The organism is Frankia sp. AgPm24 (assembly GCF_023243055.1).
GTDB lineage: Bacteria > Actinomycetota > Actinomycetes > Frankiales > Frankiaceae > Frankia > Frankia umida.
Genome location: NZ_JALKFW010000004.1, coordinates 11,935 through 69,605 on the forward strand (window position 1 = coordinate 11,935; position 57,671 = coordinate 69,605).

Annotated in this window: 45 protein-coding genes, 1 pseudogene and 1 riboswitch (1 of these 47 running past the window's edge); of the genes and pseudogenes, 20 read left to right on the forward strand and 26 right to left on the reverse strand. The window is 72.6% G+C overall.

What is annotated here, in order from left to right; all coding sequences use genetic code 11:
- Positions 1-592 precede the first annotated feature (592 nt).
- The 3 genes from MXD61_RS02255 to MXD61_RS02265 all read right to left on the reverse strand — a co-directional run bounded on the left by MXD61_RS02255 (position 593) and on the right by MXD61_RS02265 (position 4,451).
- The gene (locus MXD61_RS02255) at positions 593-1,336 is read right to left on the reverse strand and encodes an HNH endonuclease family protein (RefSeq protein ID WP_248811207.1); all 744 of its coding nucleotides are present in this window, start codon (positions 1,334-1,336) and stop codon (positions 593-595) included.
- Between the two features lie 220 nt (positions 1,337-1,556).
- Entirely contained in the window at positions 1,557-3,491 is a 1,935-nt protein-coding gene (locus MXD61_RS02260) for a serine/threonine-protein kinase (RefSeq protein WP_248811208.1), read from the reverse strand.
- Positions 3,492-4,055: 564 nt separating this feature from the next.
- Positions 4,056-4,451, reverse strand: coding sequence for a cold-shock protein (locus MXD61_RS02265; RefSeq protein ID WP_163549802.1), 396 nt, complete (start codon positions 4,449-4,451; stop codon positions 4,056-4,058).
- A gap of 238 nt (positions 4,452-4,689) precedes the next feature.
- Here MXD61_RS02265 and MXD61_RS02270 point away from each other — a divergent pair, with 238 nt between their 5' ends.
- Positions 4,690-4,935, forward strand: a complete 246-nt coding sequence (locus tag MXD61_RS02270) for a hypothetical protein (RefSeq protein ID WP_248811209.1) — start codon at positions 4,690-4,692, stop codon at positions 4,933-4,935.
- Between the two features lie 34 nt (positions 4,936-4,969).
- Here MXD61_RS02270 and MXD61_RS02275 read toward each other — a convergent pair whose 3' ends face one another.
- The 5 genes from MXD61_RS02275 to MXD61_RS02295 all read right to left on the reverse strand — a co-directional run bounded on the left by MXD61_RS02275 (position 4,970) and on the right by MXD61_RS02295 (position 9,529).
- Positions 4,970-5,425: an HAD hydrolase-like protein gene (locus MXD61_RS02275; protein ID WP_308222664.1), complete on the reverse strand. Its 456-nt coding sequence runs from the start codon at positions 5,423-5,425 to the stop codon at positions 4,970-4,972.
- Positions 5,426-5,455: 30 nt separating this feature from the next.
- Positions 5,456-5,806 carry a rhodanese-like domain-containing protein gene (locus tag MXD61_RS02280; RefSeq protein WP_163549805.1) on the reverse strand — a complete coding sequence of 117 codons (351 nt, stop codon included), beginning with the start codon at positions 5,804-5,806 and terminating at the stop codon, positions 5,456-5,458.
- Positions 5,807-5,902: 96 nt separating this feature from the next.
- The gene (locus MXD61_RS02285) at positions 5,903-6,757 is read right to left on the reverse strand and encodes a 1,4-dihydroxy-6-naphthoate synthase (RefSeq protein ID WP_248811210.1); all 855 of its coding nucleotides are present in this window, start codon (positions 6,755-6,757) and stop codon (positions 5,903-5,905) included.
- 47 nt (positions 6,758-6,804) lie between these two features.
- A complete protein-coding gene (mqnB, locus tag MXD61_RS02290) occupies positions 6,805-7,779 on the reverse strand; it encodes a futalosine hydrolase (protein WP_248811211.1) in 975 nt (324 codons plus the stop codon).
- 298 nt (positions 7,780-8,077) lie between these two features.
- Positions 8,078-9,529, reverse strand: coding sequence for an MFS transporter (locus MXD61_RS02295; RefSeq protein ID WP_308222665.1), 1,452 nt, complete (start codon positions 9,527-9,529; stop codon positions 8,078-8,080).
- 82 nt (positions 9,530-9,611) lie between these two features.
- On the opposite strand from MXD61_RS02295, the gene MXD61_RS02300 reads away from it, so the two are divergent.
- Positions 9,612-10,724 carry a DUF3027 domain-containing protein gene (locus tag MXD61_RS02300; RefSeq protein ID WP_248811212.1) on the forward strand — a complete coding sequence of 371 codons (1,113 nt, stop codon included), beginning with the start codon at positions 9,612-9,614 and terminating at the stop codon, positions 10,722-10,724.
- A gap of 1 nt (position 10,725) precedes the next feature.
- Here MXD61_RS02300 and MXD61_RS02305 read toward each other — a convergent pair whose 3' ends face one another.
- From MXD61_RS02305 to MXD61_RS02315, 3 genes are all read right to left on the reverse strand, one after another.
- Positions 10,726-11,658 carry an ABC transporter substrate-binding protein gene (locus tag MXD61_RS02305; RefSeq protein ID WP_248811379.1) on the reverse strand — a complete coding sequence of 311 codons (933 nt, stop codon included), beginning with the start codon at positions 11,656-11,658 and terminating at the stop codon, positions 10,726-10,728.
- Positions 11,659-12,191: 533 nt separating this feature from the next.
- Complete coding sequence (locus tag MXD61_RS02310) at positions 12,192-12,869, reverse strand: ABC transporter permease (RefSeq protein WP_248811213.1); 678 nt, start codon at positions 12,867-12,869, stop codon at positions 12,192-12,194.
- Positions 12,866-13,603, reverse strand: coding sequence for an ABC transporter permease (locus MXD61_RS02315; RefSeq protein ID WP_248811214.1), 738 nt, complete (start codon positions 13,601-13,603; stop codon positions 12,866-12,868). Before MXD61_RS02315 ends, MXD61_RS02310 begins: the two co-directional genes overlap by 4 nt.
- Positions 13,604-13,687: 84 nt before the next feature.
- Here MXD61_RS02315 and MXD61_RS27850 point away from each other — a divergent pair, with 84 nt between their 5' ends.
- Complete coding sequence (locus MXD61_RS27850) at positions 13,688-14,866, forward strand: ABC transporter ATP-binding protein (protein ID WP_374628355.1); 1,179 nt, start codon at positions 13,688-13,690, stop codon at positions 14,864-14,866.
- Here MXD61_RS27850 and MXD61_RS02325 read toward each other — a convergent pair.
- Positions 14,840-15,505, reverse strand: a complete 666-nt coding sequence (locus tag MXD61_RS02325) for an ATP-binding protein (protein ID WP_248811215.1) — start codon at positions 15,503-15,505, stop codon at positions 14,840-14,842. The genes MXD61_RS27850 and MXD61_RS02325 overlap by 27 nt on opposite strands.
- A 99-nt stretch (positions 15,506-15,604) precedes the next feature.
- The gene (locus MXD61_RS02330; protein ID WP_251079301.1) at positions 15,605-16,567 is read right to left on the reverse strand and encodes an NAD(P)/FAD-dependent oxidoreductase; all 963 of its coding nucleotides are present in this window, start codon (positions 16,565-16,567) and stop codon (positions 15,605-15,607) included.
- A gap of 346 nt (positions 16,568-16,913) precedes the next feature.
- On the opposite strand from MXD61_RS02330, the gene MXD61_RS02335 reads away from it, so the two are divergent.
- Together MXD61_RS02335 and MXD61_RS02340 are read left to right on the forward strand one after the other, a co-directional pair.
- Positions 16,914-18,098 carry a DUF5926 family protein gene (locus tag MXD61_RS02335; RefSeq protein WP_374628357.1) on the forward strand — a complete coding sequence of 395 codons (1,185 nt, stop codon included), beginning with the start codon at positions 16,914-16,916 and terminating at the stop codon, positions 18,096-18,098.
- A 21-nt stretch (positions 18,099-18,119) separates the two neighbouring features.
- On the forward strand, positions 18,120-19,337 hold the full coding sequence (locus MXD61_RS02340; RefSeq protein ID WP_248811217.1) for a geranylgeranyl reductase family protein: 1,218 nt from the start codon (positions 18,120-18,122) through the stop codon (positions 19,335-19,337).
- A gap of 23 nt (positions 19,338-19,360) precedes the next feature.
- Here the strand turns inward: MXD61_RS02340 and MXD61_RS02345 are convergent, their stop codons facing one another.
- Positions 19,361-21,913: an AAA family ATPase gene (locus tag MXD61_RS02345; protein ID WP_248811381.1), complete on the reverse strand. Its 2,553-nt coding sequence runs from the start codon at positions 21,911-21,913 to the stop codon at positions 19,361-19,363.
- A gap of 358 nt (positions 21,914-22,271) precedes the next feature.
- Between MXD61_RS02345 and MXD61_RS02350 the strand changes: the two genes are divergently transcribed.
- Positions 22,272-23,024: a phosphatase PAP2 family protein gene (locus tag MXD61_RS02350; RefSeq protein ID WP_248811218.1), complete on the forward strand. Its 753-nt coding sequence runs from the start codon at positions 22,272-22,274 to the stop codon at positions 23,022-23,024.
- Here the strand turns inward: MXD61_RS02350 and MXD61_RS02355 are convergent.
- Complete coding sequence (locus MXD61_RS02355; RefSeq protein WP_248811219.1) at positions 22,968-24,446, reverse strand: hypothetical protein; 1,479 nt, start codon at positions 24,444-24,446, stop codon at positions 22,968-22,970. The two genes, MXD61_RS02350 and MXD61_RS02355, sit on opposite strands and share 57 nt — an antisense overlap.
- 860 nt (positions 24,447-25,306) lie before the next feature.
- On the opposite strand from MXD61_RS02355, the gene MXD61_RS02360 reads away from it, so the two are divergent.
- From MXD61_RS02360 to MXD61_RS02400, 9 genes are all read left to right on the forward strand, one after another.
- Positions 25,307-26,200, forward strand: a complete 894-nt coding sequence (locus tag MXD61_RS02360; RefSeq protein ID WP_248811220.1) for a GNAT family N-acetyltransferase — start codon at positions 25,307-25,309, stop codon at positions 26,198-26,200.
- Complete coding sequence (gene folP / locus MXD61_RS02365) at positions 26,197-27,138, forward strand: dihydropteroate synthase (RefSeq protein ID WP_248811221.1); 942 nt, start codon at positions 26,197-26,199, stop codon at positions 27,136-27,138. Before MXD61_RS02360 ends, folP begins: the two co-directional genes overlap by 4 nt.
- On the forward strand, positions 27,138-27,539 hold the full coding sequence (gene folB / locus MXD61_RS02370; RefSeq protein ID WP_225438259.1) for a dihydroneopterin aldolase: 402 nt from the start codon (positions 27,138-27,140) through the stop codon (positions 27,537-27,539). The genes folP and folB overlap by 1 nt, the downstream gene beginning before the upstream one ends.
- 25 nt (positions 27,540-27,564) lie before the next feature.
- Positions 27,565-28,128 carry a 2-amino-4-hydroxy-6-hydroxymethyldihydropteridine diphosphokinase gene (gene folK, locus MXD61_RS02375; RefSeq protein WP_248811382.1) on the forward strand — a complete coding sequence of 188 codons (564 nt, stop codon included), beginning with the start codon at positions 27,565-27,567 and terminating at the stop codon, positions 28,126-28,128.
- A complete protein-coding gene (locus MXD61_RS02380; RefSeq protein ID WP_248811222.1) occupies positions 28,125-28,562 on the forward strand; it encodes a DUF3180 domain-containing protein in 438 nt (145 codons plus the stop codon). Before folK ends, MXD61_RS02380 begins: the two co-directional genes overlap by 4 nt.
- A 1,062-nt stretch (positions 28,563-29,624) precedes the next feature.
- Positions 29,625-29,822: a hypothetical protein gene (locus MXD61_RS02385; protein ID WP_248811223.1), complete on the forward strand. Its 198-nt coding sequence runs from the start codon at positions 29,625-29,627 to the stop codon at positions 29,820-29,822.
- A gap of 430 nt (positions 29,823-30,252) precedes the next feature.
- Entirely contained in the window at positions 30,253-30,759 is a 507-nt protein-coding gene (locus tag MXD61_RS02390; RefSeq protein ID WP_248811224.1) for a hypothetical protein, read from the forward strand.
- Positions 30,760-30,837: 78 nt separating this feature from the next.
- On the forward strand, positions 30,838-33,387 hold the full coding sequence (locus MXD61_RS02395; RefSeq protein ID WP_248811225.1) for a helicase-associated domain-containing protein: 2,550 nt from the start codon (positions 30,838-30,840) through the stop codon (positions 33,385-33,387).
- A gap of 202 nt (positions 33,388-33,589) precedes the next feature.
- Positions 33,590-35,254 carry a DNA repair helicase XPB gene (locus MXD61_RS02400; protein ID WP_248811226.1) on the forward strand — a complete coding sequence of 555 codons (1,665 nt, stop codon included), beginning with the start codon at positions 33,590-33,592 and terminating at the stop codon, positions 35,252-35,254.
- Here the strand turns inward: MXD61_RS02400 and MXD61_RS02405 are convergent.
- The 3 genes from MXD61_RS02405 to thrC form a co-directional block, all read right to left on the reverse strand.
- A complete protein-coding gene (locus MXD61_RS02405; protein ID WP_248811227.1) occupies positions 35,251-35,847 on the reverse strand; it encodes a Uma2 family endonuclease in 597 nt (198 codons plus the stop codon). The genes MXD61_RS02400 and MXD61_RS02405 overlap by 4 nt on opposite strands.
- A gap of 799 nt (positions 35,848-36,646) precedes the next feature.
- The gene (gene groL, locus MXD61_RS02410) at positions 36,647-38,269 is read right to left on the reverse strand and encodes a chaperonin GroEL (protein WP_175084902.1); all 1,623 of its coding nucleotides are present in this window, start codon (positions 38,267-38,269) and stop codon (positions 36,647-36,649) included.
- A 488-nt stretch (positions 38,270-38,757) separates the two neighbouring features.
- Entirely contained in the window at positions 38,758-40,044 is a 1,287-nt protein-coding gene (gene thrC / locus MXD61_RS02415) for a threonine synthase (RefSeq protein ID WP_163550659.1), read from the reverse strand.
- An 8-nt stretch (positions 40,045-40,052) separates the two neighbouring features.
- Positions 40,053-40,172: riboswitch (SAM riboswitch) on the reverse strand.
- Positions 40,173-40,304: 132 nt separating this feature from the next.
- On the opposite strand from thrC, the gene MXD61_RS02420 reads away from it, so the two are divergent.
- Positions 40,305-41,102 (forward strand): HAD family hydrolase, encoded by a 798-nt coding sequence (locus MXD61_RS02420; protein ID WP_248811228.1) that lies wholly within the window; start codon positions 40,305-40,307, stop codon positions 41,100-41,102.
- Between the two features lie 158 nt (positions 41,103-41,260).
- Positions 41,261-42,697: pseudogene (locus MXD61_RS02425) on the forward strand (trehalose-6-phosphate synthase); the annotation flags it as partial.
- A 152-nt stretch (positions 42,698-42,849) separates the two neighbouring features.
- On the opposite strand, the gene otsB reads toward MXD61_RS02425, so the two are convergent.
- The 3 genes from otsB to MXD61_RS28625 all read right to left on the reverse strand — a co-directional run bounded on the left by otsB (position 42,850) and on the right by MXD61_RS28625 (position 45,012).
- Positions 42,850-43,728 carry a trehalose-phosphatase gene (otsB, locus tag MXD61_RS02430; protein WP_248811229.1) on the reverse strand — a complete coding sequence of 293 codons (879 nt, stop codon included), beginning with the start codon at positions 43,726-43,728 and terminating at the stop codon, positions 42,850-42,852.
- An 83-nt stretch (positions 43,729-43,811) separates the two neighbouring features.
- Complete coding sequence (locus tag MXD61_RS02435) at positions 43,812-44,474, reverse strand: LytR C-terminal domain-containing protein (protein WP_248811230.1); 663 nt, start codon at positions 44,472-44,474, stop codon at positions 43,812-43,814.
- Positions 44,475-44,481: 7 nt separating this feature from the next.
- Positions 44,482-45,012, reverse strand: coding sequence for a DUF3263 domain-containing protein (locus MXD61_RS28625; protein ID WP_374628303.1), 531 nt, complete (start codon positions 45,010-45,012; stop codon positions 44,482-44,484).
- A gap of 283 nt (positions 45,013-45,295) precedes the next feature.
- Between MXD61_RS28625 and MXD61_RS02445 the strand changes: the two genes are divergently transcribed.
- Complete coding sequence (locus tag MXD61_RS02445) at positions 45,296-45,691, forward strand: RNHCP domain-containing protein (RefSeq protein ID WP_248811231.1); 396 nt, start codon at positions 45,296-45,298, stop codon at positions 45,689-45,691.
- Between the two features lie 238 nt (positions 45,692-45,929).
- On the opposite strand, the gene MXD61_RS02450 is transcribed toward MXD61_RS02445, so the two are convergent.
- A complete protein-coding gene (locus tag MXD61_RS02450) occupies positions 45,930-47,186 on the reverse strand; it encodes a Glu/Leu/Phe/Val dehydrogenase (protein ID WP_248811232.1) in 1,257 nt (418 codons plus the stop codon).
- Between the two features lie 196 nt (positions 47,187-47,382).
- Between MXD61_RS02450 and MXD61_RS02455 the strand changes: the two genes are divergently transcribed.
- The gene (locus MXD61_RS02455) at positions 47,383-48,897 is read left to right on the forward strand and encodes a glycosyltransferase family 87 protein (RefSeq protein ID WP_248811233.1); all 1,515 of its coding nucleotides are present in this window, start codon (positions 47,383-47,385) and stop codon (positions 48,895-48,897) included.
- Here MXD61_RS02455 and mptB read toward each other — a convergent pair.
- On the reverse strand, positions 48,806-50,386 hold the full coding sequence (gene mptB / locus MXD61_RS02460; RefSeq protein WP_248811234.1) for a polyprenol phosphomannose-dependent alpha 1,6 mannosyltransferase MptB: 1,581 nt from the start codon (positions 50,384-50,386) through the stop codon (positions 48,806-48,808). The two genes, MXD61_RS02455 and mptB, sit on opposite strands and share 92 nt — an antisense overlap.
- A 155-nt stretch (positions 50,387-50,541) precedes the next feature.
- Here mptB and MXD61_RS02465 point away from each other — a divergent pair, with 155 nt between their 5' ends.
- Positions 50,542-52,341: a hypothetical protein gene (locus tag MXD61_RS02465; RefSeq protein WP_374628306.1), complete on the forward strand. Its 1,800-nt coding sequence runs from the start codon at positions 50,542-50,544 to the stop codon at positions 52,339-52,341.
- A 273-nt stretch (positions 52,342-52,614) separates the two neighbouring features.
- Here MXD61_RS02465 and MXD61_RS02470 read toward each other — a convergent pair whose 3' ends face one another.
- From MXD61_RS02470 to MXD61_RS02480, 3 genes are all read right to left on the reverse strand, one after another.
- On the reverse strand, positions 52,615-54,564 hold the full coding sequence (locus MXD61_RS02470) for an NAD-binding protein (protein WP_248811235.1): 1,950 nt from the start codon (positions 54,562-54,564) through the stop codon (positions 52,615-52,617).
- The gene (locus tag MXD61_RS02475) at positions 54,561-56,126 is read right to left on the reverse strand and encodes a PP2C family serine/threonine-protein phosphatase (protein ID WP_248811236.1); all 1,566 of its coding nucleotides are present in this window, start codon (positions 56,124-56,126) and stop codon (positions 54,561-54,563) included. Before MXD61_RS02475 ends, MXD61_RS02470 begins: the two co-directional genes overlap by 4 nt.
- 420 nt (positions 56,127-56,546) lie before the next feature.
- On the reverse strand, positions 56,547-57,671 hold the 3' portion of the coding sequence (locus MXD61_RS02480; protein WP_248811237.1) for a hypothetical protein. It continues 1,965 nt past the right edge of the window; 1,125 of the gene's 3,090 nt are visible here — the last part of the coding sequence; its start codon lies beyond the right edge, outside the window; it ends in the stop codon at positions 56,547-56,549.

Genomic DNA, 57,671 nt, shown 5'->3' on the forward strand with positions numbered 1-57,671 from the left:
GGGGGGGCCCGGGGGGCGGGGGGGGGGGCCCCGGGCGGGGGGGGGGGGGCGCCCCCCCCCCCCCGAGACCCCCCACGGGCCTACGGGGGTGGGGGGCTCGCCTTCGGCTTCGGGGGGGCGGGGTGTTTGTGTCTCGGGTCTGCTTGTGGCTTGTGGCGCTTCGTGGCGGCGCTTCTCCTGGTGGTGACTGTGTCTTGTCGTCGCCTTTTTTTGTGGAGCGGGGCGGCTGCGCGGGTGGCGTGGGGTGGGTCGGGGGCGGGTGCGTTCGCGAGGGGTGCCTGTGCGTTTCGTGTATCCGCGATCTTGGACTACGGGGTCGCGGAGCGTCACTGTTTGGCGTGGATGCGGGGGCGGGGCGGTCCAGGTCGAAGTGTGGTCGCTGGGCGTGGTGGGCCGGGGCTGGGTGACCACGGTTCGGGGGCGGCGTTGTGTCTGGCGGCGGCGGTGGTGGTCCCAGGGGCGCGATTTGTGGCTTTTGGTGGTCGAAGATGTGCGGGGTGTGACTGGTGTGGGGCGGGTTTTCGCGCCGCGGGGGTCGGCGAAGCGGTCGCGGAAAGCGGCGATGATCAGGTGGGGGCGATCTTGCTGGGGGTCAGGGGGTGGGGGTTAGGCCCAGGGGGGACTGGGTGGAGCATTTCTGGAGGACGGTTCGCATGGCGGTCGCCTCGGCCGAGGTGACCCACAGGTGGTAGCGCGACTTCAGTCCGACCTGGCGGGCAACGTAGGGGCACTGTTCGCCGGGGCTGGGCGGCAGCCATTCGGCCGCGTCCTGGTCGCTCTTGCGGATGTTGGTCGGACCGTCGACGGCCAGCAGGTTCTGGGGATCGTTGGCGAACTGCAGGCGCTGGGCGTCGGTCCACTCCAGAGCGCCGGTGCGCCATGCGTCGGCGAGCGCGACGACATGGTCGATCTGGACGGCGGACGCACTGCGGGCGCGGTTGAACCGGATGATCCGGGTCGTGTACGGGTCGGTGAGCTCGCCGGTGAGCACCGTGCAGTTGTCCGCCTTGCGCAGGGTCGTGCTGCGCATGTCGCGGCGAAGGATGTCGTTGCGGGTGTCGCAGCCGTTGTGGTCGACGTCCGACCAGGGGGTACCGAACGCGTCCCGGCGGTACTTCGGCGAACTGTCCTCGGCGCGGACGGGCAGGGTGCCCAGCAGGGAGAGGGCTGTCCCGGATCCACCGGCGGCCGCGGCGGCCGGGGACGTGCTGGACAGGCCAAGCGCCGAGCCAACCCGGTCAGCGGTGCTACCCGAGCAGGACGCTGTCAGACCGACGCAGAGAGCGACGATGCTCAGGATCCCCAGCCGGCCGACGCTGACACCGCTGCTTCGCACCTGTCTCCTCGTCTTGGCGATGTGTGGTCAGTGGACGACCACACCGCCCATCCGTCTTGCGTCTGCTTGAGCAGACAGTCACGTTAGCCGGCTGCCGTGCGCCGTGGGTGACAGGTGCGGGAGGTCGAGGGGAGATCCCAGCAGAAAATCGCTGTGTGGCCGGGTGACCCCGCACAGTGCGCTGGTGCGGTCCAAAGCGGAGCGCGCGGTGGGACTGGTGTCAGCGGATGGTGAGGCGTGCGCCGGAGCTCTGCGGGCTGGCATGCAGCTCGAGGACACGCGGCTGGGCATCCTTGGCCACGTCGAAGACCAGGGTGCCGCGCCTGGTCTCGCCGGGTTCGATGGTCTCCCAGAGATCCTCGCCCAGTTTGAGGCGGGCGAGCAGACTCGACTCGTGCTTGTCGCCCCGGCTGTCCAGGAGCAACTGGGCGGCGTTGTCCAGGGACGCCTCGGTGCCGCCGGTGTTGCTGACGGTCACCTTGGCCAGGCAGAAGCGTCCGTTGGCGCGCAGCGCCAGAATGCCCTCGCCGAGCTGACTCTGGGAGCAGTCCAGGTCGGTGACGGTGAAGGCGAGACCCTGGTCGGTGACCGTATCGCCGATCCCGGGGGCGCGTGGTGACGGCGTCGCGCCGGCAGATGACGTGGTGACCGTGGCTGGTCCGGTACCGCCCGAGCCGTCGTTTTTGGGCAGCGACACGATCACGATGACCGCGATCACGGCGGCGACGATCACCCCGGCGATCAGGGCGAGCTGGCGGCGGTCGGGTCCGCGGCGGCTCGGTGCCGGCGGATAGGGGCCGTAGGGCTGGCTCGGTCCGCCGGGCCCACCGGTACCGGGAGCCGCGCCGGGCAGTGGCACCGGTCCGGTGCCGGCGGGTGCGGGGGGTGCTCCCAGCGGTGCCGAGTGGGCCATCCGCGGCGGCGGGGCGGGCGAGGGCATCGGGCCGCGAACAGGCGGTCCGGCTCCTCGTGGTGCTCCGCCGCCGGCACCGCGGGGTGGGGGGCCGGGTTCGCGGGGTCGGCCGGGGTCACGCGTCGGCATTCCCACCCGCGGTGGCGGCATCCCCGCCCGGGCCGACATCGGTGCCTCACGCGACATCGGTGCCTCGCGGGGCAGGGGGGATTCACGTGCGGGCAGGGCCGGGCGCGGCAGTGTGTCGGGGGCGGGTGTACGGCCGCGGGGCGGTGGGGGGGCGGGAGCCGAGGTGGCCGGGCCGACCCGGGTCGGGGCGGGGCGGGGCACCTCGCCGGTGCGGTTGAGCAGCTCCTCGACCTGACCGAAGGCGGGTCCGAGGGCGTCGCGATGGGTCGGCGGGCCGGCGACGAGGCGCAGCAGCAGCTCACGAGCGCTGGGACGGTCGTCCGGATGCTTGGCCAGGGCCGCGGAGACCAGGCTGACCAGCGGCTCGGGCAGGCCGCGCAGGTCGGGAGGGGCGCCGACGATGCGCATGCCGAGGTCGATGTCGGAGCCCTCGCCGAAGGGGTGGCGTCCCGTCCCGGCGTAGGCGATCAGGATGCCCCAGGCGAACACATCCGCCTCGGGACCGATCGGATGGCCGTGGACCTGTTCGGGTGCCATCCAGCCGGCCGATCCGAAACCCCAGGCGGTCGGCTTGGCCTTGGCACCCTCAAGCGCCTGGGCGATGCCGAAGTCGATGACCCGCGGGCCGGACAGCGACAGCATCACGTTGCTCGGTTTGAGGTCGCGGTGGACCAGGCCGGCACTGTGGATGGCGGTCAGCGCTGTGGCGACGCCGACGGCGAGACCGGTCAGGGTGGACGAGGTCAGCGGGCCGCGGTCGACCTGTTCGTCGAGGCGGACACCGTCGATGTACTCGGTGACCAGGTAGGGAGCGGGGGCGTAGGGGTCGGCGTCAAGGACCTCGGCGGTGCAGAACGGCGCGACCCGGCGGGCGGCCTCGACCTCGGCCCGGAAACGACGGCGGAACTCCTCGTCGGCGGCCAGATCCGGTCGGATGACCTTGACGGCGACGCGCCGCCCGGCCGTGGTACGGGCCAGGTACACCGTGCCCATACCGCCCACGCCAAGCCGGCTGATCAGCGTGTAGGGGCCGATCACGCGTGGTTCGTGCGGATTGAGCGGGTCGCCGGGATCATTGCGGCGCCGGCCGTGGCCCGCGGCGTCGTCCACCATGGTCAGCACCGTACGGGGGAGGTCACGACCGCCGCCCACTGCTAGTCACCCGAATGCCTCTCAACTCCCGATTCGACCCGCGTCCCCGGCCTCGTCGCGACCTTCGCCGCACGGACCGGCGCACTGCGCGCTCCACGTTCGCAGTCTGCCGCACGGCGCGCGCCCATCGGCACACACCGGCCGACCGTCGGCTGTTCGGGTCGGCTGTACGACAATGTGTTGCGATCGTGGGATGTTTCCGTGTGGCCGTGGGGCAATGTGGAGGAATGCACACCCATGAGCGAGGCCGCGGCCGGACGCGGGGCCAGCCGCACGGTCGCCGATGAGCGCCGACGCGAACGAGAGCTCGGGCGGCGCTGGCTCGGACAGCGGGGGCTCGGGGGGGTCGGCAGCGGGGGGTGGTCGGCGTGAGGTGCATGGGCCATGGCTGCTTTGCCCCTGGTGCGATGGGCCGGTTCCGCTCGGGCACCTCGTGCCCTCCGATGAGGAGCCGGACACGCGGGTGGCGGTGTGCCGGGGATGTGGCCGGCGGGTGAGCTTCGTGGTGCCGCCCGAGCTCTGAGGCTACGCCTCCAGCTCATTGGCGACGGCATGGACGACCTTGGCGACCCGCTGCGCGATGCGCCGGTCGGGATAGCGCCCGCGGCGCAGGTCGCGTTGCACGTCGTCGAGAACCTTGATCATGTCCTCGACCATGCTGTGCAGTTCGTCGGGGCTGTGCCGCTGGGCCTGGGCGGCGGCCTTGGCGACCGACGGCGGCACGGCCAGCAGCCGCACCGACAGCGCCTGGTCACCGCGTCGACCGGCGGCCACGCCGAACTCCACCCGATCACCCGGCTTGAGCCGGTCTGTCCCGGCGGGAAGAGCCGCCTTGTGGACGAAAACGTCGCCACCGTCGTCCCGGCTGAGAAAGCCGAAGCCCTTGTCGACGTCGAACCACTTCACTTTGCCGGTGGGCACGGGCGACCTCGTTCTGAGTAACGACAGGACAACGCGGCGAAAGCTGCGGGTCTCCCAGGCTATCGGTCGACCGCACCACACGTGGGGCTTCGGTAGCGATCGGCGCTCGGATCGACCTGACCTGTGACGACTTCCCGACGCGTGTTATCCGCGACGGTCGGCGGGCATGCCTGCTCGCGACACCCGAGCCGGCCGTCCTCCCCCGGACGGCCGGCCCCCAAGGATGAGGAGCGAGTCGATGTCGAAGCTCGAACATGACGACGCGCGGGTTCCGGAGGACTTTCGTACCCGGGATGACGTCGAGGCGGCCCAGGCCGGCCGGGAGCGGGACGAAGCCGTCCGCGGAGCGGACGCCGGCCCGGACGACCCGCAGGCCCGCCAGGCCGCGGACGGGCTGACGGTGTCCGAGCGGGAGGCCGCGACCTACCGGGAGCACGCCGAGCGCGGTGCGCACCAGCAGGGTGAGGGCGCCCCGGTTGTCTGAACGGTCAGCCTAGGCTCGCGGCTTCGGCCGCGAGTCAGGCCGGGAACTCGTCGAGGTGGGTGAGCACGGTGTCGGCTCCGGCGGCGCGCAGTTCGTCCGCCGAGCATGGGCCGGTGGTCAGACCGACCGCGTGCGCACCCCCGGCACGGGCGCCGATCATGTCACCGACGTGGTCGCCGACGAAGATGTCGACGTGCTGCTCGAGCAGGGCCGTGCCCTTGGCGGCCGCGACGGCCCGCGCGGCACCCGGCATCGGCGCTGACGCCGGGATGGCGTGCACCGCGTACAACTGCCGGTAACGATCGGCCTGGGCCGGGATCTGCGCGGCCGGAAACCAGGAGGCCAGTTCGGTTTCCAGGGGCGGCCCGAGCCGGCCGACAACGGCGTCGCCGTCGACGGCGACGCCGGTCTCCGCGGACAGGGCCGCGAAGGTCGCCCGGATGCCCGCCCGGGCGTCGAGCAGGGTCAGGTCAAGGTCGAACCCGACCACCGGGGTCGATGTTCGCCACCGCGGCACCGGTTACAGCACGGTGGGGACGGCGGCGCCCTCGGCGACCATGGGACGCCCACGGGCCTGCCAGCCGACCATGCCGTCGGTGAGGTTGCGGACCTGCCAGCCACCCTGCGCCAGGTAGCTGGTGACGGCGGCGGAACGCCGCCCGGAGCGGCAGACGACCACGATGTCCTTGCCGCGGGGAACCTCGTCGAGGCGGGCGACCACATCCCCCATCGGGATGTGCAGCGCGCCGGCGATGTGCCCGGCGGACCACTCGTCGGACTCCCGGACATCGACGAGCAGGGGCGCGCCGTCCGTGGTCAGGTCGATGGGCAGGTCGTCGGCGCTTACGGCCGGGATCTGGTCAGAGCTCACCGGCCCATCCTGCCATCCGCCCGCACCGACGAACCATGCCCGCATGGCCAGCCGGGTGTGAACCGAAAGTCATCGGGAGCCCGGCGGCCGGTGCGGTCAGCGCAGCGGCTGGGTGAGGTGGGGAACGAGATCAGCCGCGGCGGCGCGGGCCAGCAGCGCCTCGACCGCGGCGAACCCCTCGTCACCGAGATCGAGGCTGAACTCGTTGACGTACAGCTTGATGTGCGCCTCGACGACGTCGGATTCCATCTCCTGCGCGTGCGCGAGAACGTACTCATGGGACGCGGACGGGTCGGCGAACGCCCGCGCGACGCTGTCGCGCACCACCTCGGACAGCGCGGGACCGTCCAGCTCGCGGCGCGCGAGGATGGCGCCGAGCGGGATCGGCAGCGAGGTCTGCCCCTCCCACCAGTCGCCGAGATCGGCCACCGCTGTCAACCCGTAGGACGGGTAGGTGAAGCGTGACTCGTGGATGACCAGGCCCGCGTCATACCGACCGGCCCGCACCGCCGGCATGATCTGCTCGAACGGCAGGACGTCGATCGCGGCCAGGCCGACACCCGCGGCCCACAGCCGGAACAGCAGGTAGGCGGTGGTACGGGTGCCCGGAATGGCGACCCGGGCGCCGCGCAGATCGGTGCGCCCGGCGGTGAGCACCAGCGGCCCACAGCCGCGTCCGAGCGCACCGCCCGAGGTCAGCAGCTGGTAGTCGGCGAGCAGCCAGGGCAGCGCGGCGTACGAGACCTTCACCAGATCGTCGCGTCGCCGCTCGGCGCGACCGTTGAGCACGTCGATGTCGGCGTAGGTGACGGTCACCGCGGGCGCGTCGGTGACCTGCCCGTGCAGGAGCGCGTGGAAGGAGAACGTGTCGTTCGGGCAGGGCGAGATGGCCAGGGACAGCGGCCGCGGCTGCCCCGGTCGGTTCGTGCCCGGCTGGGCGTCAACGCTCATCCACCGCTCCACTGTCCCTGGTGCCCCACTGCCACTGGTGCGTCGGGCTACCCGGTGTGCGGGCCGACGCCGTTGCCGTTGTGCGTACCCTGGCCGGCTCCGGAGGAGGTGACCGTTTCGGCGACGGCGACCAGGCCTTCGGGATGAGCCACCAGGGCGGCGGCGGCCATCCGCAGGCTGGCCAGTGCCGACGGCAGGTTCCAGGCCGCGCGGTCACGCCGACCGACCGGGTTGCTGACCGCCCGGATCTCCACCGCGGGCACCCCGAAGGCACGGGCGGCGAGTGCCACCGCATAACCCTCCATCGCCTCAGCGACCGGGTCAAGCCGCTCGGTCAGGGCGGCGGCGCGGCGCTCGGTGCCGGTGACGGTCGACACGCTGACGACGGTGCCAGTGACGATCCGCCGGCCGGTGGCGTCCAGCACGGTGCCGAACCGGGCCACCAGCTCCGGGTCGGGACGGGCCGTGGACGAGCCCAGGCCCAGGTCATCCAGAGTCAGGAAGGCGCCTTCGGCGCCGGCCCGGCCGTCACCGGCGCGGTGGGTCGGCGCGCCGGTGGAGTGGAAACCGAGGTTGCGGTCAAGCTCGCTGATCCGGGTGGTGGCCGCGGGCGGCTCCTCGTCGAGACCGGATTCGGCGCCGAGGTCCGCGGCGACGATCCGCTCGGCGACGACCAGATCGCCGATCTCGGCCCAGCCACGGAATCCGCCGGCCACGCCCATCATCAGCACCAGATCGAAGGGCTGGCCGCTGGCGTTGGCGACAGCCAGCGCCGTCGCCGCCCCGGCCGCCGCCGCGGGTCCGCCGGTGCCCGCGGCGAGCACCGTGACCGGGCCGCGCCGCCGGCCCACGTACGGGCCCAGCGTGGATGTGGTGAGCAGTTGACGGTCCCAGTCGGGAGAGACCAGGTTCGCCGGGCCGGCGGGTAGCCGGGTTCGCCCGCGTGACCAGCTGCCCATAAGTCCCGCGCACACCGCGTCCGCCTCAGCGGTCACCGCGGTGACGATCAGGGTGCGGTTCACGACCGCCTCCGTGTCATCGTCTGGAATGTCCTCGTCCGCCGTCCTGAATGTGCGGGTCGATTCGCCTGAATGCCACCGCACCGGACGGCAAGGTAACGGCACGGGGTTTTCGATGTGGTGCAAATCGGACGTGTTGCCGGACCATAGCACCACAGACGACACTGCGTGTCGTCGATGGCCGTGTGCGGCATGGCATGCGCATTGCGTGGGCTGCGGCGGTGTAACGGGGGTACCCGCGTTGAGACGCCCGCCGGATCGGGCACCGAGGTGCTTACCACCTGACCATCGCCTCCGCACGTCAACCCGGTGGTTGACCGCCTGGCTGGTATGCCTCGGCGGGCATCGTTTCGGTCGGCGGCCAGGTCTGCTCCGGGGCGACACCCACCGGTGCTTCCGGTGGGCCGCCCGGCCACGGATCCGACGGGACCCGTGGCTGCGCGGTGAATCCGGCCCGGGCGGCCTGGCGGGCCTGGTGCAGGGCGCGGGACTGGATGACGCCGGTGATGACGACGACGATCGCGGCCAGGGCGAAGCCCAGGGTGCCGGGCATCTCGACGAGGCCGATCGCACCCCCGGCGACCCATGCGAGCTGCAGCGCCGTCTCCGAGCGTGCGAAAGCGGAGTTTCGCGATGATTCCGGCACGTCGCGTTGGATGATCGCGTCCAGCGCCAGTTTGCCCATGGAGCCCGCGAGGCTTGCCAGCAGCGCGGCGAGCAGCGAGGTGAGTCGGGTGTAGGTGACGGCCGCGCCGACACATCCTCCGGCCGCCAGGATCATGGCCAGCACCAGGATGCCCTCCGGCCGGCGTTGGCCGAGGCGACCACCGGCGACCACGCCGAGCCCGCTGCCGACACCGGCGGCGATGGCGAGGCCGCCCAGCCACAGATTGTTGCCGCCGTTCGTGCGCAGCAGGAACGCCAGATAAAAGGTGAGGAAGCCGACCAGTCCGCGCAGGACCAGAGTGGCCCGCAACGCCACCGGCATTGCGCCCAGAACGGCGCGCACCCGGGCACGCAACCGGGTCCGCATCCCGGTCCGCGATCCGGGCCCCGCGGTGTCGGGTTCCAGCGCCACCGCCGCCGCCCGCAGCGGGAGTTCACCGGCCGCTGAATCGACGTGCCCGGGAAGGTTGAACGCCAGCAGCACGCCGGCCATGTACACGATCGCGCACATCCGCAGCACCCATGGGTAGCCGACGAACGGAATGTTCGCGAGGCCCAATCCCACCGGCGCCACAATCGCTCCGGCGACGACGTTGATCAGAGTGATGCGCGCATTGACCTTCACCAGGGTGAGTTCGGGCGGCGCCACCCGGGGGGTGACGGCGCTGCGGGCGACACCGAAGGCGCGGGAGAGCACCAGCAGACCGAGGGCCAGCGGGTAGACCGACAGCCCGTCCAGCGCGCCGGCCAGCTGCCAGGCGAGCAGTCCCCGGGCCAGACAGAGCGCGGCGAGCGCCGTGCGCCGGCCGTGCGCCACCCGGTCGAGCAGCGGTCCGATCACCGGTGCCAGCAGGGCAAACGGCACCATGGTGATCAGCAGATAGAGGGCGACCTTCGACCGTGCCTCGGCCGAGGACACCGAGAAGAACAGCGACCCGGCCAGCGCCACGGTGACCAGCGCGTCGCCGGCGGCGTTCACGAAGGACAGCTCGGTCAGCGAGGACAACCCGGTGCGCTCCGCGTCCGCGCCGCGGACCCGTGTGCGCAGGCGACGGGTGCCCCCCGAGATGCCTCTGACCACGTTCACCGTGCCGAGTGTCCTCGTCCCTGGCCCGCGCTTCCACGACCATGTCGGGCAGCGCACGTGTCCGTGGGTGAGAATACGTTGCGTGGATGCTCCAGAGGCTCGTTTCGCCGCGACCGAGTCAACCCGCGTGCCCGTGTCAAGCCCGTCCGTCGAGGTGGCTCACGCGGACGAACTCGCCGGGCCGCCCGCGGCCTTCGACCTGCCCGCGGTGACCGACGAACCCGCGGCACTCCAGCCTTCAGCCGACAGCGAACCCTCGGCTGGCAGCGAACTCCCGGCTGATACTGGCGAGGCCCCGGCCAGCGGTGCGGGCGCGGTGGCGCCCGAACAGTCGCGGGGCGCGCGGGCAGGTCGGGATTCGGGGGTGGACGCGGCCTGTGCCGCCGCGGTCGACCTGGCCCGGGCCGCGGCCGTTGCGGAGGCCGGCAGCGAGGAGGCGGTCGGCGCGCATCTCGGTGTCGAAGCCGAGGGCGACCGGATCGTCCTGCACCGTTTCGCCTGCGAATCGCCCGCCTACTACGGCTGGGTGTGGACGATCGTGGTCACCCGGGCAGCCCGGGTGCGTAAGGCGACCGTCGACGACGTGGTGCTGATGCCCTGGGACGAAGCGCTGCTCGCTCCGGCCTGGGTGCCGTGGTCGCAGCGGCTGCGCCCCGGGGATGTCGGCGTCGGCGACCTGCTGCCGACCGCGATCGACGATCCGCGGCTCGCGTTGCGGGTGACCGACGTCGAGGAGCTCATCGACACCGACGACTTCGTCGAACTCGGCCTGGGCCGGCCGCGGGTGCTGTCGGTGGCCGGCCGGGAGGAGGCCGTCGAACGCTGGTACGCCGGTGAGGCGGGCCCCGGCGCGTCCATCGCGAAGGTGGCGCCAGCCTCGTGCCTGACCTGCGGCTTTCACGTCCGCCTGGCCGGGGCGTTGGGTCGGCTGTTCGGCGCGTGCGCCAACGAACTCGCCCCGGACGACGGTCGGGTGACGTCGATCGACCACGGCTGCGGTGCTCATTCCGAGGCGATGGTGGCCCCGTCGGCGCATCCGGAGCCGGTCATCTTCGACGAGGATCCCAGCGACCTCGTCCCCACGGACGTGGAACTGATCGGTGTCGGGGCTCATACCCCCGGCTCCGTGTCGGACCCGGAGCCGGGGGAGGAGTCAGGCGACGGTCCCGGCTCCGAGCCCTACGGCCACTCCTGACCTAGAGCAGGCCCTTGTCCTCGAGGTAGGAGCGGGCGACGTCGGCCGGCTTCTCCCGGGAGGAGTCGACCTTCTTGTTGAGTTCGCCCAGGTCGGCGGTGGTGAGCACCGGGGCGAGGCTGTTCAGCGCGGCGGAGATCTTCGGGGTCAGCGACTTCGTGGTGACGATCGGGACGAGGTTGTCCGCGTTCTGCAACTTCCTGTCGTCGGTCAGCACGACGAGGTCGCTGTCGGCGACGGTGGCGTCGGTGGTCAGCACCAGGCCGAGCTGGGCCTTGCCGTCCTTGACGGCGGCCTTGGTCTGCGGGGTGTCCACGCCGGTGCGCACGATCTCGCTGACCTTGATGCCGTAGGTCTTCTCCAGCCCCGGCTGGCAGAACGGCCGGGTGGCGCACTCCGGGCCGGCGGCAAGCTTCACGCTCAGGCCGCTGGCACCCAGGTCGGACAGGGTTCGCAGCTTGTGCTCGGTGGCGAACGACCTGCTCACCGCGAAGGCGTTCTGGTCGACGGCGGACGCCGGGTTGAGCACGGTCAGGCCGCGGCGCCCGGCGAGCGAACGCAGCGCCGTCAGGGACTTCTGCAGGTCAGGTGAGGAGACCGAGGCCGCCTGGGCGCCGTTGATCTCGGTGTTGAGCAGGTCCGCGTATGTCGCGACGTACTGCGGCATGGCGTCCACGATGCCCTTTTCCAGGGAGGACTGGGCGAGCTCGGTCTGCTGCACCGACGTCCGCTCGGCCTTGTACCCGGCCTTCTCCAGCAGCGCCGCGTACATCTCCGCGAGAATCCTGCTCTCGGTGAAGCCGGCGTCGGCGACCGTGAGCGTCCCCCCTGCGGATGACGCGGTGGCGCCGGACGAACTTCCGCCGCTGGTGCTGCCGCTGGTGTCCGAGCCGCAGGCGGCCAGTCCCAGGATCAGGGCGACCAGGGCGGCCATGCCTGTCACCAGGGCACGCGGCCGACGCCGCGTTCCGATCAGTGCTGTCGGGTCTGTCACGAGGTCGGCCCTCCGGCGGTCTCTGGACGGGTTCGGCCGTCACCCTCCCGCAGCCGCTGCCCCACCGCAACCGCAACCCACATAAACGACAGCGCCAAGGTGGGAAATCCCGATCCGCGCCCCGCCCGGCCGCCCCCGAACTGTGATCGCACACCGTCACAGTGGAGTCTGCCGTCGGCAACGATTCTGCCGGCTTGTTCGTGCGACGCGGCACAACCCTCAACCATGGCCACGTTCCGTGATGCCGTGGCTGGGGGCGCGGGTGTGCAGGGTGCACAGGGGTCGCTGTGGGGGTCTTCGTGTCCGATTTGCCCCCCACGGCGACCCGTGTAGGCGGATCTTGCTGTGGGGCTCGTGGCGAGGCGTGATGGGGGTGGGGGTGGGGTGCTGTTCGTGCGGTCTGGCCGCGGAGAGTGGGTGTTCGGGTGGACAGGTTCGCGGCGGCTGGCTGGGGCGGTCAGCGGTTGGGATGGTCAGCGGCGCGGACGGGTGGGCTGTGGGGCCCGGGTGAGCAGGCGGGTCAGGGCGAACAGGGTGCCGTCCACCATGAGGGCGAGCACGGCGACCAGGATGGCGCCGCCGACGACCTTGTTCTGCTCGTGGTTGGCCAGACCGTCCACGACGAAACGGCCGAGGCCACCGCCGCCGATCAGCGCGGCGATGGTCGCGGTCGCCACCACCTGCACCGCGGCCAGCCGCAGACCCAGCAGGATCATCGGGAGGGCGAGGGGGAGTTCCACCCGGCGCAGCACCTGGCCGCCGGACATGCCCATGCCGCGGGCGGCCAGCACGGCGCCGGGGTCGACCTCGCGGATCCCCACGTAGCTGTTCGTGACCAGGGGGGCGATGGCGAACAGGGTGAGCGCGAGCACCGTGGTCAGGTCGCCGATGCCCAGCGGACCGATGGCCAGCAGCACCAGCACGGCGAGCGTCGGCACGGCCCGGCCGATGTTCGAGATGTTGATCGCCAGGGTGCCGCCGCGCCCGAGGTGACCCAGGGCGATCCCGATCGGCAGGGCCACCGCTGACGCGATCCCGACCGAGGCGGCGGTGAGCAGCACGTGTTCGCCGAGGCGGGTCGCGATCCCCTCCCCGCCACGCCAGCTCGAGCCGGTGGTGAGCCAGTCGAAGGCACTGGTCAACGTGCTCATGCGGTCGTCGCTTCAGGTTGGCCGCGGCCCGGCCGGCGGCGGGACCGCCGGCGGTGCCGCCAGGGGTGCCGCCAGGGGGTGAGCAGCCACTGCAGGGCCACCAGCAGCAGGTCGGCGACGACGGCGAGTGCCACGCACAGCACCGAGGCGGTCAGCACCTCGGACTTGAACGAGCTGTTCAGACCGTCGTAGATCAGGTTGCCGAGACCGCCGTGGCCGATCACCGCCCCCACGGTGACCAGGGCGATGGTCGAGACGGTGGCGACCCGGATCGCGGCCATGATCGCGGGCAGCGCGAGGGGGAGTTCGACGGTCAGCAGCAGCCGGGTGGGGCCGTAACCCATCCCGCGGGCGGCCTCCCGCACGTCGTCCGGGACGGTGTCGAGCCCGGCCAGCAGGCCCCGGAACAGGATGACCAGCGTGTAGACCACCAGTCCAATGCGTACCGTCGTCACCGACAGGCCGGTGACCGGCAGCAGCAGCGCGAAGAACGCCAGCGACGGCACCGTGTACAGCACGTTCGTGAGCCCGCCGATCCAGGGCACGCTCACCCGGTAGCGCCGGGCGAACAGGACCAGCACAGCGGCGATCACCAGGCCGATCGGAACCGCGGTCACCGTCAGTGAGATGTGTTCGCGGGTGGCCGTCCACAGCTCGTCGGAACGCGTACGGACATAGTCTCCGCAGATCCACGCGTTCTGCTCGAGGCAGGTCCCGGACGTGGCGATGGCCATCGATGCACCGTAACCGGTCGGGAGGACACGATGCCGACAACCGGTCAACCCACCGCCACGAAGCCCGAAGCCGGCGCGGATCCCATGATCTCGCTGGTCGGGGTGGGTCGGCGCTATCCGGATGGCACGGTGGCCGTGCGCGATCTGAGCTTCGACGTGCCGGCGGGAGAGCTGCTGTGCATGGTGGGTCCGTCCGGCTGTGGCAAGACGACGACCATGAAGATGATCAATCGACTGGTCGAGCCCACCAGCGGGCGGATCCTGGTGGCCGGCGAGGACGTCACCCGGACCAACCCGGTGCAGCTGCGTCGGCGGATCGGCTACGTCATCCAACAGGTCGGGCTGTTCGGGCACCTGACCGTCCGGGGCAACGTCGCCACCGTGCCGCGGCTGCTCGGCTGGCCGTCGGCGCGCATCCGGGCGCGGGTGGACGAACTCCTGGAGCTGGTCGGGCTGGACCCGACCACCATCGGACGGCGTTATCCCCATGAGCTGTCCGGCGGTCAGCAGCAGCGGGTCGGGGTGGCCCGGGCCCTGGCGGCCGACCCGCCGGTGTTGCTGATGGACGAGCCGTTCTCGGCGATCGACCCGATCGCCCGGGCACGGTTGCAGGCCGAGTTCCTGCGCCTGCAGCAGGAGATCCGTAAGACGGTCGTGTTCGTCACGCACGATCTGGACGAGGCGATCCGGCTTGGTGACCGGGTCGCGGTGTTCAGCCAGGGCGGCACACTGGAACAGATCGACCCGCCCGCGCGCATCCTGGGCCGTCCGGCGACCGATTTCGTGGCCGACTTCGTCGGCGCCGACCGGGCGCTGCGCCGGCTGGCCGTCACCCCCCTGCTCCCCGCCGATCTGGAACCACCCCGCCCGCACTCTGCCGGCGGGGCGAACAGTGCCGGTGGGACGTCCGGTGCCGGTGGGGCGGATGGGCGGGGCGCGGTGGGGACGGGCCCGGCCAGGGTGCGGGTGGGCGCGCCGTTGCGCCAGGCGCTCGCCGCGCTCCTGGCGCAGGACCGGGGCACCCTCGACGTCTATGCCGCGACCGCCGGGGCGAGCCCATCCGGTGGCGGCACTCCTGGTGGCGGCGTGCCCGGTGACGCCGTGTCATCCGGTGCCGCAGCGGACGAGACTGATCCACGTGAGCAGCCGATCGGAATGCTCACGCCCGCCGGGCTGCACGCCGCCCTGCGTCGGTCGGTGGCCGCCGACGACGCCGGCGGCACGGGCGGCGGGCCGTCAGTGGGGCTTGTCGATGGTCTCTGACGCGACCGAGCGGCCGGGGATTTCGGCGGATGCCGAGGATGCCGGCGCGGGTGAGGGTGAGGGTGGCGCGGTGCTGGGGGTGAGGCCCGGGGTGGGAGTTCCCCATGGTCCGGAGGGAGTGCGTGGTCGGCTCAGGCGTGCGCCGGGTGCGCTCTCCTCCCAGGCCAGAACCTTCTCCAGATGGACGCGGGTGCCTCGGTACGGACCGTCCACCCGGTGGAACTGCACCTGATCCATCAGCGCCCTCATGAGGAAGATTCCCCGGCCCTGCTCGGGAACGCCATCGGTGGCGATGTCACTGAGACCGTCCGGAGTGCTGCTGGGGGCGCTCTCGGGGGCGGCCTCAGCCGCGACCGCGCTGGCGATCAGGTCGGGATCGACGGTCAGGTCGAAACCGCCGCCGCGATCGCTGACCTCGATGACGGCCACCTCGTTGTCCACGCCGACCGATACCTCGTACTCGTCCTCGATCTGGGCGTGAATCAGCACATTGGCACAAGCTTCTGTCAACGCAAGCTCAACGTCGTCGATGCATTCACGGATGACGCCGAGGACTTTCAGGGATTGCGTGCAGATTCTTCGAACCACCGGAATGGAGATCTCATCGCGTGGCAACGACAGGCTGAGTTTGATCTCCATGTCGGCAGGTCTACCCCCCCGTGACAGCATCAATCGAACCAGCTCGGCCGACATTTGTCAGTTCTTGGTCACATGCGCCGGCGCCGGTCGGCGTGTCGCTCAGGAGAGCCGCTCGATGATCGCATGGCCCAGTGCGGTGCCGGAGAGCCAGGCATTCTCGATCTTCGATTGTGCGCCCCAGCCGTCACCGGCCAGGCCGATCGCATTGTCGGACAGGAAGAACGGACGATCGTGGACCTGCGCGGGTCGGGCGAACGACCAGCGCTGCACCTGCAGCCACTGCGGTGCCTCGTCGACGGCCAGCAGCCGGCGCACCGCCGCGAGCAGTCCGGGCCCGGCGGCCGCGGGCTCGGCCAGCCGAGGGGCGGCATAGCCGGCGGTGGAATGGGCGACCAGGACCGCCGCCTGGTCGCCGCGGCGGCGGCCATCGTCGGCGATCCACGTCAGGGTGTCGTCCTCGTGGACGAAGGCACCGTCGAGCGGCGTCCAGCAGCGGTGCGACCAGCCGGCGAGCAGCGTCAGCGCGGGCAGCCACGGCCGGTCGACGACCATCGCCCGCTCGGCGGTGAGGGACACGTCCAGGTGTCGGGCGGCCTGCGGGTCGGGCATGGCCAGCACCGCGGCGTCGACCCGTTCACCATCGACGCACGGGCCGGGGGTGATCCGGGCGATCGGCGCCGCCTGGGTGACCCGGACGCCGCTGCGGGAGGCGAGGTCGGCGACCAGGGACCGCAGGCCGCCCGGCGCGGTGTAGCGCATCGGGCCCGGCTCGCCGATCACCAGGGCCTGGTCCGAGCCGCGCAGCACCGACATCCGTCTGGTCCAGGCCCGGGCCACCCCACGGGTGGTCCAGTCCGCGACGACCTCGGCGAACTGCGGCGAGGTCACCGTGAAATACGACGCGCCCGTATCGACGATGCGACCGTCGATCCAGCGTGAGGCCATCCGGCCACCGATCACGCGGCCGCGGTCACGGACCCGCACCGAGATCCCACCCGCCTGAAGCACGCAGGCGCAGGCGATTCCCGCAATCCCCCCACCGGCGACCAGGACCTTTGACAACAGTCCCCCAATGTCCTGCTCGACGACAGTCCAACCCAGCTAACGTCCAGCTAACGTCCAGTTAGCACCAGAGGGCCGGTGCGGCCCGTCCAGCTCACCATCATCGTGCCCGGTAGACCTGTGGATCGCCGGGTCGAGGTGACATCGGCGTGGGATAACGTGCGTCCCGATCGAGGGTTTTCCCGGACATCTTCTGGGGGCTGCCGCCCAATTGAAAGGGTAGCGGTGTGGCACCGGCGGGAATCGCCCTCGCGGCCGTCGCGTGTCCGGCGGTGACGATGGCCTAGCCTTACCGGGGCCGGAGTCCCCCGGTGCCAGGTAGCCCCGAATCCTCCAGGAGCCAGCGATCGCACGTCGAACCGCCTCCCAGCGCCCGGGCGCCCGCTCCACCCGGCCCACCGCCACCGGCTCCCGGTCCGGCTCGTCCGTCGGCGCCGGCACGGTTGATCGAGACCGGTCGGGCGCGCCGCCGTCCACCGACGGGGAGATCGCGGTGGTCGGGCCGCGCGAACCCTGCCCGTGCGGGTCGGGGCGCCGCTACAAGGCCTGCCATGGTGGGCGCGGTCGGCCCGCCCCGGTCCTGCGGCCGTTCGTCGGTCGCCGCGACGAGCCGGATCTGGTCGCCCTGCGGGAACTGGTGCCAAGCGCGACCGCGCCGTTGCAGCTGTCGGCGGCCCATCTGGAGGCTCATCCCGAGCATGCCGGGCGGCGCATCATCCTCGGCACGATGCTGCCGCAGGCGGCACCGGCGCTGGTCCGCGATGACGGCGAGATCCTCATCGCGATCCAGACCGCGGTGCCCGGCCTGGACGTGTCCCGCGACATCGCCGGCGCGCTGCTGGCCGCCCTGGACGCCACGCCGGGCAGCGTGATCGACACCCCGGCCGCCTCGTCGCCGTTGCTCGTCAACCAACAGGCCGGCGGCCTCGCGGCGCTGCCCGGGCTGGTCGACGTGCTGGACCCGACGCCGCTGGAGATCACCGTCTGGGACGGGTTCGGCTGGTGGCTGCCGTCCACGGACGGCGCCGAGGGGGACTCCCCCAACCAGGAGGCGGCCGCGCTGCTCGAGCGGGCGAACGCCACGGTCGTGCCCACCGTCCGACTGGGTGGTGTCGCGGCCGCGTACTGGTGCCATCCCGGCGACCGTTGGCATCTGCGCTGGTCACTGCCGCTGGCCGCACCCGGCGGCACCGACGCCGGCTCGCCGTCCGACAGCGACACCGATGTCGGCACCGACGCGGTGCCGGTGGCCGCTTCGGAGGAGGCGCTGCTGGACGCCCTCGCCCGGCTGGCCGCCGCCGATCAGTTGACCGTCGGCCCGGGATCGCGCTTCGTCGGCTTCTTCCGGGCGAATGGTCTGGTCGTCCCGGTCTGGGATCTGGCCGCGGGTACCGAGGCGTCGGCCTGCGAACAGCCGGCGGTCGAGCTGCTCGCCGCCTACCGGGCCGCGCTGGCCGAACGGGCCCCGCTCGACGCTGCCCAGCGGCGGATTCGTGCCGGCCTCGTCGGCCGCAGCCTCACCCTGCGCTGATCCATGCCGGACGCTGACCCCATGCCGGACGCGGACCGTGGGCCGGATGCCGCTGATGGAAGCGACGTGTTCGATGTCGTCGTGGTCGGGGCCGGGCCCGCGGGGGGCAGCGCGGCCCGGGCGGCCGCAGCGGCCGGTGCGCGGGTCTGCGTGCTCGAACGCGCCGCGGTGCCCAGGTACAAGACCTGTGGTGGTGGGCTGGTCGGACTGTCCGCCGATCATGTCGGGCTTGACCTCACGGGCCTGGTCCGCGCGACGGCCAGCTCCCTGACCCTGACCCTGGACGGCCGGTACGAGGTCAGTCGTGGGCGACGCCACGGCCAGCCGTGGCTGTCGATGGTGATGCGCGCGGAGCTGGACGCCGCCCTGCTCGCGGCCGCCCAGACGGCCGGTGCGACCGTCCGGACCGGGGTGCAGGTCATGGGCCTCACCGAAGCGGCCGAGGACGGCGAGGACGGCGGGTGGGTCACGGTGCGGTTGCGGCAGGGCGCCGATGTGCGCGCTCGGGTAGTGATCGGGGCGGATGGCACGTCCGGTCGGTGCGGTACCCATGTCGGGGTGCGCTGCGACCAGGTGGACGTGGGACTGGAAGGCGAGTTCGTCGTCGACGCCGCGATGGCCGACCGCTGGACCGGTCGGATGCTGATCGACTGGGGTCCGGTTCCCGGATCGTACGGCTGGGTGTTTCCCAAGGGACGGGTGCTGACCGTCGGCGTGATCGGCGACCGGGAGCAGGGCGCGGCGCTGCGGGGCTACTACCGGAGTCTCGTCGACCGGTACGGGCTCACCGATCTGCCCCGGGAGCATGACTCGGGGCATCTCACCCGGGTTCGGGCGGCCGGCTCACCGCTGCGCCGCGGCCGGGTGCTGGTCAGCGGCGACGCGGCCGGTCTGCTCGATCCGTGGACGCGGGAGGGGATCTCGTTCGCGCTGCGTTCGGGCCGGCTCGCCGGGGAGGCCGCCGCCGCCGCGGTGGCAGCGCCCCGGGCCAGCGGGCCGCACGGTGTGGCGGCGCTGGCGGCCTATCCCGCCCGGGTCGAGCGGATTCTCGGCCCGGAGATGGATGCCGGTCGCGAGGTGCTGGCCGCGTTCGCCCGTCGGCCGGCGGTCATGCACGCGCTGCTGTCGAGCCCGGGCACGTTCGGCCTGTTCACCCGGCTGATCGAGGGCCGTACGACGGTGGCCCGCCAGCTGCGCAGACCCGGTGTCCGCGCGGTGGTCGCCGCACTCGCCGGCTGAGCCCGCCTGACGGGGGCGTCCCGTCAGCCCCGGTCGCCCTCCTGCCCGAAGCGTTCCGCCACCGCGCCGGCGATCTCCCGATACGCCTCCTGGGTCTCCCGACGCAGGTCCGCGAGGGCGATCCGGCCACCGGCGGCCAGGTGCGGGTCGTGCGGGACCTGCACCACCCGACGGGTGCGTCCCTCGAAGTGGTGGGTGAGTTCGTCCACGTCCACACGTGGGGCCGTGGCCGGGAACATGGAGATCACGGCCACGGCCTCGCGGACCTGGGCGGCGTAGCCGTTGTCCTCGAGCCAGTCGAGGGTGGCCTCGGCGCTCTCCCCGCCGTCCGCCGTGGCGCTGCTGACGATGACCAGGGTGTCGGCCATGTCCAGAACCCCGTGCATGGCGCTGTGCAGGATGCTCGTCCCACAGTCGGTGAGCAGGATCGAGTAGTGCCGCTGGAGCAGGTCGTCCACGGCCCGGTACTCGGGCTCGCCGAAACTCTCGGCCAGCTCCGGATCGTTCGCCGAGGCCAGCACCTCGAGCCGGGAGTCGGCCTGGGAGAGGTACTTGCGGACGTCCACGTAGCGGTGCAGGCGCCCGGCGTCCGCGAGCAGCTCCCGCACGGTGTGCGCGGACGTGCGTGGCACCTTGGAACCGAGGGTGCCCCGGTCCGGATTGGCATCGATCGCCACCACCCGGTCGCCGCGCAGGCTGGCGAGCGTCGAACCGAGGGCGACCGTCGCCGTCGTCTTGCCGACCCCGCCCTTGAGGGAGAGCACCGCGATCCGGTGACAGTCCTGTAGAGGGGTGCGGATGCGGGCGACGAGCCGGTTGTCGCGGACCTCGTCCGCCGACGGCCCGGGGTTCACCGCACCGGCCGACACCTGGTAGACGAGCTTGCGCCAGCCGCGCGACGCCGTCTGCGCGGGTGCGGGCAGCAACGCGCTGGTCAGCCGTGGCTGGCCGGCGGCTGCGTCCGCACCGGTCGAAGCCGGCTGGCCTGGCCCCGAGCGCGGGTCCGGCCCCGAGTGCTGCCCCGGCGGGCTACCCGGCCACGGTCGGTAGCCCGCCCACGCCGCCGCGACGTTGTCCGGCGACTGGTGAGGCGTGCCCTCCGGATGGCCAGGCCGGTCATCTGGATAGGGCTGGTAGTCGGAACTGGGCGGGTAGTCGGAACTGGGCGGGTAGCCGGAGCGGTCCTGGTACCCGTCGTCCTGGTAGCGGTCGTCCTGGTAGCGGTCGTCCTGGTAGTCGTCGGCCGGGTAGCACTGACGACCCTGGCGCTGCTCGGCCGGGTAACCACCGGTCTGGTAGCAATCGGCCTGGTAGGCGGACTGCGCCGGGTAGCCGGAATCGTCGAGCTGACCCGGATGAGGCTGGTAGCCGGGGTCGGCCTGGTAGCCAGGTTGGGGCTGGTAGCCGGGGTTCGACGGTTGGCGCGGGTCGATCGGGCGAGCCTGCTGGCCTGGTTGCGGCCGGTGAGCGGGATGCGGCTGTCCCGCTGGGATCACGCGCGCGGCGGCGGGCAGCGGCTGGGCGCCGGAGAGCGACGGCGGTAGGTAGCTCGGATAACTGGGATGCTCGCGATAGCCGGGGTGCGGCTGGGTTCCCGGCGACGGCTGGAGCGCCGGGGGCGGGCCGTGACCTGTCGGCGGGCGCTCGTCCAACGGCAGTGACCGGGTCGGCTGCTGCGGCGGCAGTGGTGGCGTTGGCGGCAGCGGTGGTGGTGGTGGTGCGTCGCCAGAAGTCACCGGGGCTCCTGGGCGGGGCAGCATCCCGCGGGGCACGATCCGGCGCCGTCCGTCCGGGCGTGGGTTGGCCGGGTGGGCCGGTGCCTGACCGGCGAGCGGGTCCGGCGCGGACGGCTCGGGATCCCGAAGCCAGGACGGCACCCGACCGGCCGTGGTTCGCGCCCGGATCGGACGGGTGCCGGGATGGCCGTACGACGAGGTGTCGTCGGCGACGGTGGGCGGCGGGGCGGGATACTCAGTGGACGGACGGTATGCCTCGAACCGCGCGTCGTAGGCGGGTGGCACCACACCGGGCCCGGTCGAGCGCCCGAGCCCACCCTCGACCGCCAGCCCACCGACCGTGGGCCCCACACCTGCGGATCCGCCAACCGTGGGGCCGCCAACCGTGGGGCCGCCAACCGTGGGGCCGCCAACCGTGGGGCCGCCAACCGTGGGGCCGGTGACCGTAGGTCCGGCGATGGTGGGCTCGCCGATCGTGGGGCCGGTGACGGTGGGGCCGTGGAGGGGATCGAACGTCCGTGTCCCGAGCGGCGACGCCCAGCGGTTCGAACCGTCCGGTTCGCGGGCTGGTGCGACATCTCCCACCGACCAACCCTGATCAGCCAGGGCGGCGACGGAACCGTCCCACATGGAACTGTCGGCCGGTGTGCCGCCGACGACCGGGCCGCGCTGGTCACGGCCGCTGGCTCGGACGCCGTAGGCGGGCTGGCTGGTCACGGTGGGGTAGGTGGGCGGGGGCGGGTCGTCGACGCCGTCCACGCGGATGAAGTCGAGGTCGCGCCGATCGTCTGCCCACGGATTGTCTGACGGCGAGCTGTCCGGGGGAATCCATCCCTCCACGCGGTTCAAGGGTCTCCCTCCAGACGGTCGGCCCGCTCGGGCGGCCAGGTCGCTTTGGCGCCCGACACGGGCGGTCGGTCCTGCGCGGGCGGGCGACGTGCTGCGGTCACCGTCCGACGTGAATGTGCGGTCCGTCGCACCCGACGGGTTTGACCAGAATGACATGCGTCCGACGGGACCGCACGGACCGCCCAACCCGAATCGACGGACCGCCCGCCGCCGCACCGGGCCGCCGTGGCCGGCGGTAACCACGCCCGGGGGTGGGCAGGAGGTCCGCGGGGGGCGCAGTACCGGGGGACGAACGGCGAGGGGCCGGACACCGGGGAGGACACCAGGCAGTGATCGGATGATGACGCGGATGCGTGGCGCGGCGCGGCGCGTGGTGCGGGCGGGGACGCGGGCCGGAGGGTGTGGCTGGTCGTGGCCGGCGGTCGTGGCCGGCATGTTCGGGGTGCTGCTGCTGGCATTGGCGGTTCGGGTGCCCTGGGCGCCCTGGGTGCGCGTCGATGTGGACATCACCGCGACGCTGGTGCGGGTCTCCGCCGGCGACGACGCCCTGGCGGGTGCCCTGCGGTGGGTCAGCGTGGTGTGCGCTCCCACTGTCTGGCGGGTGCTCGCGGTTGTTGCGGCCGCCTGGCTGTGGTGGCGCGCGCGTGGTGGGCGGGGGGTGGGTGCCCGCGACCCGGATCTCATGCGGCGGCTTGCCACCTTTGTGCTGGTCACGGTGGAGGTCGGTGGGCTGGTGGCCCGCCTTGCCAAGGAGGTCGTCCGCCGGTCGCGGCCGTTGGTCGACGATCCGGTCGCGTCGGCGGCCGGGTTCAGCTTTCCGTCCGGCCATGCGTTCGGGGTCGTGGTCGCCGCGACGGTGGTGCTCGTCGTCACGGGCGCGCTGACCGGGCGGACGGCCCGTCCGGTGTGGTGGGGCATCGCCGCGGTGGTGATCGCCGGCACCGGCTTCGCCCGGGTGGGGCTCGGCGTCCACTATCTGTCGGACGTCATCGCCGGATACCTGCTCGGGGTGGCATGGGCGCTCGGCCTGGCCACCTGGTTTCGGCTACCGGTGGCCGGGGGCCGTGACCGCGCCCGGAGCGGGTCGCTGGTTGGCGGCTGAGCGCTGCCACTCCCGGACCAGCAGCGCGACGCGGCGCACCGCCCGGACCTCACTGTGCGCTCGGGTGGCGGTGAGCAACTGGTCGGCGCGGATGGAGACCGACGCCACGGTGCGACCCCAGGAGATCTCGATCGCCTCGCTCGCCAGCGTGCAGACCCGGTCGAGTTCGAGTCGACCCTGCCGGGAGAGGGCGATGGCGAGGTCGAGACGGATCACCGAGCGGAACCCGGGCACCTCGAGGGCGTCGAGTCCGGGCAGGGCGAGTTCGGCGTGCTGCTCGGCCGCCGTCGGCCGGCCGAGCAGGCACATCGCCGTCGTCGCGTGGTACGGCACCAGTACCGGGTGGCACGTCTCGAACGACGGTCCTGGTCGTCCCCACTGGTCGGGGGGGACGAGATCGGCCAGGTCGTAGGCCTCGTCCAGGGACAGCGCGGCACCGCGGACGTCACCCAGGGCGGCCAGGGCACGGGCGACCTGACAGACCAGCCGGACGTGCACCGGACCGTCGTCGACCCGGGTCAGGCCGTCGCGGGCCAGCCGCAGCGCCTCCTCCGGCCGTCCGGCGTAGAACTCGGCGACGGCGGCGACCTCACGGGCCGACCCGCACAGCGCCGCGTCACCGAGGGCCTGACCCACCTGGAAGCCGAGCGTGGTCAGGGAGCGGGCGGTGACGGTGTCGCCGAGCTTGAACGCGGCGTCCGCGCCGAGGACGGCCACTCGGCCGATCAGCAGGTCCCGTCGTCGGGCGTCGCCGCCGGGCACGGAACGCCGAGCGAGCCGCTCGAGCCCGCGGCGCAGCCGGACGGTCTGGGCCAGGATGTGCGCCGGGGGCGTCCGCTCGTGCGCGCAGAGCAGATCGTCGAGCAGGTCCTCGGCGCGCTCGAGGGCGAGGTCCACCGGGCTCGCGGCGAGGACGTCGGAGACCTCCATGATCTGACCCTCGGCCAGCATCGCCGTCATCATCGTGGCGCCCGCGTACCCGCGGCGCCGCCGGGAGCGCTGCGCCGGTGCCCGCAGACCCGTGACGGTGGGGCCGGCGACCAGACGGCCGGCGACCGGGTTCCCGGCGGTCAGCGGACCCGCGGTCGCGGGGCCCGGGACGGGTCGTGGCGCCGGAGCGAGCCTGGTGCGGCGGTTGAGGACGGGCAGCAGGGCGGGTACGGCGAGTTCGCTGCGGCGGGCGAACGCCGCGAAGCCGAGCGCGTACGGATGGCGGGCGGGCGCGGCGCAGGACGGCGGCGGCGGCGGGGGTGGTTCCACCGGGTAGTCCTCGGGGCAGTCGTCCGGCGGGGTTCGGGCGGGGGGGATGAGGATCGACTCGCCGGACGCCGATCGAACCGGGTGTGGGCCGGGACGACCGGCCAGACCCGGGATCCCGCGCTCGGGACCACGGTCCGGCGAGGATTCGCTCGACTGCGGCATGCCGCGCGTCCTTCCTTCCGATAACACCACGGTCAGCGACCGTGCCGACAAGGTAGCGGAGAGTCGACCCACTGCGAGGAGTGACGTGGCACAAGCGCACGGTGGGACCACGCTGCTGGGCTGACGCTCCGGTCCGTCGGCGACGGTGACGACGGTGGTGGCCCTCCGGGCGGCGACGCCGCCGCGGGTGGGCCGGCCGGATGAACCGGTGGGCGCCGGCTCTTCCGGAACTACCGGATCCGCATGGTCAATAGTAGGAGCACCCCTGCGCCGGAGGGTAACGATGGGGGTCGTGAAAGGTATCAGCCATCGTGGCTCTACGTGGTGTTTCTCGCGGGTTTCCGCAGCCGATCCGGTCGGTGTGGCACCGGATTACCGGCCGCCGCGGGCGTGGTTGATCCGGTCGAAGGGCATACGGACGAACGAACACGCGGTGTGAGCAGGCCGAGCGACGGAAGCCTTGTGCACCAGCCCGAGAATGCGCCGACGGAGTTCGCCGTCGGCGTGTCGGACGGACCGGGATCCGATCCTCACAGTGCGTTTATATCAGGACATGTTTGGAACAATCTCGCAATATTCCCGCAACTATGTCATTAGGTCATAGGCGCCCGGAGGTGGGCGTGTCGGTGCCGGCGATGCGACCAAGGTCGCCGGTCGAGGCGCCCTCCGGGTCGGTAGCCTCGGCACGATGGCTGACGCGGCCCCGCGGGACCTTCCGACTCGCCCGACTCGCCCGACTCGCCCGACGCGCCGCGGGCGCGGGCCCGGCGGCCGCTGCACGGTGTCCGGAGCCGACGGAGCATGCCGGCTGACCCCGGTCGGTGGCGCGGCTCGGGGCGCCGCCCCCGGCGAGGCCCGCCATGTCGGATGATCCACTCGTCGCACCCCGGGCCGGCCTCACCGGAGCGCGGGCGGAGCTCGCCCGCGACCTCGAGGTGGTGGCCCACCGGGCCTGGCCGCCGCTGCACGTGACGGAGCTCGCCGGTTGGACGCTGCGGGCCTCCGCCGGGGCGTCCCGGCGCGGGAACTCGGTCTGGGCCCACGGCGACGTCCCCGACCTGCCGGCCGCGCTCGCCACGGTCACCGACTTCTACCGCGCCGCCGGCCTGCCACCCACCTTCCAGCAGACGCCGGTGAGCAGACCGAGCGGGCTGGCCGCAGTGCTCGACGCCGCGGACTTCGACGACACCGGCCCCACCGACGTCTGCACCGCGCCGCTGGCCGGCTTCGCCCGCCCCGTCCGAGCTGGCCCGCCCACCCTGCGGGTGCTGTGCGCGAGCGGGCCGGACGAGACCTGGCTGACGGTCGCGGGCCAGGTACTGGCCACCTTCGACACCCAGCGGGACGGCACGCTGGCCGTGCTCGGCGCGCTGCGGCTGCCCACGGTCTATGTCACCGCCGCCGTCGACGGAGTGCCCATCGCGGTGGGTCGAGGTGTCGCGGACGGCCGCTGGCTGGGCATCTACAGCATGGCGACGCTGCCCGCCGCCCGCGGCCAGGGCGCCGCCCGTCAGGTGGTCGCCACCCTCGCCAGCTGGGCGGCCCAGCAGGGCGCGACCTATGCCTACCTGCAAGTTGAGGAGGTCAGCACCGTGGCCAGGCGGTTGTACGCCGAGCTCGGCTTCCGACCGGTCTACCGGTACTCCTACCGGCGCGGCCCGATCCCACCCGCTCCACCGATCCCGGCGACCGGTTCGGCCGGTTCGGCTCGTTCGGCTCGTCCGGCTTTCTCGGCGCAGGAGCGGAACGCATGAACGCGGATGTGGCGGGGCTGTTCACACCGGGTGAGCTGACCCGGGTGATGGGAGTGGTCAACGTGACCCCGGATTCGTTCTCGGACGGCGGCACGTTCCTCGACCCCATCGACGCCGTACGGGCGGGCCTGCGGATGGTCGCCGAGGGCGCCGATCTCATCGATGTCGGGGGCGAGTCCACCCGGCCCGGTGCGCTGCGGGTGCCCGCGAGCGAGGAGATGCGCCGGGTGCTGCCGGTCGTCGCCCAGCTCGCGGCGGCCGGCGTGCGGGTCAGCGTGGACACGACCAGGGTCTCGGTCGCCGCCGCGGCGGTGGACGCCGGCGCCGTGCTCGTCAACGACGTCTCCGGCGGCCACGATCCGGAGCTGCTGGCCATGGTGGCTGACCGTGGGGTCCACTACGTCCTCATGCACGCCCGTGGGCCGAGCGCGACCATGGCCGAACAGGCCGCCTACGGTGACGTCGTCGCCGAGGTGGTGGCGGAGCTGGACAGTCGTCTCGAGGCGGTCCTGGCCGCGGGCATCGCCGAGGAACAGGTGGTCATCGATCCCGGGATCGGCTTCGCCAAGACGTCCGCGCACAACTGGGCGCTGCTCGGCCACCTGCACGCGTTCGCCGCCTTCGGCCGTCCCCTGCTGGTCGGGACGTCACGCAAGTCGTTCCTCGGCACCGTGCTCGCCGACGGCCAGGCGCGGCCACGCCCGAGCGACGCACGTGACGACGCCACCCAGGCCACCACCGCCCTGCTGGCCGCCGCGGACGTCTGGGGCGTGCGGGTGCACGCCGTCCGTCCGGCCGCCGACGCCGTGCGGGTGGTCCGCGCCTGGAAACGCAGCGCCCAGGCCACCACGCCGACCACACTGGTCGCGAACCCCACCGCCGGCGTCCCCGGTGGTTCCAGGACCGCCGACGCCTCCAGGACAGGATGGTCGCCTTGATGAGCGCAGCCGTGGATCCGACCGGTCCGCACCAGGATCGGATCACGCTGCGCGGCCTGCGGGTGCGTGGCCATCACGGAGTGCTGCCCGCCGAACGGGAACTCGGCCAGGAGTTCGTCGTGGACGCGGTGCTCTGGCTGGACGTGACCGATGCGGCCCGCACCGACGATGTCACCCGCACCGTGCACTACGGCGAGCTGGCCGAGGCGCTGGCCGCCATCGTCGCCGGCGAACCGGTGGACCTGATCGAGACGCTGGCCCACCGCCTCGTCGATGCCTGCCTGCGCCCGCCGCGGGTGCTGCGGGCCGAGGTGACCGTGCACAAGCCGGCGGCGCCGATCCCGCTGGTCTTCGACGATGTGGCCGTGACGGTCGTCCGTGACCGCCCCGAACCCCGCTGAGCCGGCGGTGACACCGGACGCCCCCGTGCCGGACCGCTCGGCCCGGCACGCGGTGTTGGCCCTCGGCTCCAACCTCGGCGACCGCCTCGCGCTGCTGCGGGCCGCCGTGGCCAGTCTCGACGCGCGGCTTGGCGTACTGGCCTGCTCGCCGGTGTACGAGACCGCGCCGGTCGGCGGGCCGGAGCAGGACGACTACCTCAACGCCGTCGTCCTGGTGGCATCGGCCGGGCCGCGCGAGCTGCTGGCCGCCGCCCACGCCGCGGAGGCGGCGGCACACCGGGTCCGACAGGTCCGTTGGGGACCTCGCACCCTCGACGTCGACGTCATCGCGCTCGGAGCGGTCCGCAGCGACGATCCGGAGATCATCCTTCCGCACCCGCGGGCACATCTGCGCGCCTTCGTCTGCGTGCCCTGGCTGGACGTCGAACCCGCGGCCATCCTGCCCGGTCACGGCCCCGTCGCAGACCTCGTCACCCGGATGACCCAGGACGGGGAGCTGGCCGACCTGCGGCGACTGCCCGCCCCACTGCGTCCCGCTGATTCCGCTGATCGTGCTGGGCCCGCTGGTTCCGCTGGGGTGCCGTCGTGAACCCGACGCGGGGGCGTGACCTGGCGCTGGTGGCCGTCATCTTCGGGGCGCTCGCGTACGTGCTGCTCTGGTGGACGTACCGGTCGATCCCGGCGCTGCCACGTACGGCGCCGGTGTCGGTGCTCGTCATCGGTGCGCTGGAGCTGCAGATCGCCGGGCACACCCGGCGTCGACTGGAGGGTCGACCGGGAACGCGGCCGATCGTGGCGCTGACCGTCGCCCGGCTCGCCGCGTTCGCCAAGGCGAGTTCGGTGGCCGCGGCCGCGCTGGCCGGCGGCTGGGCCGGAACGCTCGGCTACACCATTCCACGCACGGACGAGTTCGGCAGCGCGGGTGGCGACGCGATCACCGCCGGCCTGGGTCTCGCCGCGGCCGTCGTCCTGCTGGTCGGCGGGCTGGTCCTGGAACGGGTCTGCCGGGTCCGCCGCGAATAGCCCCCGGGACGGCCGCAGCGGGTTGTGGGCGCGAAGCGGGTGTCGGGTAGTTGGCTCAAGCCCGGAAAATCGGCTCTACTCGTCTAGTCTGGGCGGTATTGCCGCAGATGGCGGCGCTCGGAGCGGCGATGCGTCCGGGTCGGATCGCTCGTCGTGCGGCGGATGTCGGGCCGACGCGCTGATGTCGAGCCGCAGAGGCGGAAGGTGCGGGCGGTGGTCGCTGAGGGCCGGGACCGCGGCGGCGCGGCGGATCGTCGGTCCGGCCCGGCTGGGCGGCGGCAGACCTTCCGGGCGGTGGCCTTCGGTGATCCGACCGCGGGCGGCGCCGGAGTCATCCGTACCGCCCCCGTGGTGGGCAGGTCCGCCCTCGACCCGTCCGCCTGGCCGCAGGCCCCAGGAACGCCGCCGGTTCCAGGAACGCCGCCAGCTTCAGGAACACAGCCGCCGCCGGTCGGGGCACGGCCGCCGGCCGCCGGAGCAGGGCCGCGCCCGGCGCCGGTTTCTCCCTCGATCAATCCAGCGAATCCGCCGGGGGCGGGGCGGCGGGGTTCGGCGGAGAAATCTGGTGCGGTCCGTTCCGCGCCGATTACTGATGCGTCCCGCTCGACGAGAGCGGCGGACATTCGTCCGATGCGAGCCGGTGGTCCGGGCGGAAACCGGGTGACCCCGTCGACATCGCAGCGTGATTATCGGCCGGCGCCGCCGGCGACCGAGCGTGGTTATACCGGTCTGCTGGACAGCGTCAGTTCCACCGGTCTCCAGCCCGCGCTGCGCGATGTTCCACTGACGGGTCCGGTCCAGCCCGTGCGGCGCGACGCACCTGCCGGGCCCGGCCCGTCGCGGCGGCGTGTTCCGCCGGGGCGCTTCGGAGCGCCCGAACAGTCCGATCCGTCCGAGCGGTCCAGACCGGCGGCCGGACCTGTCCCGCCGGAAGGATTCGTCGCGCCGGGGAGGTCCGCCACCTCGATGCGGGATGAGCCCGCAGGGCGGGATGGGTGGTCGGGGCGGGAGGCGTCGTCGGCGTCCGCCGCCGGTTCAGGTGTGGGGCGCAGGCGCGCGGGGGTGGGCGCCGGTCCGGGGCGGCGTGCGGTCGCGCTGCTGGTGATGTCGGCCGTGGTCGTGGTCGCTGTGCTGATCGCCGGGGTGTCACTGGGACGCACGCTGGCGCTGCCCGGCGATGTCGGACCGATGACCCGGCTCGCCGACTGGGGTCGGGCCAATCATCTGTCCTTCGTCGTCAACCGGGTCGATCGCCGCTGAGTGGACGCCGTCTCCGGTCGGGGGCCCCGAAAGGGGGCATCGACCGACCGTTCCACGGCGGCACGGGAGCTTCGGGGGGCGGACGGGACGATGTGCGGGCGGGGCGGAGATCGTTGTCGTCTGTTGTTGTAATTGTTGCTTTATGGTCACTCGTTCGGATGCTTGCGGCGCTATTCGCCGAGTATCTGGCTCGGCGGGCCGGCGCCCCTTCCCGTCGGCTGTGGTCCGCCGTGTGGGCCATGTCAAAAATAGCCCGTTCTGGTGGTCCGGATCCCTTGCCTGAAGGCGCCTTCGGCGTGTCCAATCGGTATTGGCAGGTCTGTCGTATTCCGTCGACCTCGGCTGGTGTGCTCCGTCTCGTCGGTGCACGCCGTCATCACGATTGGCCGAGCGCGCATCCCGACCTGCCAAAGGCATCCAGGGAGGCCATGTGCGTCCGAGACCGGCAGCGGCCCCCGAGGTCGCGCTGACTGGTGACGGCGGCCTCGGCTCCTCGCTACGGCGTGGGCTGGGGCCCGGTTCGGTGGGAGCGCCCCGCCTCGTCCCCGTGGCTACCGAGGTCAGCGATGGTCCGGGTCGTCCGGCCACCGAGGCCGAGGCAAGCGCGATCACCGCGGCGGTGGTGAACAGCCCGCTGGTCCCGCGCGGTGAGCTGAAGGTCAGCGGCATCCGCACGTCCACCGGCGCGCCGGACTGGGCGTTCGCCGTCCTGCGTGTCGTCGGCGGGCGTGATCCGTCCATCGCCGTGCTGCGGTGGGACGTCAGCTACGGCTGGGTTCTCGACCAGGTCGGCAGCGCTCGGCTTGGCTGCGGGGTAGGCGGCCCGGCGGCGGCGCGGCGGCCCGAACTGACAGTGGTTCCCCCGGCCGGCCAGGCGCAGCGCAGCGGTCGGTCGCGGCGGGAGGCCGCCAGGCCAGCCCGCGGTGTGGCGCGGTAGGCGAGCCCGGGGCGGGTAGTCCACACGACGGCACTTCGTCACCCGCGGCGAGCGCCAGCTACCGTCATGAGAGTGACGATGCCGGCTGACGAGGCGCAGGACGAGTCCGTGACCCTGGCGGGCTGGCTTCGCGCGCAGCCGGATGAGGCGATTATCCGGCTGTTCCTGCTCAGGCCCGACCTTGCTACCCCGCCCCCGCCGGACTTCACCGTCCTGGCCGCGCGGATGGAGGTGCGGGTCAGCGTCACCCGCGTGGTGGACCGGCTCGACACCTTCGTCCACGAGGTGCTGCAGGCCCTGACCGTGCTGCCCGCCGGTGTGTCACTGGCCGAACTGACCGCGTTCACCGGGCACCGCGAGGTCGCCGCCGCGGTGCGGCGGCTGCGTGAACTCGGCCTGCTGTGGGGTGACGACACGGCGTTGCGGATCGTCGGGATGGCCGTCGACCTGGTCGGTGAGCGGCCGCTGGGGCTTGGCCGCCCGGTCCGGCAGTGCCTGTCCAGCTACCGCAACGTCCAACTGAACCGACTGGCGGCCGCGCTCGGCGGGATTCCCAGCCAGGGCGTCGGCGCGGGCTCAGGTTCGGATCGGGACGGGGGCGGCGGCTGGGGTGGTCCGGGCGGGCACCCGGACCTGGTCAGCGTGGTCGGGGCGCTGTTCGACGAACCCGCGCGGATCCGCGGCTGGGTCGAGAGCTGCACCCCGCGGGCCCGTGAACTGCTGGAGCGGCTGGCCAGCGAAACGTCGCTGGGCAGCACCACCGCGGCGCACCGGGTGGTGCCGGTCGAGCAGGCCCGCACCCCCGTCGAGGAGCTGCTGGCCCGCGGTCTGATCATCGGGATCGACGACGAGAAGGTCGAACTGCCCCGCGAGGTCGGCCTCGTGGTCCGCGGCGGGACACCGGCCGGTCCGCTGCATCCCCGTCCGCCCGAGCTCGAGGGCACCACGATCGGTGTGGCGGGCGTGGACGCGGCCGCGGCCCTCACCGCGCAGACGATCGTGCGCTGGGTCACGACCATCGTGGAGGCCTGGGGTGAGACGCCGCTGACGCCGCTGCGTACGGGCGGACTGAGCGTGCGCGACCTGCGGGCCGCCGCCCGGCTGCTGGACACCGACGAACGGGTCGCCGCCTTCGTCGTCGAACTGGCCTGGGCCGCGGGGCTCGTCGACGCGACCACCGGCAACGACGTCCAGTTCATGCCGACGGCGGCGTACGACCGTTGGGGCACCGAACCGATCGAGGTCCGCTGGGCCGTCCTCGTCGACAGCTGGCTGCGCGCCCCCGTCGCCACCTGGCTGATCGGTGAGCGGGACGAGCGGGGCCGTCAGATCGCCGCGCTGTCATCGGAGGTGCGCCGCGGTGTCGCCCGGGAACTGCGGGCCGACGTGCTGCGGGCGCTGGGCGCGGCGCCCGCCGGGATGGCGCCCAGCGCCGCGTCACTGCGGGCCCTGCTCGCCTGGCGAGCCCCCAGACGGACCGGAACGTTCCTGGACCGCACGGTCGAGAGCACGGTGGTCGACGCCGAGCTGCTCGGTGTCACCGGCCGAGGCGCGCCCAGCACCGTCGGGCGGGTGATCATCGACCGGCTCGAGACCGAGGCGGCCGATCCCGCCCACACCCCGCTCACCTCCGGGCGGCCGGCCGGAGGCGACACCGACCTGTGTCAGCGGCTCGCCGACGTCCTCGGCCCGCTGTTGCCCGAACCGGTGGAGGAACTGCTGCTCCAGGCGGATCTGACAGCCGTCGCCCCCGGGCCGCTGGTGCCGCGGGTCGCGGCTCGGCTGGCGCGGATGGCGGACATCGAGTCCACCGGGGCCGCCACCGTCTACCGCTTCACCGAGGAATCGCTGCGCCGCGCGTTCGACTCGGGGCTGACCGCCGAGGACCTGCACGACGATCTCGCCCACTGGGGTCGCACCGGCATCCCGCAGGGACTCACCTACCTGATCGACGACACCGCCCGGCGGCACGGCCGGATGCGGGCCGGACCGGCGGCGAGCTACCTGCGCTGCGACGACACGGCCCTGCTCTCCGAAGTGGTCGTCAGCCGGGGAACGCAGGCTCTGGGTCTGCGCCGGATCGCACCGACCATCGTCATCTCGTCGCTGCCGGTGAACGACCTGCTGGCCGGTCTGCGTGAGGCCGGGTACGCACCGGTGGCGGAGGCCCCCGACGGCCGGGTACTGCTCAGCCGTCCCACCACCCACCGGACGCCGGCCCGGGCCCGCTCGAGCTCCGGTGACGTCGCCGACAGCCGGCTGGCCCAGGCCCGCGACGTACTGCGACTGGTGCGCCGCGGCGACGACAGCGCCCGTACCCTGCGAGCGGCCAGGTCCACCGACATCGCCGGCTTCGGGCTCACCCGATCGGCCCCGCTCATCCTGACGATGCTGCAGGACGCGGTGCGCGAGAAACAGCGCATCCTGCTGGGTTATGTCGACCAGCAGGGCACCCCCCGGGACCGGATCGTGCGACCGACCGCCCTGGACGGCGGCTGGCTCACCGCCTGGGACGAACTCACCGACCAGCCGCGCCGGTTCGCGCTGCACCGGGTCACCGGCATCGCCGAGCTGGGTCGCTCAGGCGGGACTCCGGCCGCCCGGCAGGATTCGGACGCGTCGTACTGACCCTCCTGTCGTACTGACCTGTCCGGTGGGCTGACCCACCCCGCCGGGCTGACTCGTCTCGGCCCACTGGGTGTCACCTTGTCGGAGGCCGCCTGTACCGTCGAAGAAGCTCGATGGACGTCCGGCGGGTGACCACCGGCGTTCGGGACGGCTCCCGGGCGACCCTGAGCGCCCGGGTGGTGCAGCGAGAGGGTGGTGGCGAGTGGCGGACGGCCCTCTGATCGTGCAGTCGGACAAGACCCTCCTGCTGGAGGTCGGCCATCCCGGTGCGGCGGAGGCGCGGGCGTCCATCGCTCCGTTCGCCGAGCTGGAGCGGTCCCCGGAGCACGTGCACACCTACCGGATCACGCCGCTGGCGCTGTGGAACGCCCGGGCCGCCGGGCACGACGCCGAGCAGGTCGTCGACGCGCTCGTGCGGCACTCCCGGTATGCCGTCCCACACGCGCTGCTGGTCGACGTCGCCGACACGATGGACCGTTACGGGCGGCTCCGCCTGGAGAACGATCCGGTCCACGGGCTGGTCCTGCGGGCGCTCGATCGGGCGGTGCTCGCCGAGGTGGCCCGCGCCAAACGGATCATCCCGATGCTCGGTGAGCGCATCGACGATGACAGCATCGCCGTGCATCCGTCCGAGCGGGGCCGGCTCAAGCAGGCGTTGCTCAAACTCGGCTGGCCCGCGGAGGACCTCGCCGGTTACGTCGACGGTGAGAAGCACCCGATCGCCCTCGTCGAGGAGGGCTGGCAGCTGCGCGACTACCAGCAGGGCGCGGTCGCGGGCTTCTGGGAGGGCGGCTCGGGTGTCGTCGTGCTGCCCGCCGGTGCCGGCAAGACCATCGTCGGTGCCGCGGCGATGGCCCAGGTCGGCGCGACCACCCTCATCCTGGTGACGAACACGGTGGCCGGTCGCCAGTGGCGCCACGAACTGCTGCGGCGAACCTCCCTCACCGAGGACGAGATCGGCGAGTACTCCGGCGAGCGCAAGGAGATCCGGCCGGTCACCATCGCCACATACCAGGTCATGACAGCCCGCCGCAAGGGCGAGTACCTGCACCTGGATCTGTTCAGCGCCCGCGACTGGGGGCTGATCATCTACGACGAGGTGCACCTGCTGCCGGCCCCGGTGTTCCGGATGACCGCCGACATCCAGTCCCGTCGCCGGCTCGGCCTCACCGCCACCCTCGTCCGGGAGGACGGCCAGGAGGGCGACGTGTTCTCCCTGATCGGCCCGAAGCGCTTCGACGCCCCGTGGCGGGAGATCGAGGCGCAGGGCTGGATCGCCCCCGCCGAGTGCACCGAGGTGCGGGTCACCCTCACCGACGACGAGCGGATGGCCTACGCGGTGGCCGAGCCCGAGGAGCGCTACCGGATGTGCGCGACCGCGGCCAGCAAGCGGATGGTCGTGCGCCGTCTGGTCGAGCGGCACGCCGACGACCGGGTCCTGGTGATCGGCGCCTACCTTGACCAGCTCGACGAGCTCGGTCGGATGCTGAACGCCCCGGTCATCCAGGGTTCCACCCGCAACCGGGAACGCGAGCGCCTGTTCGAGGCGTTCCGCACCGGGGAGATCACCACCCTGGTCGTCTCCAAGGTCGCCAACGTCTCCATCGACCTGCCCGAGGCCGGTGTCGCCGTGCAGGTGTCGGGCACGTTCGGCTCACGCCAGGAGGAGGCCCAGCGCCTCGGCCGGGTGCTGCGCCCCAAGGCGGACGGCCGCGCCGCCCACTTCTACACGGTTGTCTCCCGCGACACCCTCGACCAGGAGTACGCCGCGCACCGCCAGCGCTTCCTCGCCGAACAGGGCTACGCGTACACGATCGTCGACGCCGACGACATCCCCGACGGGGCCGGCAGCTCCGACCAGGGCTAGTCGGGGTCGGGCGGGTCGATCAGGTCGGCTGGTCGCACGCTCACCGGGAACGGGCGGACGGTGTGGAACTCGCCGTCCGCCCCGGTCACGCTGGACGTCACGTAGGCGCCGCCGACCAGCTCGAACGCCGTCAGCGTCATCGAGTCCGGGTCGACCAGCCAGCAGGCCGGGACGCCCCACTCCCGGTAGAGATCGAGTTTGACGGTCCGGTCGTAGCGGCGGGTGCTCGCGTCGGCGACCTCCACGACCAGAAACGGCCGCTCCCGCAGCGTTCGCCCGCCCGGTGCGGGGCTGGAGGCGACGACCACATCCGGTACCAGCAGACAGCGGTCGGACACCTCGAGGCTGACGCCCGCCGGCAGCACCCGCGCGCCGGAGGTGGCCACGCCGGCCAGCAGCTGGGCGAGGCGGCTGGTCACCCGGGCGCGCAGCGGCGTGGGCCAGGGTCGCACGACACACAGGCCGTCGACCACCTCGACGCGGGCATCGTCACCACCCGCCGCGAGGTCGGCGACAGTGACCGGCGGGGCGGGGACTGTCAGCGACGGACGACGGGCACGGAACTGCGCGCTGGCCTGGACCACACCGTCCATCGTGCCGCGCGGACCGCGGCGTGTCGAAACCCGCTCAGGTCAATTGTCCGTGTCGCGCAATTCGTCGACCTTAAATGATCAGTCGACGGCAAATTGTCGATAAGAAGTGACATAAAACTCTTGCCGGGCCGTCCTACTGCCTGGTAACTTGCTCTCCGCTGCAGGAGATTGTGATTTACCCGCAGAAGGCCGTCTTTGGGAGTGCCTCCCGGCGCTCGCTCCGTCCCGAGTGTGCGCCTGCTCCCAGGCCGCGGCGGCTCACCTCCGTGGAACCTCCCGTCCACGGAGGTGAGCACCCGCCTGCCCGCCTTCCGCCTCCCGGTCTCCCCAGGCCGCCCCTGATGCCTCGCCAGCTCGACTGCGGGCTCCTGTGGGCCCTTCTGCCTCTGCTCCAGGTCGGGTCCCTGGCATGCCGGTCCGCCCGTGCCCCTGCCGGTCGAGGGGTGGAGTGCCGTCGGGGCCGGGAGGATCGACCATCCAGTCGGATTGATCCATGCTGATCCGTGGTGGCTCGGATTTGTCCACCCCATCCGGGGGGTATCCCCAGGTTCAGTCGAACCTGCGTGATGAATGCCTCTTTTCTGGCATTGTTGCTGCGATCAAGCGGTTCGGGAGGACCACCACAGAAACGGCGAAAGGCGACTCCGCGTCGAAGCGGAGCCGCCTTTCGCCGTTACCATTCGTGCTGTGTCGACGCGGTGCGGGTGGTGCGCCGCCCCACCTCGACCCGGCCGAGCCCGGCCTGATGTGGCCGGGACGGCCGGTGGTGCCGAGCTGACGTCCTGAGACTGGAGGAGTCTCAGAAGTCCATGTCGCCGCCGCCGCCGGGGACGGCGGGGGCCGGGTTCTTCTCCGGCTTGTCGGCGATGACGGCCTCGGTGGTGAGGAACAGGCCGGCGATCGACGCGGCGTTCTGCAGCGCCGAGCGGGTGACCTTGGCCGGGTCGATGATGCCGGTGGCGATCAGGTCGACGTACTCACCGGTGGCGGCGTTGAGGCCGTGGCCGGTGGGCAGGTTGCGGACCTTGTCGACCACGACGCCACCCTCGAGACCGCTGTTGAAGGCGATCTGCTTGATGGGGGCCTCGAGCGCGAGGCGGACGATGTTGGCGCCCGTGGCCTCGTCGCCGGAGAGGTCGAGCTTCTCGAAGGCGGTGATCGACGCCTGGAGCAGCGCGACGCCACCACCGGCGACGATGCCCTCCTCGACGGCGGCCTTGGCGTTGGAGACCGCGTCCTCGATGCGGTGCTTCTTCTCCTTGAGCTCGACCTCGGTGGCCGCGCCGACCTTGATGACGGCGACACCACCGGCGAGCTTCGCGAGGCGCTCCTGGAGCTTCTCGCGGTCGTAGTCCGAGTCGGACTTCTCGATCTCGTTGCGGATCTGGCTGACCCGACCGGCGATCTGGTCGGGGTCGCCCGCACCTTCGACGACGGTGGTCTCGTCCTTGGTGACGACGATCTTGCGCGCGCGGCCGAGCAGGTCGAGCGAGGTGCTCTCGAGCTTGAGGCCGACGTCCTCGGAGATGACCTGGCCACCGGTGAGGATGGCGATGTCACCGAGGATCGCCTTGCGGCGGTCGCCGAAGCCGGGAGCCTTGACCGCGACGCTCTTGAAGGTGCCGCGGATCTTGTTGACGACCAGGGTGGCCAGGGCCTCGCCCTCGACGTCCTCGGAGATGATGACCAGCGGCTTGCTGGTCTGCATGACCTTCTCCAGCAGCGGGAGAACGTCCTTGACCGCCGCGATCTTGCTGTTGACGATCAGGATGTACGGGTCGTCGAGGACGGCTTCCTGGCGGTCGGCGTCGGTGACGAAGTACGGCGAGATGTAGCCCTTGTCGAAGCGCATGCCCTCGGTGAGCTCAAGCTCGAGACCGAAGGTGTTGCTCTCCTCGACGGTGACCACACCCTCCTTGCCGACCTTGTCCAGCGCCTCGGCGATGAGCCCGCCGATCGCGGGGTCGCCGGCCGAGATGGAGGCGGTGGAGGCGATCTGCTCCTTGGTCTCCACCTCCTTGGCCTGCTTGGACAGCTCCTCGGAGACGCGCTCGACCGCGACCTCGATGCCCTTCTTCAGGCCGAGGGGGTTGGCGCCGGCGGCCACGTTGCGCAGACCCTCACGGACCAGCGCCTGGGCCAGGATCGTCGCGGTGGTGGTGCCGTCACCCGCGACGTCGTTGGTCTTCTTCGCGACTTCCTTGACGAGCTCCGCGCCGATCTTCTCGTACGGGTCCTCGAGCTCGATCTCCTTGGCGATGGAGACACCGTCGTTGGTGATCGTGGGGACGCCCCACTTCTTCTCCAGCACGACGTTGCGACCCTTGGGGCCGAGCGTGACCTTGACGGCGTCGGCCAGCTGGTTCATGCCGCGCTCCAGGCCGCGCCGAGCCTCCTCATCGAAGGCAATGATCTTCGGCATGGTTTCTGGGTCCTCCCAGTGGGATGGCAGGTTCGATGGCCTGGCCACAACGACGCCCGCGACGGACGGCTCCCGCCAGCTCCGGCCAGGTGCGGACAAACCGCCATGACAGCCGGGAGGACTGGGCAGCCTCGCCGTTTCAGCCTTGGCACTCCCATCACGAGAGTGCCAGCTCATGTTTAGCACTCACCCTGGGAGAGTGCAAGCGCGCCCTCGGTCGGCGAGCCCCGCCGCACCCGCTGTTCCCCGTCCCGAGCCGCCCCCGCAACCGGCTGGGCGACCGTTCGCCCCCTGCTGTTCCCCTCGTCCGCGTCCGGCGGCGCCGACAGCCGCTTCTAGAACATTTCGGACGCCTCCTGGACGCCTCCTGGACGCCCGCTGGGTGCCGCTGGACGTCGGCGGACGTCGCACCACAGCCCCGTGACCAGGGGTCAGGCACGGGGGCCGTGGGCAGGGGGCAGGGGGCAGGCACGGGGCCTGGGCAGGCCTCAGGCGGCGGAGTCGTCGCCCAGGCCGGCGGCCTCGAAGGCGCGCAGGGAGGGCTTGATGGTGGCGGTGGGGCCACCGGTCTCGACCAGCGGGTCGAGGGTCTTCAGGCCGTCACCGGTGTTGTAGATGACGGTCTCGGCCTCGGGGTCGAGCAGGCCCTCGCGCAGCAGACGGCGCAGAGTCGCCACCGTGACGCCACCGGCGGTCTCCCCGAAGATCCCCTCGGTGCGGGCGAGCAGACGCATGCCCTCGAGGATCTCGGGGTCGGTGACGTCGGTGATCGCGCCGCCGGTGCGGCGGGCGACGTCCAGGGCGTAGGGGCCGTCGGCGGGGTTACCGATGGACAGCGACTTGGCGATCGTCGACGGACGGACGGGGGCGACGGTGTCGACCCCGCGGCTGAAGGCGGCGGCGACGGGGTTGCAGCCGGCGGCCTGGGCGCCGAAGACCCGGTAGGGGGTCGGCTCGACCAGGCCGAGCTTGCCGAGCTCACCGAACGCCTTGTCGACCTTGGTCAGCAGCGAGCCGGACGCGATCGGCACGACGACCTGCTGGGGGAGCCGCCAGCCGAGCTGCTCGGCGACCTCGTAGCCCAGCGTCTTGGAACCCTCGGCGTAGAACGGGCGCACGTTGACGTTGACGAACGCCCACTCGTACTCGCCGGCCAGTTCGCTGCACAGCCGGTTGACATCGTCGTAGGTGCCCTGGATGGCGACCAGGGTGCCGCCGTACACACCGGTGGAGACGGTCTTGCCGGCCTCGAGGTCGTGCGGGACGAGGACGACGGAGCGCAGCCCGGCACTGGCGGCGTGCGCGGCCACCGACTGGGCGAGGTTACCGGTGGACGCGCAGGCCACCGTGGTGAAACCAAGCTCACGGGCGGCGGACAGGGCGACCGAGACAACCCGGTCCTTGAACGAGTGGGTGGGGTTGGCGCTGTCGTCCTTGACGTACAGCGTCTTCATCCCGAGTTCGGCGGCCAGCCGCGGGGCGTGGCGCAGCGGCGTCCAGCCGGCACCGAGGGAGACCCGGCGGGACGGGTCGTGGCCGGCGGGCAGCAGGCCGACGTAACGCCACAGGTTGCGCGGGCCGGCCTCGATCGACTCCCGGGTGACCCGGCGCAGCAGGTCCGGGTCGTAGGAGATCTCCAGCGGGGCGAAGCACTCGACGCACACATGGCTCGGTGACAGCGGGTAGGTCGCTCCGCAGTGGCGACAGGACAGGCCAACAGCGGGGTTGGCCACGTCCAGGGCGGAGGCGGTGGCGCGCTCGGGCGCGAGAGTCATGGAGAAGCTCCTCATCTTTCCCGCGGCAACCTGCCACAGGTCGGAATTAGCACCTGCCGCGCACGCACAGCGTGCGGGTGGTTGCCGGGGCTTCGCCGGGCCGTTCCCTCTGCCCCTCTGGATGAGCCAGATGAAGTTGTCTGTCCGTACTGTAGACCGCGTGCCCGAGATCGTGCACCGATGTTTCCTGGTTCACGGTTGTGTGTCGCATCAGCCAGCGTCCCACCGGGTGCCGTCCTAGGACCAGGGAGTTCATAACAGTGAGTGTCCGCGTCGTCTACACCGATCTTGACGGCACGATGGTCGGGCCCGGGGGCTGCTTCTTTCTCGCCGAGGGCGGGGGGGTGACCCTGGAGCCCGCGCAGGCACTCATCGAGCTGCACGCCGCGGGAGTCCTGCTGGTGCTGGTGAGCGGGCGCACCCGGCCGCAGCTGCTCGAGGCGGCGCAGATCTTCGGCGCGGACGGGTTCATCGGCGAGCTCGGTGCGATCGTCGGCTGGAACCGCGGGCGCGACAGCGAGATCCTGCGCGGTGCGATGCCGTCCGACTTCGACCAGGTCCCACCCGTCCTGCTGGACAAGCTGATCGACCGTCATCCCGGTGAGCTGGAGCTGCACACGCCCTGGCACACCGGGCGTGAGATCGATGTGATGCTGCGCGGGCGGATCGAGGTCGCCGAGGTCGACGCGTGGCTCACCGAGATCGGTTTCGGCTGGCTGAGCATGCGCGACAACGGGCTGATCTCGCCGTCGCACATGCCGCACCTCGGTGGCCAGCCGCACGTCTACCACCTGGTGCCAGACGGCGTCAGCAAGGGCGACGCCGTGGCCTACGACCTGCGCCGACGTGGGCTGTCGCCGACCGAGGCGATCGCGATCGGCGACTCGGCGAGTGATCTGGAGATGGCCGCGCACGTCGGTCGGATGCACCTGGTCGCCAACGCGCTGCGTCATCCCAGCATCCCCGGGCTGCTACCGAAGTACGACAACGTCGCCGTTGAGGACGGCTCCGTCGGCGCCGGTTGGGCCAATGCGGTGCGTCAGGCCATCGTCGGCTGAGAGTCGCCGAGGGTTGCCTCGGGTCGATGGTGCGCGGGCGGTGGCCGTCCGGCGAAAAGGCACCGGTACCAGCGAGAGACCGACATCTGGGCTGAGCGGTGCGCCGGAGCGGGCCTTCGCGGAGGCGCAGATGGCCTACTCTCCGCTGTGTGCAACGCATGTCGGACGTCACACACAGCACCGCTGCGGCCCCTGCCCCCGCGCCCCCGGACGCCGCCCCCGAGCCGGCGGCCCCTGCTCTCGAGCCCCCGGGGCCCGAGCCCTCGGCTACCGGGACGGCGCGGGTCCTCGTCGCGTCGAACCGTGGGCCGGTCGCGTTCGCCGATGGTCCGGACGGCGAGCTGCTGCTGCGACGTGGCGCCGGCGGGCTGGTGTCCGGGCTCGGGCAGGCGGCCGCCGACGCGCCGCCGGACGCCGACCGCCTGGTGTGGGTGTGCGCGGCCCTGGGGGACGCCGATCGGCGGGCGGCGAGCCGGGCGCCCGGCGGGCGGCTCGACCGGGCCGGCTTCGACACCGGCCGCGCCGCGGTGCGCATCCTCGACATCGATCAGGAGATCTTCGACCGGGCCTACAACGCCGTGGCGAACCGGGTGCTGTGGTTCGTCCAGCATCTGTTGTACGCGCCGGCGTCGCAGCCGGTGTTCGGTGCGCGGTTTCGCCAGGACTGGGCCGCCTACCAGGCGTACAACGCGATGTTCGCCGAGGCGCTGGCGCAGGAGGCGGCGCCCGGAGCCTGCGTCCTCGTGCAGGACTACCACCTGATGCTCGTCCCCGGCCAGCTCCGTCGGATGCGCCCTGACCTGCGGATCGCCCACTTCAGTCACACCCCGTGGGCGCCACCGGACTACTTCCGGATTCTGCCCGACGACGTCCAGGCGCAGCTGCTGCACGGCCTGCTCGGCGCGGACCGACTGGGTTTTCTCACCGATGCCTGGGCCGACGCGTTCGAACAGTGCGCCGAGGCGCTGCCCGGTGTGGCCGTCCACGACCGTCAGGTGCGGGTACTGGCGCAGGCGGACGGGGCGCAGGCGGACGGGGGACGGCTGGTCCGGATCGGCGTCCATCCCCTGGGGGTGGACGTGGGGGAGTTGCGGGACCGGGCCGCGCAGGCGGATGTGGCCGGGCGGGCGGCGGAACTCGCGGCGCTCGCCGGCGGACGACGGCTGATCGTGCGGGTCGACCGGACGGAGCTGTCCAAGAACATCGTGCGGGGCCTGCTGGCCTACCGTGAGCTGCTGCGCGCCCAGCCGCGGTGGCGCGGGCAGGTGATGCACCTGGTGTGTGCCTATCCGTCGCGGCACAACCTGCCCGAGTACCGCGAGTACACCCAGGCGGTGCGTCGGCTCGCCGCCGAGATCAACGACGAGTTCGCCGAGGACGACTGGTGTCCTCTGCACCTGGAGGTGACCGACGACTATCCCCGCTCGATCGCGGCGCTGTCGCTGGCCGAGGTGCTGGTGGTCAACCCGGTCCGGGACGGGATGAACCTCGTGGCGAAGGAGGGGGCGGCGCTGTCCCGCCGCGACGCGGTGCTGGTGCTGTCCCGGGAGGCCGGGGCGTACGCCGAGATGGGTGGGGCCGCGCTGGTGGTCAACCCGTTCGACGTGCAGGCGACGGCGGCGGCCCTGCACATGGCGCTGATCATGCCGGCCGCCTCCCCCCGCGTATCTGGTTCACCGACCAGCTCGCCGCCCTGGTCGCCGCCCGCTGACCGGCGGGGCCTTCCCGGTCAGCGGGGCCTTCCCGGTCAGCGGCTCAGGCGCTCGATGAGGACCTCGAGCAGGGACACCATGCCGGCCGGGCCGCCGACGACGAGATCGGCCCGTTCCCGCACGGCGTTCGGCACCTCGGGGCTGTCGCTGCACACGGCGATCCCCGGCACACCGGTCGCCCGCAGCTCCTCGACGGCGTCGAACGCCGGCAGATCACCGAGATCGTCCCCGGCGACCAGCACCGAGCGCGCACCGCGGGCGGCCACGAGCTCCCGTAGCGCACCGCCCTTGTCGTGGCCGGGGGGACGTAGCTCGAGCACCCTTTTGCCGGGGGCCGCCTCCAGGCCGTTCTCCGTCGCGAGCGTGGTCAGCGCGGGGGAGAGCGCGGCGAGGGCCGCGTCCGGATCGGCCGCGCGGCGCACATGGACGACCAGCGCGTGGTGCTTGTCCTCGACGACGGTGCCGGGCGGCGCGTCCCGCAGCACCCCGGGCAGCGCCGCGCGCACGGCCGCGACACCGGGCAGCGGATCGGGGCTGGTGGTCTCCCGTCGCTGGGAGTCCCAGCGCTGCAACCCGTACTGGCCGAGGATCACGAAGTCGCCGAGGTCTGCGAGCTTCTCCAGCCGGGTCAGTTCCAGCACCGCGGCCACCGGTCGGCCGGTGATGATGGCGACCGTGCCCACCAGCCGGGAGATCGCCAGCAGTGCCTCGACCGCCCCCGCCGCCGGAACGGCGTCAGCGGGACGGGCGACGATCGGGGACAGGGTGCCGTCGTAGTCGAGGGCGACCAGCGCCCGCTGCGGTGCGGTCAGCAGGGCGGCGAGCCCTGCCCCGCCCGCGGGGGTGCGCGGCGCGGGCTGCGCCGGCCGCGCGGGCTGGTCGGAGGCGGGCTCGTGGCGGGTGGATTCGGTCACGGGGCCTTCCCGGGTCGATGTCGGAATGGTCGAGTTCCGGCGGACACGCCCACTGTGGGATGTCGCGACCGGCGATCAGGCGATCATTTTTCCGGGTCTGCGGGGAAGTCGCGCGTAATGACGAGAATCAGCGGATCCTCGACGACGATGCGGGTCTCTGACCTGGGCACGATCTTTTCGATACCCGGGACGGCGTCCTTGAGGGTCTGGGCGGCCTGCTCCTGACCGTCGGCGTAGTACACGGTCGTGACCGGGACGTTGTAGGTCGACAGGAAGTTTCCCGTCCGCGAGACCGTGAAGCCGGTGTCGGTGAGCTTCCTGGCCGCGGCCTCGGCCAGGCCCTTGATCTGCGATTTGTTGAGCACCGCGATCGGGGTCGACACCGCGGCGCCCGGTCGTGCGCCCGGACCCGCGGCCGGCTGTTCGGGCGGCGGAGTCGGTGCCGGGGTGGTCCTGACCGGATCGGGCCTCGCCGGCGCCGACGGTGTCGCCGTCGGCGAGGCGGTGGCCGACCGGATGGTCGAGGGTGACGTGGTGCCGAGGGCGGTGTCCAGCGGGGTGCGGCTCGGCGCCGCGGCGGACGCGTTCGGATCCTTCGTGGCGTCTTCCCCGTTGACCAGGTTCACGACCAGAATCCCGACGAGCACGGCGAGAATCGCGATGATCCCCGCCCACACGCCGCGTAGCCGCGACCCCCGCCCCGCCGGCGCGCGTCGCTGCCCCGGAGCACCTGTGCCATGCGCCATGCGGGAACTACTCCTCGTCCCGGTCGCGCCGGCCGGCTCGTGCCGCCCGCCGCTGCTCACGTAGCCGACGTAGCCGACGGACGAGCATCGGGTCGGTGACCAACGCCGCCTCGCTGTCGATCAGCCGGTTGAGAATCTGGTAGTACCGCGTCGACGAGAGGCCGAACTCGGCCCGGATCGCCTCCTCCTTCGCCCCCGGATGCCGCCACCACCCCTGCTCGAACGCCAGGATGCGAGCATCCCGCTCCGACAACCGAGGCTCGCGGACCTCCGGCCCCCCGGCCCGCTCGGCCTCACCAGTCCGCTCGGCCTCACCAGCCTGTTTGGCCTCACCAGCCTGTTTGGCCTGTTCCGCCTGTTCGGGCCGCTCCGGCTGCCCGGTGTCGCCGGGCTGCTTTACCAGTTCGGACGGGCTCGCCGGTGCGGGCCGCCCTGGTTGTTCGGGGTGCCCGGGGTGCTCCGGCCCCGCGGGCCGGTCAGGCTGGGCTGGCTGTTCGGAAGGTCGGGGTTCGGAAGGTCGGGGTGCGGCGGCCTGCACGGTGCGACCTCCTCGAGACGCGGGTGGGACGACGGGCGCGACCGGACGTGGGTGAACCCCGCCCGGTATGACTCGACGCCCACTATTTCACCCCGTCGGTCCGACATCCTCGCTCCTCCCCACCCACACGTCCCATCCACACACGTCCGGCCCACACGGCCCACCCACCTACGTCACCCACAGGAACGACAGCAGGATCACCATCCCGCCCGCCGCCGTCCTGCCAGCACCTTTGATGTCGGTGGGCGCGGGTCTTCGGGGGTGTGCGCACTACGCTGACGGGGTGACGCGGCGCTTCACCCGGGTGCGGGAGGACTTCACCTGCCTCACCTGCGGGCTGGATGTGCAGGGTAACGGCTACAGCAATCACTGTCCGCGTTGCCTGTGGTCACGACACGTGGATCGCAACCCCGGCGACCGGGCGGAGGCGTGCGGCGGGGCCATGCGGCCGATCGCCGTCGAGTTCGGGGCGGACCGAGCGGTGCTCACCCATGCCTGTGAGCGCTGCGGGAACCGGCGTCGTTGCCGCACGTCAGCCGCGGACGACGGGGACGCGCTCCTCGCGGTGGCCGCGGCCGCCGCGGCCGAGGTGGAACGGACCGGTCAGCTGCCCCCGGCACCGTCGCGGCCGTCGTCAGCCGCCACCAGAACGCGCAGGTCACGGGGGCAACGCGGGTAACACGGGCAGCGGCGTCCATCCTGCCTGCCCCGGACGTCCGAACGCCCGAACGGTCCGGGCCCTGGGGGAGCGGCCGGGATCCGTCCGGGCGCTGTCCGGAACGTGCGCCGGACAGGTGAACGTGGCGCCGGACAGGTGTGGGACGTGGCGCCGTGCTGGTCGGGGATGTGTGGGCCGGCCCGGCCCGGGACCCGGGTCTGGGTGATGGGCCGGTCCGGCGGTGGGGTGGGTCGGACGGTCAGGGGTAGAGGCCGCGGGTGCGGTGGGCCTCGGCTACTCGGCTCACGCCGATGCAGTGGGCGGCGTTGCGCATGCTGATGCCCTGGGTCGTGGCCAGCATGGCGACCTCGCTGTAGGCGCGTTCCATCAGGGCCGCGAGGCGGTCGTTGACCTCGTCCTCGGACCAGAAGTACGCCTGGATGTCCTGCACCCACTCGAAGTAGGAGACGGCGACACCGCCACCGTTGGCCAGGATGTCCGGGACGATCAGGATGCCGCGGTCGTCGAGGATGCGGTCGGCCTCGGCGGTGATCGGGCCGTTGGCGCCCTCGACGATGATCTTGGCGCGGACGCGGTCGGCGTTCTCGATGGTGATGACGCCTTCGAGTGCCGCGGGGATGAGTACGTCGACGCCCAGTTCGATCAGGTCGTCGTTGGTGATGCTGTCGGTGCCGGGGAAGCCGACGACGGTCTCGGCGCCGTCGGCGAGGTGGCGGATGAGGGCCGCGGGGTTGAGGCCCTGCGGGTTGTGGACGCCACCCTTGACGTCCGAGACGGCGACGACCCGGCAGCCGGCGTCGTGCAGGTACTGGGCGGCGAGCGCCCCGACCTTGCCGAAGCCCTGGATGGCGACCGTCGTCTCGTGCGGGTCGCGCCCGGTCTGGCGCAGCGCGGCGAAGACCGCGAGCTGCACACCACGGCTGGTCGCCCCGGCCCGACCGGCGGAACCGCCGATCGACAGGGGCTTGCCGGTCACGACGCCGGTGGCGATGTGGCCGGTGTGGGTCGAGTAGGTGTCCATGATCCAGGCCATGGTCTGTTCGTCGGTGCCGACGTCGGGGGCCGGGATGTCCTTCTCCGGGCCGATCAGTGGTACCAGTTCGGCCGCGTAACGGCGGGTCATCCGCTCGCGCTCCTGACGCGAGAGCATCCCCGGCTCCACCGCGATGCCGCCCTTGGCGCCGCCGTAGGGGATCCCCATCAGCGCGCACTTCCAGGTCATCCACATCGCCAGGGCCTTGACCTCGTCGAGGTCGGTGCTGGGGTGGTAGCGGATGCCGCCCTTGCCCGGACCGCGGGCGAGGTTGTGCTGGACGCGGTAGCCGGTCAGCACCATCAGCTGCCCGTCGTCCCGTAGCAGGGGCACGCTGACGGTGATCGACCGTCGAGGCGTGCGGAGCAGTTCGTGCATTCCGTCGTCGAGACCCAGATGCTGGGCCGCGTTCGCCAGTTGAACGCAGGCCGTGTCCCATGCTGAGCCGGATCCGAGGATCACAGGCACCTCCACGGCGCGTTTCGAGTCACCCTCCGCCGTCGGACGCGCCGCCCGGTCCGCCGGCCACGGCGTGCTCCGTTGCACGCCATGGGCAGTGACTCGATATGGCGGAAACAATAGGTGACAGCGGCGGGACTCCGCCGAGCGCATCGGGGTGAGCCATCGCGCATCACGGGCCCCGGGTACGTTCGCGGACGTGCGTGCGCGCCGATCGGCCTTCCTGCCCGGGCCACGCCGCCCGCCGCCGCCGGCTCCCCCGGCCGCCGCGGCGCCGTGTGCCGGGGGGACCGGCGCGTTCACCGGCCCAGGCCGGACAGCTCCGGGCTGCCCGCGCGCCGGCGCCGGTCGGCTGGTGGTGGCCTGGCTGGTCACGCGTGCCCTGCTCACTGTCCTGGTACTGACCGGGCAGACGTTCGGTGCCCAGCAGAACGTGCGGGGGGACCTGCGGATCTACGCGGACTGGGCGAGCACGCTCGGTCACGGCGGCGGGCTGCCGGTGGGGGACGAACGGTGGCAGTACCCGCCGGCGGCGGCGGTCGTGTTCGTCCTGCCGGAGCTCGCGCACGCACTTTCGGCGTTGTCCTATCGGGTGGCATTCGTCTGCCTGGCCCTGCTGGTCGACGCGGCGGTCACGGTCGCTCTGGCGCGTCGCGGGCGGGACGCCGCCTGGTTCTGGACGCTCGGCCTGACCGCGCTCGGGCCGGTGGCACTGGCCCGTTTCGATCTGCTGCCGGCCGCCGCCGCACTGGCCGCCGTGCTCGCCGTCGCCCGTGGACGTCCCGGCCGGGCCGGGTTCGCGATCGGCGTCGGCGCGGCGTGCAAGGTCTGGCCGGTGCTGATGCTCGTCGCGCTGCCCCGTCCGAGGTCGTGGGCGCCGTTGCGTCGCCTGCTCGGCGGGCTGGTGGGCGCGGTGGTGATGTTCGGTGCGGTACTGGTGGCCACGGGATGGTGGCGGGACGCCTTCGGCTTCGTCGGCGCCCAACAGGCGCGCGGCCTACAGGTCGAATCGGTCGCGGCGACCCCGTTCGTGCTCGTCCACATGGCCGGTGGGCCGGGTCCGCGGTACTCCTACGGCTCCCTGCAGTTCGACGGACCATGGGCCCGGGCCGTCGCGACGGCCTGTTCGCTGACCGAGGTCGTGGTGATCGTCGCCGCGGCGCTGTGGTGGTGGCTACGCGCCGCACCACCCACCGAGTGGCCGTCCGCTCCCGGGCTGACGGAGGCTGGGCCGTCCGAGGCGGGGTCGGCGGGTGCGCGGGCGGTCGCGGAGGTGCTGGCCAGCCGGGCGTTGGCGTTGGTGCTGGTGGTGGTCGTCACCGCCCGGGTGCTGAGCCCGCAGTACCTCGTCTGGCTGCTGGCGCTGGCCGCCGCGGTGATCGCCGTGCGGCCGGCCGGTGCCCTGCCCGGTGAACCCGGTGAACCCGGTGGGCTTGGTGGGCTTGGTGAAGGGGCGGGGAGTCGTTCCGTACGAGCGGCGGCGCGTCGGGGCGGACGGGTGGCGGTGGGTCTGCTGGCCGTGGCCGCGGTGTCCCAGCTGATCTATCCGTGGCGGTACAACGACGTCGTCCAGGGCCGGATCGTGCTCAGCGTGCTGCTGGTGCTCCGCAACCTGGGGATGGTCATCGTGTGCTGGTGGGCGCTGCGGGCCGTCGCCGGGCCGCCACCATCGCGGCGCGGCCACCCCCCAGCGCGGCCGATGCCACCACCGTGACCAGCAGCGCCAGCCCGACCGGCCCCAGCAGCCGCCACGTCGCGGCCAGCGGCGACAGCGTCGCCAGGCACAGCCACACCGACGCCACGATGGCCCCCACCGCCGCCGCACCGAGCGGACCGGCCGCGGCGAAGGTGCGCGTCCGCGCGGGCAGTTCGGTGCGCAGCACGGCGAGGATGGCCAGCGCCGGCAGGCAGGCCGCCAGATACCAGGGATAGACCACCGGATTGGCCAGGGCCACCGCCAGCCCGCCGTACCCGACCACCGCGAGATCAGGCCGGACCATCCCGGGCGCCGCGTCATCCGAGGTGGGCGTGGGGGGGCGGCGCCAGGTGCGCAGGACGAGCCCGACGAGGAACGCGGCCGCCAGGGCCAGACACAGGTCACGCGACGCCTTCAGGGTCGTCTCGGCGGCGGTGTGGATGCCGACGAGGCCGAGCAGCGCGTGGATGGCGTGGGCGAGCAGTGAGGCGGGGGCGATGCCGGTGCTCAGGGCACCGGAGGTCGCCAGGGCGTGCACCCAGGTGGGCCCGAATCCGGCGGCGACCGTGCACAGGGCGGTGGCCACCGCGATGGCCACGACGTCCGCCGCGAGCCGGATCATGGCGTCCGGTACCGGCCGCGGGCCGCGCCGGGCGTCGAGCAGATGGGCGACGACCAGCCAGACGACCACCGGCAGCGCCGTCACCTTCACGTTCCCGGCGAGTGCGGCGAGCCCCGTCGCCCCGGCCCCCACCAGTACGGCCGCCCACCGGCCGCCGCCGTCGGTCCTGGCGGCGTCCCGCGTCCGGCCCTGGAGCAGGAGCGCGGCGACGACGAGGGCCGCGGCGGCCGCGTCCAGGTGGGCGCCGCCGACAAGATGGACGGCGAGCACCGGGTTCGCGGCGACCAGCACCGCGACGACCGCGCGTCGCCGCGGGTCACGGCCCGCCAGCCGCAGCGCGCCGGCGATCAGGGCGAGGACGGCGACCACGGCGAACACCCGCAGCGCCACGACCGTCCCGGCTGGTCCGCCGCCCACCACCGCGGCGACCTTCTCCACGGCCACGGCCGCGCCGCCGTAGGGGCTGTGGGTGAGCGTCCAGCGGGGGTCGACGGCGCGGACGAACACCGGTCCCGATCCGTCCACGGCACCGGACGTCGCGAGGGCCGCGATGCCGTGCCTGGCCGGGTCCAGGCCGAGACGGGCGAGTTCCCCCTGACCCGCGTAGGCGTAGACGTCCCGGCTGAAAAGAGGCGGACCGAGGGCGAAGGGAAGGGTCCAGGCGAACGCGGCGGCCAGGCCCGTTCGGGTGGGTACGCGGCCGGCCAGGGCGGCATATCCGAGTGCCGCCCAGCATCCACACAGAGTGATGATCCCCAGGGCGGACAATCCGGCCAGGATGCCCCTCGTGGTCTCGCCCGGTGGTGCCGATGGGAGAATTCCCCACCAGGACGTCGGGTCGGTGACGTTCAGATCACGTGGCCCGAGCCGTCCCTCGGTGATCATGGCTGTGACCGCGGCGATGGCACCGGCGATGACCAGTGCGAGGACCCAGACCGGCGTGGTGACGTCCGCGGCCCGTTCGCCCAGGGGCGGGTCGCCGGGAGATGATCGGTGCGATACGGCGGACGGACCGTCGGCGATGGCGGGGGAGGACGCGTGTGACTGCGCTCGCCTCGACCGGAGCTGCCGTACCCGCCGACCCCGACGCGGCGTCGGCTCCGCCCTCGGGGGGCGTCCCTGCTCCCCAGGCCGCTGTGGTGTCCCTGCCGGAGCCGGTCGGGACGGGGTCCGCGCCGCTGGGCGAGACCGGGCTTCGGGCGGCTCCACCTGGCCAGGCCCCTTTCCTTGCGCTTGGGTCATCGCGACGCCGCGGGCGGTTCGTCCGCGGCCTGACCGTGCTGGTCGCGATCGTCCGCCGCTGGCCGTGGACGCTGACCGCCGCACTGTGCCTGCTGTGCCTGGGTCTGGCGGTGACCGGCCCCGACACACCCGCCCAGGAATACCGTGTGTGGCTGTTCCGCCACGGAGGGCCCGTCCTCTGGGACGACCAATGGTACGGCGGACATACCATACCCGGGTACAGTGTGCTGTTCCCGCCGCTGGGTGCGCTGCTCGGGGCGGAGCTGCTGGGCGCGCTGTCGTGCCTCGCGTCCACGGTCATCGTCACCCGCCTGTTGCGGGGCCCGCGGGCGCGCGGCGGTCACGACCTGGTGCTGGTCTGGTTCGCCGCGGCCACCGTGGCCAACCTCGTGGTCGGGCGGATGCCCTTCGCCCTCGGGATGGCCTTCGGCGCGCTGGCGCTGCTGGGCGCCCGGGAGCGACGCACCCGGCTGACCTGGGCCGGCGCGGTGCTGTCGTCGCTGGCCTCGCCGCTTGCCGCCGGGTTCGTGCTGCTGGTCGGGCTCGCACTGCTGGCGACCATCGGCTGGCGGCGTGTGGTCCCGTTCGCCGGCGCCCTCGCCGGCATCATCGTCGCGCTCGCCTTCCCCGAGGACGGCTACCAGCCGTTCCCCGCCATCACCTACCTGTCGCTGCTGGCGTTGATCGGGGTGGGGCTGCTCGTCGTCCCACCGCAGGCCCGGGCGATCCGGCACGGTCTGCTGCTGTGGGCCGCCGCCGCGACCCTGTTCTTCTTCGTCCCCACCCAGATCGGCGGGAACATCACCCGCCCGGCCACCCTGCTGGCCGGCCCCGCCGCGGCGCTGCTGCTCGCCGACCGCCGCCGGGTACTCGCCCTCGTCGCCATCCCGCTGCTCGGCTGGCAGATCGGCCCGATCCACGGTGCCCTGCTCACCCGGGGCGACCCGTCCGCCAGGTCGAGTTACTACACCGGCCTGCTCGACTACCTCGACCGGGGCACGCCCGTCCCCGCCGGACGCGTCGAGGTGCCGTTCACCGAGGCCCACTGGGAGGCCCGCTATGTCGCGCCGTCCGTGCCGATGGCCCGCGGCTGGCTACGCCAACTCGACAGCAAGTACAACTCCCTGTTCTACGACGGGACGTTGAGCGCCGCGACCTACCACCGTTGGCTGCTCGCCCGTGGCATCCGCTATGTGGCCCTGCCCGACGTCGACCTCGACCCGTCCGCCGTCGCGGAGGCGGCCCTGCTGCGCGCCGGTCTGCCCTACCTCGATCTCGCCTGGCAGGACGCCCACTGGAAGGTCTGGCTGGTCAAGGACTCACCCGGTCTGGTGCAGGGCCCGGCGAGTCTGACCGAACTGGGTGTGAGCTCCATCGGCGTCGACTTCCGTTCCCCCGGCATCGCCACCGTCCTGGTCCACTACACCCCCTACTGGCGGCTGTCCCAGGGCCAGGCCTGCGTCTTTCGCGCCGCCGGCGGCTGGACCGGCATCGTCACCGAATCCTCCGGTCCCGTCCGCCTCACCGCCCGCCTCTCGGTCGACGGCCTCACCCGGGCCAGCGCCCTGGACTGCCCCGTCGACCAGCGCATCTCCTGACCAGCACGGCGGCCCGCTTCGTCATCATGGCCGGATCGCTGCCGGATCGCTGCCGGATCGCTGCCGGATCGCTGCCGGATCGCGGGCAAGATCACGACATGCCGAGGGTTGTTCAAGGATTCCGGCCTCGGCGCACCGAACAGTCCTCGGCATCCGGCCGAACAGCCCTCGGCATCCGGCCGCGGGACGGCGGGACGGCCCGGCGGCCCGGCGGGACGGCTCGGCGTGACGGCCCCATGCGGGCCGGGGGGTGCCGGACCGACTCGGGTGCCGTCAGGTTGGCTCGTCGAGGCGGACGATGCGAAGGCCCGCGTGGGCGAGGATGGTCGGCATGGTGCGGATGACCTCGCGGTCGCGTTCGCGGTCGACCTCGGTGAGGGCCTCCCAGGCGACCATGGAGGGGTGGCGGCGATCCGAGCCGCTGTCCTGACGGACGGGGCCGAAACGGTAGCCCTGGGCGGTGCGTTCTCGCAGCCAGCGTTCGTGTTCCAGGTGGGCGAGGCGTTCGACTTCGGCGTCGGTGAAGGCGAAGGCGGCGTCGGCGGTGCCGGCGGGCAGCAGCATCAGGTTCTGCGCGCGCAGGATCTCACCGAAGCCGGCGACCTGATCCCGGTTGGAGGCGCGCAGTTCGTCGGGTAGCTCGTCCCAGGGGACCATCGAGCGGCGGGAGCCCAGCTCCGCTCCGCGCCGCAGCTCGGAGTCGAGGAACCTGGCATGGGAGGTCTGCGCGAACCGTTCGATCAGATCGGTGTCGCCAAGGTCGATGGGGAGCGCTTCATCGTTCACGGCGAAGAACCGTACGCTGCCCTGGAGATCCTCGAGCAGCGGGCGGGGGCTGGTCGGTGGCTGGTGCGCGGAGCCGGGCTGGCCGAAGACCTCCTGGAGGCTGAGCTGACGGTCGGTGCACACGACGACGGTGCTGCGGCCGACGCCGAACCGGTCGTTGACGAGCTGAGCGGCGTCCAGGCCGGAGAGCAGGGCCTTTTCCTCGTCGTCCTGGCAGACGTAGATGAACTCGGGCGGACCACCCGGACCCCCTGACCCCGGCGGACTGTCCGGGCTGTCGGAGCCCTCCGGTGGGTCTGGGCGGGCGGCGGCGAGGACAGCCGGCGTCAGCTCACCGTGCGGGGTGTCATGGCCGGTGAGGTGGATGCGGGCCAGGGCCGGCTCGCGGGTTCGTAGTGCGGCCAGCTGGGCGGTGGCGGTCGGGTCGGACACGGTGATGGGCAGCAGTGGTCCGTTCGGGCCAGCGTAGGACGACCAGCGACGGGCCAGTTCGAGGACGAGGGCCCGGCCGAGGCGGGACAGACCGAGAACCACCAGCGGGGCCGGGGCCGGCCTGGGCGACGGTGGTGGGGGAGGCGTCGGGCCGTCGGAAGGATCGGCGCTGGCCCAGTCCGGGGGGTGTCGGGCGAGCATGGCGTGCGCGCCCAGCACCTCGACGGCGAAGAAGTCGAGGCGGAAACCGGTGTCGTCGCTGAGGCCGATCCGCCGGGCGCGCAGATGGGGGATCAGGGAGAGATCGCCCACCTGGGCCAGGCAGCGCAGTGGCTGGTCCCCGCGGGCGGCGGCGAGGCGCCGGGCGGCCAGGGCGATGGCCAGGTTGGCCGAGGTGTCCGGTAGGCAGCCGTAGACGACCTCGGCCCGGGCGATGCCGGCCTGGGCGAGGACCAGCGGCTCCATCGGATCGCCGACGACCCGCAGCAGCCCGGGTGGGAGTTCGGTGTCCGGGTACTCCCGCTCGGCGTCCTCGGCGACCAGCACCACCCGTCTGGACCAGGAGAGCCGGTCGACGAGGGCGGTCGCGGTCGGGCCGCAGCCGCAGACGACCACGTGATGGCGGGCGCGGCGGGCCCGGAAGCGCTCGAAGCGCTGCGCGAAGACGGTGCTGACGGCATCGGCGACACCGACCGCGGTGGCGATCGGCGCGAGAAAGCGGGCGATCTCCAACGACAACGGGTAGTGACCGAGATTCTGGAAGATCGTGCCGTCCGCGATGAACAGGGTGGCGGCGAAGAACACGACGTTCGGCCAGCTGAACGTCGCCGGGTCGGCGTGGAACTCCCGGTAGGCGCCGATCAGACCGAGGGTGAAGGCGATGATCCCGAGCACGGCGAACGCGCCGAGCAGGTGATGTCGTAGCCATCGGGCCAGCCGTCCAGCCAGCGCGAGCGGAGCCGCTGTCGCGGGATGCGGCCGGTTTCCCTGCCGGCCGGATGTCACCGCCCGGCGGGTTCGGACACCAGATCGGCGACGACGATGGTGGTGTCATCCCGGGCCCCGGCGAGCAGCGCGGCCTCGACCAGCGCATCCGCGGCCCGTTCCGGCGGCTCGGAACCGAGTTCGCTGAGCAGGCCGTCGAGCTGCTCGGGTGACATCACCTTGGTGATGCCGTCGCTGGCCAGGACGACCCGGTCCCCGGCGCGGACCGGTTCGCTGAAGATGTCGGCCTCGATCTCGTCGGCCAGTCCCACGGCGTTGAGCAGCGGGCCGTTGCGGATCGCGTGCGGGGTGGTGAGCGCACGGGGTCGACCCCGTCCCGGCTGCAGCCAGACCGAGCTGTCCCCGACGTGGGCGACGGTGAGGAACTCCCCGGTGCTCTGCTGCCGGCCGAGGATGACGACGTCCAGCGTGCAGGCCATACCCAGCCAGGTCGGTTCCTCGCGGGCCCGTCGACGCACCTCATGGTTGGCGCGTGCGACCGCGCGGCGCAGACCGACCAGCGGATCATCGGCGTACTGCGGACGGAAACCGGCGACGGTGGTGACGGTCAGCGTCGAGGCGATCTGGCCGGCCGCCTCGCCACCCACCCCGTCCGCCACGGCGAGCAGGCCGTCGACGACGACGAAGGCGTCCTCGTTGGGACCGCCGCGCTTGCCTCGCCTGGTCCGCCCGGCGGCGGCCAGGCGCAGCGGGGCGGCCGTGGTGCGCTCCGGCTCGGTCGCGATCAGGTCCGCGGCCTGCTCCCGAGGCGGGCCTGACGAGATCGTCGCCGCGGTGGAGCTGGCCTCCCAGCGTGGGTCCACCCCGTCCGTACGGCGGGGGCCGGTGCCAGCGATGCCCGCCGGGACCGGCGCGCCCTCGGCGGGGGTGACCGGCGGCGCGGGCGGCGGCGTGCGGGCCGTGCGCGGCGGTGCGAGGGGGTGCTCGCCGGTCTGGGGGTCGAAGTAGCGGGTCGCGTTCTCCCGCTCGTCCTCGTAGGAGGGCAGCTGATGCGGCGGCGTGGCCGGCGGTGGCGTCCAACCGGTCTTGTCCGGATCGCGAGTGTCGTCGTATCCGCCGTGTGGCACCTGCGCGGTCACGTCCCCTCCCCCTGGTGCGCCCGCATTGCTGCCGCTGTCGATGTGCCCCGACCATCCGGCTGACCGCCCAGATCGCGGGTCGTGGACCGGGGCGACCCCGATGCCCCAGTCTTCATGATCGTCCCATGGGTTGGCGGCTTGCGCCGACGGCGTGTCGGCATCGGCCGAGTCGGACACCGGCGTGGCCGCGGCCGCGGCCCGCCCGGCGCCGGGGGTGGCGGGGGCGCCTGCCGTGGCGGCCGCCGGCACCGCCACCGTGGGCGCCACGCCGGTGTCAGCGAGATCATCGGGAGCGGGCGGTGGCGTCGCGCTGCCCGCGGGTTCGTTGATCGGCACTGTGCCGGACGGATGGCGCTGCCGGTCAAGACCGCGAGCATGGCGCTGGCCGGTGCTGCGGGGAGGCCGCTTGCTGAGGACTCCGAAGACCACCGCGGCCACCAGCACCACGACGATCAGCATGATCGGCACCAGCGTGCTACCCATGGCCTCCGTCCTCGCCGAACCAGTTCACGATCACGCTGTCGGACGTGTCGCCGGGTGTCGCTCCTTCATACCCAAAGGCACCGCCGAGCCGAAGGCCCCGCGCATGTCACGACACCGACACAGACGTGCGTTCACGACCGCGAGGTGTCCGACGTGCGCTCCAGGACCCGAAGCCGGGTGCGTTCCGGCAGCGGACACAGGCCCGAGGCCGGGCGCGATCCGACACCGGTGCGGGTCATTGTTCCAGACTCCTCCGATCTCGAGTAGGGCGAACCGTGCGACGGCGACGTTCCAGTCGACGCCGCTGGCGCCAGTACGGCGCGCCCGGGTGTCTCCCGTGGCCGGCCGCGCTGCCGGGGGTGACCCTGGACGGTCCCACCGCCGTCCGACCGGGCCCTGTCAGCGGGCCGGTGAGCCGTGTCATCGAACCCCGGAGGGCCCCGCGGAGGCGGCGGCGGTGAGGGTGAACGTGAGGGGCAGCACGGGCAGCCCGAACGGGCGGCGACGTCGCCGGTTCGGGCCGTGTTCGGTGATCGCGGCGACGATCCAGGACTCGACCGCACGGACGAGTTCACCGGCCGCGCGCGGCCGGGTTTCCTCCGGCTGGTCCGCCGCCGGGACGGCCATGGCACCCGCGGGGCCCGCGACATCCGGACGGCCCGCGACGTCCGCGACGTCCGGGAAGTACAGCGTGATCAGGCGGCGGGTCACCCGCTCCAGGTCCGCCGGCTGCGGTCCACCGGACTCGGCGAGTGCCCCCTGCAGGGCCCGGCGGAAGTACTGCTCGGCCGCGGCGGCCAGCTGCGATCGGCTCGGCCTGGCGCCGTCGCGCCCCTGGCTCGGTGGGCCCCATCGGCAGAGCGCCTGGTAGAGGTCCTGGTCCGCGCTCCAGTCCGGCACATGTCGCGCGAGCAGGCCAAAGGCCCGGGCGGCGTCGGGCTGCCCCGGCCCACAGGCCGCCAGAAACGCCGCCGCCGGATCGCGCCGCTGCCCGGAACCCCCCTGCCCCACGGGCCGCTGTTCGGGGGGCGACAGTGCGAGGGGCCGTTGTGCGGGGGGCGGCTGTTCGGGGGACCGCTGTGCGGTGGGCGCCGGCACCGGCTCCTGTGCCGGGTGGGGATGTGTGTCGCCTGGCGCGAGGCGGATGTCGAGTTCGACGCGCAGGGTGTGCAGGTCGCCGCCGGGGTCGGCCTGTGTTGTCGGCTCGCCCCGCGCGTACAGCGCCAGGATCTGGTGGATGACCGCGCGTCGCAGCCCCGGGCCGGCCGCGGGGGTGTCCGCCGCGGTCAGCGCGCGATAGTACGGCCGGGCTCCGGCGGCCAGCACCGCGCGTCGCAGGTCCGGGGCCCCGGACCAGTCCGGGACGTAGCGGACCAGCAGCCGGAACGCGTCCGCGCCGGAGGCATGGGTGGACCGCATCAGCCGGACCGCGGTGGCCGCCGGCGATTCGGTGGACCTGGACGGCGTCCATCCCGTGCGCGGACCGGTCTGGCGGGGCGATGGACCATGGTCGGCCGGGTCGGGCTGCCCGGCGAACCCTGGAGC

What these genes read in the sequence shown, in the direction of transcription:
- MXD61_RS02260 (WP_248811208.1), bottom strand. Translation starts at nt 3,491, where the DNA reads ATGGTGGACGACGCCGCGGGCCACGGCCGGCGCCGCAATGATCCCGGC.
- MXD61_RS02270 (WP_248811209.1), top strand. Translation starts at nt 4,690, where the DNA reads ATGTCGAAGCTCGAACATGACGACGCGCGGGTTCCGGAGGACTTTCGT.
- MXD61_RS02285 (WP_248811210.1), bottom strand. Translation starts at nt 6,757, where the DNA reads ATGAGCGTTGACGCCCAGCCGGGCACGAACCGACCGGGGCAGCCGCGG.
- MXD61_RS02305 (WP_248811379.1), bottom strand. Translation starts at nt 11,658, where the DNA reads ATGGCCGCCCTGGTCGCCCTGATCCTGGGACTGGCCGCCTGCGGCTCG.
- MXD61_RS02310 (WP_248811213.1), bottom strand. Translation starts at nt 12,869, where the DNA reads ATGAGCACGTTGACCAGTGCCTTCGACTGGCTCACCACCGGCTCGAGC.
- MXD61_RS02315 (WP_248811214.1), bottom strand. Translation starts at nt 13,603, where the DNA reads ATGGCCATCGCCACGTCCGGGACCTGCCTCGAGCAGAACGCGTGGATC.
- MXD61_RS27850 (WP_374628355.1), top strand. Translation starts at nt 13,688, where the DNA reads ATGATCTCGCTGGTCGGGGTGGGTCGGCGCTATCCGGATGGCACGGTG.
- MXD61_RS02325 (WP_248811215.1), bottom strand. Translation starts at nt 15,505, where the DNA reads ATGGAGATCAAACTCAGCCTGTCGTTGCCACGCGATGAGATCTCCATT.
- MXD61_RS02340 (WP_248811217.1), top strand. Translation starts at nt 18,120, where the DNA reads ATGCCGGACGCGGACCGTGGGCCGGATGCCGCTGATGGAAGCGACGTG.
- MXD61_RS02350 (WP_248811218.1), top strand. Translation starts at nt 22,272, where the DNA reads ATGCGTGGCGCGGCGCGGCGCGTGGTGCGGGCGGGGACGCGGGCCGGA.
- MXD61_RS02355 (WP_248811219.1), bottom strand. Translation starts at nt 24,446, where the DNA reads ATGCCGCAGTCGAGCGAATCCTCGCCGGACCGTGGTCCCGAGCGCGGG.
- MXD61_RS02360 (WP_248811220.1), top strand. Translation starts at nt 25,307, where the DNA reads ATGTCGGATGATCCACTCGTCGCACCCCGGGCCGGCCTCACCGGAGCG.
- folP (WP_248811221.1), top strand. Translation starts at nt 26,197, where the DNA reads ATGAACGCGGATGTGGCGGGGCTGTTCACACCGGGTGAGCTGACCCGG.
- folB (WP_225438259.1), top strand. Translation starts at nt 27,138, where the DNA reads ATGAGCGCAGCCGTGGATCCGACCGGTCCGCACCAGGATCGGATCACG.
- MXD61_RS02395 (WP_248811225.1), top strand. Translation starts at nt 30,838, where the DNA reads ATGCCGGCTGACGAGGCGCAGGACGAGTCCGTGACCCTGGCGGGCTGG.
- MXD61_RS02405 (WP_248811227.1), bottom strand. Translation starts at nt 35,847, where the DNA reads ATGGACGGTGTGGTCCAGGCCAGCGCGCAGTTCCGTGCCCGTCGTCCG.
- groL (WP_175084902.1), bottom strand. Translation starts at nt 38,269, where the DNA reads ATGCCGAAGATCATTGCCTTCGATGAGGAGGCTCGGCGCGGCCTGGAG.
- thrC (WP_163550659.1), bottom strand. Translation starts at nt 40,044, where the DNA reads ATGACTCTCGCGCCCGAGCGCGCCACCGCCTCCGCCCTGGACGTGGCC.
- MXD61_RS02435 (WP_248811230.1), bottom strand. Translation starts at nt 44,474, where the DNA reads ATGGCGCATGGCACAGGTGCTCCGGGGCAGCGACGCGCGCCGGCGGGG.
- mptB (WP_248811234.1), bottom strand. Translation starts at nt 50,386, where the DNA reads ATGATCACCGAGGGACGGCTCGGGCCACGTGATCTGAACGTCACCGAC.
- MXD61_RS02475 (WP_248811236.1), bottom strand. Translation starts at nt 56,126, where the DNA reads ATGGGTAGCACGCTGGTGCCGATCATGCTGATCGTCGTGGTGCTGGTG.